This window comes from Vibrio atlanticus (genome assembly GCF_024347315.1).
Classification (GTDB): domain Bacteria; phylum Pseudomonadota; class Gammaproteobacteria; order Enterobacterales; family Vibrionaceae; genus Vibrio; species Vibrio atlanticus.
Map to the genome: position 1 here is coordinate 692,057 of NZ_AP025461.1, position 57,671 is coordinate 749,727.

A 57,671-nucleotide genomic window follows, 5' to 3' on the forward strand; every position below is an offset into this window, starting at 1 on the left:
TTAGGGTTAGCGGGTATGCCGCGTCGTATTCCTGATTACGCGATTCAGTTCGCCGACGTTAACCAAGTGGTGTCGATTGGTGGTTTTGCCTTTGGGTTGTCTCAGCTGATTTTCTTATGGCTGGCTATCAAGTGCGTAAGAGGCGGAGAGCCTGCGCCAAGCAAGCCTTGGGATAGAGCTGAAGGTCTTGAATGGACAGTACCAAGCCCTGCGCCTCACCACACCTTTACTCATCCACCTAAAGTGGATTAGAGGATAGAACCATGAGTGATAAGCAAAGCGATCCCAATCAAGATAAAAAACAACCAAAGCGCCTGTCTAATAAGCGATCGACCAAAAAGCTGACGGGTTATTTGATGTTGGGCGTGGTTGCGATGTTTGGCTTCGGTTTCGCTTTGGTGCCGCTCTACGATGTGATGTGTGAGGCTTTAGGGATCAATGGTAAAACCAATACCGTTTCCGCAGTTCAACCTCAGGGAATGCAGCCTGACTATTCTCGTACGGTCCGCGTTGAATTCATGTCCCACATCAAGCCAGATATGCCATGGCAGTTTGCGCCTGAGGTTCGAGTGTTAGAGGTTCATCCTGGAGAAGTGGTTCAAACTAACTACATTGCCAAAAACCTTTCTGGAACCTCATTGGTTGGCCAAGCTGTGCCATCGGTTTCTCCAGGTATGGGGGCAACTTATTTCAATAAGATGGAATGCTTTTGCTTTAATCAGCAGCCATTGGACGGGCATAAGAGCGCAGAAATGGGTTTGATATTTTACATTGAGCCAGATATTCCTGAATCAATACATACGCTTACACTCTCTTATACGCTGTTTAACATTACGAGTCAGGTGGGTGCCGCGGACAATAAATCTGTGCCTAACGTGCTCGCAAGTAACTAGGGATTTAAAGAACCAGTATCAACATAAGGAGTTGAGCGATGAGTTCTAAAAAGGAAGTTTATTTCGTTCCACATCAAAGCCACTGGCCATTGGTGGGTGCCGTAGCGCTGTTTTTGGTCGCGGTTGGCGCTGGCTTGACGGTGCAAAATATGGGCACTGATGCGGCTGGTGGCGTGTTTGGAAAAGCAGTGCTGCTAGTCGGATTTTGTGTGTTGCTTTACATGCTTGCAGGTTGGTTTAGCAATGTGATCACGGAATCATTGAGTGGACTCTATTCTGAGCAAATATCTCGTTCCTTTCGACAAGGAATGAGCTGGTTCATCTTCTCTGAGATCATGTTCTTCGGTGCTTTCTTTGGTGCGCTTTTTTACGCTCGTATGATTTCTGTCCCTTGGATTGGCGGTGCGGGCAACAATGAAATGACCCATGAAGTGTTGTGGCCGATGTTCCAATCAATGTGGCCGTTAACCACGACACCTGATGGCGTGACGACAGAAGCTATGTCTTGGCAAGGTATCCCGCTTAAGAACACCATTATCCTGCTGCTTTCTTCTGTGACGCTGCACATGGCACATATCAGTCTTGAACAAAATAAGCGTATGGCTTTGATCGTGTGGCTAGAGATAACCATTGTTCTGGCTGGCTTCTTCCTGTTCTTCCAAGTTGAAGAGTACCTTCACGCTTATCAATATATGGGATTGACACTTCAATCTGGCATCTATGGCAACACCTTCTTCTTATTGACTGGATTCCATGGTTTGCATGTCTGTTTGGGAACGATTTTTTTGATTGTGTTACTGGCGAGAGTTGCGAAAGACCACTTCACTCCGAAAGACCACTTTGCGTTCCAAGCGGGCAGTTGGTATTGGCACTTTGTTGATGTTGTTTGGTTAGGCCTGTTTGTATTTGTTTATGTGCTTTAACGGTTGAGCCTATAGGGGATTAATAGGGGCGAGGGTTGGGAGTTATCACTCCTGATCCCAGAGCAAGTAATAAAAGTAGCACGACAACGGCTGACCACATGACTCGACGACCCAAGAAGTGACTGAGCCTTTTTCCATTGTGTTTGCCCGAGGCGATTTGGATTAGGCCTTTCATCAAGTTGAAAGCGATGAAGAACAGCAAAGCTACTAACACAATTTTAAATAACAACACAAAGGTAGATGACGCCATAGTGATAACTCCAAACCGATTGATTGATGATGAACACAAGTTCCGCAGTAAAGGTTTTTGGATAGCGGTTGTTTTAACTGTGGTTTCAGTCGGCATTTTAATCAAGTTGGGTTTGTGGCAGTTAGATCGAGGTAACGAGAAATTGCGCTATGAACAGCAGCTATCAGAAAGAGCGCAGCAATCGTCTAGGTCATTGGATGCGGTTATCTCTGAATGGAAGGGCTCGCGTACACAAATGCAAGGTGCATCTGAACAGCCGTCTTTAAATGGTTTAAGAGTTGACGTGGAGCTAGAAACACCCAGTGGTTTAGTGGTTTTGTTAGACAACCAGATTAACCAAGGAACGGTAGGGTATGTGATTTACATGTTGGGTGAGGTTCGCTTTAAAGATGAAAACAATTCCTTAGTGGCTGAAAAGCAGTTATTGATCGATCTGGGGTTCGTTGCAGCTAGCCGTGACAGAAGAGAGCTACCCCAATTAGGAAGCATCACACTACCAACCAATCTGTCAGGGCGTTTGTACACACGTTCGGTTAATCCTCTAAGTCATGAGTTGGGGTTAGAAAATACGATACCGAATCGAATCCAAAACCTAAACATAACAGCGTTATCACAGTACACAGGGCAAGAAGTGCTGCCCTTTGTTTTTCAACCTCAGAGCTTAGATGCATGGCCCTATGAAATGTTGTGGCGTCCAACGGCGATGAAATCTGAGAAGCACTTTGGTTACTCATTTCAATGGTTTGTTATGGCTGCCGTACTTTTGTTTTTGACGATGTTGATTGGCTATCGGTACCTAAAGGCAACACCTATCACGAGGAACAAGGATGGATAAATCTCAAGCACAAGTGAACAGGGAAATTACCGAGGCAAACATGGCTGAGCTCAGAAGCCGTCGTACTAAAGGGCGCTTGGTATTAATTGGACTTGTTTTAATTTTCGCTTTGCCAGCCATTATCGCCAAAACTGTGCTGGACCAGAATTGGTATACCTCCGGTGTCACTAACTCAGGCGAATTGGTAGAACCAAGAACCACGCTTGCGGATTTCGGCGTAACGGTACCCATGGCTGGAGAAGGGTGGTTAGTGGGTTATATCGCTCCTACAGAATGTGAAAGCTTGTGCGAACAACAACTCCATTATTTGAATCAAAGCTATTTGGCGTTAGGGAAAAACAAAGAGCGCGTGACCGCCGTTGTTTTTGTATCTGAGGGCAACTCGTTGTCGGGTTCGCTCGATAAGCCGGATTTATCTTTGTTAGCTGGTGGTGATCAGTTAAGTACTGAGTTTTCGCCTGCTTCGATTGTCATTATTGACCCACTAGGGCAGTTGGTCATGGAGTACAAAAGCGTTTCTGACCCGTCTCAGTTAGTTAGTCAATCTAAAGGGATGATTCATGATTTAAGAAAGCTGCTTAAGCTGTCACGAGTTGGGTAGTTAATTAGCTTAAGTTGATAAGCTGGAATTGATGAGCTTGAGTTGGTGGGCTGTAGCAAATTGTGTTAATGCTGAGTGTTGTTAGCGAAAAGGGAATAAATATAGGGAGATAAACGATGCAGAATAGAGCCCCTGATTTACTCATACACATGATGAGATTAACGATCTTATTAACCCTTACCGTGATCGTGCTCGGCGCTTATACCCGTTTGTCGGATGCTGGCCTTGGCTGTCCTGATTGGCCAGGGTGTTACGGCAAGATAACCGTTCCTTCTGATGCCCAAGCAGTGAATCAAGCCAATCTACAATTTCCAGAACGAGCTCTCGAAGCAGACAAAGCGTGGATAGAGATGATCCATCGCTACTTTGCAGGAACATTAGGGCTGCTTATCTTTGTCGTTGTTGCTTGGTGTATTAAAAAGAATATAACAGCTGCTGGTCTTCCGTTACTTATCTCTGCAACCGTGATATTTCAGGCTTTGCTCGGAATGTGGACGGTGACTCTCAAGTTGATGCCCGTTGTGGTTATGGCACATTTGATGGGGGGCTTCACGCTACTGTCGCTGTTGTGTCTGCTCTACTGTCGTTTGTCTCAATTTCAAAGCCGTTTTGGTGAGGCTACGTATACTTCGTCACTTAAGGCTTGGGCGTTGTTCGGGCTACTCATTGTGGTCGGGCAGATACTGCTTGGTGGTTGGACATCGTCGAACTATGCCGCGTTGGTGTGTACACAGTTACCCATATGTGAAGGTAACTGGATGAGCTATCTCGACTTCAAAAACGCGTTCGATTTTGCTCAACATGGACACGACAACTATGAGTTTGGCGTGTTGGAATATCCAGCAAGGCTTACCATTCATGTTATGCACAGGTTCGGGGCTATTGTGGCGACGTTAACGGTGCTAGTGGTCGTGTATCAGCTATGGAAATTTGGCCAAGTGCCTCACCAAAAGCTGAGCGTGATTGTCACATTAGTATTGTTTACTCAAATCAGCCTTGGGATCAGTAATGTATGGTTTCACCTGCCAATCTCAGTCGCGGTTTTGCATAACCTAGTCGCAGCGATGTTGCTCATCAGCATGGTTGTCACCAATTTTGTCGTGTGGCAACGCAAATCGAGTGAGAGCTTGGTGAAGAACAGTGTATTACAAGGAGGTAATCATGGTCAGTAGAACGTCAACACAACATGAAGTGGTGGTTCAAGACGCGGTCTTAAGTCATAAGACCGCAGCCAACAACGGCATCGCTTTAAGCAATGAAATTGCTGCAAAAAACAAAGCCGTTTGGAAGGTCTATTTAACACTGACCAAGCCGAAAGTGGTGGCTTTGATGCTGCTGACGGCATTGGTTGGGATGTGTTTGGCTGTGCCTAATGGATTGCCTTTGCAACAAACTCTGTTCGGAATGATTGGGATAGGGTTAATGGCAGGTTCAGCCGCTGCATTTAACCATTTGATCGATAAAAAGATCGACGGCCAGATGACTCGAACAAATCGACGACCTTTACCATCCGGTGAACTGAGTAGTGCGCGCGTGTTCAGCTTTGCCGCGGGTATTGGCTTACTTGGTTTCGTCACGCTTGTGGTGTGGGTCAATCAACTCACCGCTTGGTTAACCTTTGCAAGCTTGTTGGGTTACGCAGTGATTTATACCATGTATCTGAAGCGAGCGACGCCGCAAAACATCGTGATAGCAGGGATCGCTGGTGCAATGCCTCCGCTGTTGGGCTGGACGGCAGTTACTAATGAGCTTCATTCAAACGCTTGGTTATTGGTGATGATCATATTTATTTGGACCCCTCCGCACTTCTGGGCGCTGGCAATTCATCGTCGTGACGAGTATGCCAAAGTGAACATCCCCATGCTGCCTGTGACCCACGGAATCGAATACACCAAGACTTCTATTTTTCTCTATACCTTGTTGCTTAGCATCGTGTGTATATTGCCTGTATTGGTCGGCATGAGCAGCTGGATATATCTGAGCGCTTCATTGGTACTCAACGGTGGGTTTGTTTATCACGCTTGGGTACTTAAGTATCGTGATGAGCCTAACATGGCCATGAAGACCTTCAAGTTCTCCATTTATCATCTTATGATTTTGTTTGTTGCTTTGTTGGCGGATCATTATCTGCTCTGATAGCTCTGATAGCTCTGATAGCTCTGATAGCTCTGATAGCTCTGATAGCTCTGATAGCTCTGATAGCTCTGATAGCTCTGTACAGATCAAACAAGGTTATTCCCATATCAAAACCAAACCTTTGGTTTCCACTAACCAAACCCTGACATGTCATGTATGAAAAGCCGGACAATTGATTGGCATGAATTATATAAAGGAACCGGTAATGGAATTCACTGAGCAAGATAGAGATGCTTTGTACCAAACGTGGATGTCACAAAAATCTCGAATGCGAATTACGCAGATGGAGTTTTCAAAAAAGCTAGGGATGAACCAGTTGGATTTTTCGCGAGTGCTAAGAGGGGAGAAAGCATTAACCATGTCTTTCGTTAGTCACTTCTGTCGTTTGCTTCATTTGGAGCCAAGGAATGTGCTCCCTTCACTTAAAGAAGACAATGAATCCGGGCCCAAAGTGGTTTATCTGAAAAGTAGAATGAGTGTTGATGGTGAGATCCAAAATGCTTATATCGAAGGCAATCAGGTGATCGTAGAGTATGCACATACCGTTCAGAACCATTGATTTTAGATCGAGCTCTGAGTTTTACCTCTTTTTCTACAACTTTTTCACTTAGGGTATGGCATACTTAGTTAATCCCTTGATTTACTTAAGCGCGTTATGAAACCTTTAAAAGTCCTTTTGCTTGTTGCAACCAGCATGTTTTTGTTTGGTTGTGCAGGCGGCCCAATTAAAACCGCTACTAAATTCACCAGTTATGAAGATTTTCGACCTGGCCCTGATGGAGGCGTTGATTTAGTTTGGGCAAGGATAGGGCTGCGTGACGAACAACGTTTGAAATCCAAGTTAGACGCTTATGACTCTGTGGTGATCGACCAAGTCTTTGTGTTGGCAGAAGAAGGCACATTAGATCAGGAAGACATTCAGGAGCTCACAGATCATATGGTGAGCCGTTTGGAAGCGAAAATATCGCCTCATAAAACGATTGTCGATGAACCAACAGGGAACACGCTACGTTTGAGTATTGCCTTAAGTAATGTTGAAACGCCCAATCCGATCTTAGCCGTGACAAGCAGTGTGCTGCCGTTTGGCCTTGCGATGTCGACCATATCTAAGGTGACGACAGGTGAGCACACCAACGTTGGGAGCGCCAGTGTTGAGCTATTGGTCAGTGATGCGCAAGACGGCACTCCATTGTTTGCAGCCATCGACCGCGAAGCGGGTAATAAAGACTTTTCTACTATGATTGATTCGTTAGATGATGCCAAAGATGCGATCAACTATTGGGTTGAACGTTTAGGTGATACTCTACAGAACATCGACGACGTCTAGAAAGAGCTTGTAATGCTAGAGAAAGAAAACCTGATTAAGCTAGCCAGAATGCAAATGCCTTTTGGCAAATACGCTGGCCGCACCTTGATTGACCTGCCTGAAGAATACTTGCTGTGGTTCGATAAAAAGGGCTTCCCACAAGGTGAGTTGGGCGACTTAATGCAGTTATGTTTAGCTCTCAAGATTGAGGGCTTAGATTCTGTGGTGCAACCGCTTAAATATGACTATTAGCCTTAATTAGTCCCAGTCCGTCCCCCCAAAGTTCTAAACCAAAACCCATACACCTAAGTGACGAGTAGTGGTGATTTTCTGAGGAACATTCGATAAAGAGGCAAGAACTGAATCTTGCCTTTTGAATGTTTATGAACCTGAATCGCCGTAAGTTTAATTAACTCCCAACACCTCCCTCAAAGAGCCTGTCTTAATTGTTAATAATTATTAGTCATCCACTATGTTCATTAATGACGAGTCAGAATCGGCTAGCTTTAGCTTCCCCTCAGTGACCTGTACACACAGACAGTTTATTGCGTATTGAATAAATCATGGCCAAAAGAAGAGTGGCGTTTAACTTTGAGTGAGAACGAGCGTTACATCGGCAGAAATGTGTAACGCTCGTTTTTACACTGAATGTTTAGACCTGAACTCATATAAATGCATAGCATTCAGTTGGTTATAAGCGACCTTTTTGATATATTGGCTGGGTGAATTCGTGCTTGCACGATATTAAAATGTTAGCACTTTAAGTCATAATCCGAGGTAGTATGCGAAAAGAAATTCCTGCTCCAATAATAGCTGTACTGTCAGACACTTTATACAATATTGAGTCTCATGCAGGTTTAGATAATCTATTTTTGTATGCTGATGCTCCTGGTGACCCTCCAGAGGGATCTAAGCCAGTTAAAACCCAAGCTTGGTTACGCCGTATAAACAAAGAATCAGAATTTCCGCTAAAAGTATTAGGGAAACTGATTGAAACATATATGGAATTGCCGGAAGAGGAGGACAATACTAAAGTCCTTTGGGGTGTAAATATTGTAGATCAGAAACAAGAGCTTAAAGTAAAGCTTCAAGCGGTTTTAGATAGGTGTAATTTAACTTATTTAACTGGTGGTATTATTTCTGATGGTAGTTCAGCACCAAGTAAATCACTATCTGAGTTAATTAAAGGTAGGGATATCCCATCAATTGAAGCTGAATTTAACCGAGCATTAGACAACGTCAACTCTGAACCAAGAGAAGCTGTTTCAGCTGCTTGCAATATTCTCGAATCAATTTTTAAAGTTTATATTGCTGACGAGAACTTGCCTCAGCCTCAAAAACAAGACCTTCAAAACGTATGGAAAGTCGTAAGGTCTGACTTAGGGTTTGATGCTAAGCTTGTGCAAGATGATGACCTTAAAAGAGTATTATCCGGTATTTTGTCAATTGTTGACGGTATTGGTGCTTTTAGAACCCACGCAAGCTCAGCTCATGGTGAAGGTCGTAAAACTTATAAACTTAAACCAAGGCACGCTAGGCTAGCTATACATTCGGCACATACACTTGCGCTATTTGTTCTAGAAACATGGGATGAGAAGCGCGGTAAATAAAGTGCTAACAAGGCGATCAAAAGTGACTCAAAACGCAAGGCATTTTTGCTTCGCAAAAGTCTATGCCACGGTTTCGGGTACGTTAGCTTGGCGTTAACTTGCCAATCAAATTAAACATGAGAGGAAATAAGTGGAAGAAAGTATTTTGAGCAAGATAAGCCCAGAGCATGTAGCTTTGGTAACGGCTGTCATAGCCTTAATATCAACTGCTCTAGTGCAAGTCATAACGAACTATCGAGTTCAAAAAGAGTTTGACGAAAAGATCAAGTTTGAAAAATATCAATACAAAGTTTCGGTGTACGAAAAAGTAGTGTCAGAGCTTTCTGAATTAGTTTCATTAGTTAACCAAACTTCTATGAACCAAAGAGACTTTGTCTGGGTTAGCCGTCAAAATGAGCCAAATGAGTTAGAGGCAAAAGACTATGTTCATAAACAATTTAACCTTCTTACAGATATTGCAAAGCCAATGTTCAATATCAACGTGTATGTTCCCAATTTCTTTCCAGAAATAGAGCGTGAACTATCTGATTTCCGGGCAGCTCATGTAACCGCAATTAAAGCCTACTTGGGATTGAGGGATGGCGAATATAAGGGCTCAAGATATCTATGTGAACAAATAGACTTAAATACAAGAAATTTAGGAAAAACTTTTGCAGAGCTTCAGCAAAAAGTTTCTGAAGTTAAGGTGATGGAGTCAAGTTAACAAATAAGGATTAAGGTGTTGCGTAGCCAACACTAAATCCCGAGTGTTGAACAAGCCCGAAGCCACTTTATTAAATAAATTGTGTAATTGAGTTTGAAGGGCACATCGCTTTGAGGCTTTTCACAAGACGATCGAGGCCAAGGTAAGGTCGCGATAGCAATCTTATCAACCAGTTAGCTGTTCTTCGTTTCTTTCGTCGTCACATCTTCTGTTGTTTCGCCTGTACAATTCTCCATATACCGTTCCTGCGCAGAAATTGCCAAATTTGATCGGTTCTATTCTTCGATGAGTAACATCCAAACCAAGGTTGTGGTGCTAGTTCCCATTTTTCTCTATGTGACGAAAAGTCTTTAGCTCTCTATTTTTTGTGTATGCGTTTTGTAAAGGCTGTAGTGTGGTAAAGAGCTTTTATCTATCGTTGCGTAAGACATTATCTAGCCAGGATAGTTTGAAGAGCTGTGTTCTTACTGTGTCTGATAACTGCACAATCGATAACGTGTAAATAATGTTATACAGGGTGTTTTAAATATAAAACACAAAATAAATTGCGTTTTTTTTTAATTAGTGATTGAAACTGTGGTTTTTACTAGTTAAGTTACAGGGAACAAGAAGATAAATGCTGATGGAAAGTGACGTGAGATAACGTGCATTCAGCCTCAAGGATAGAAAATAGGAAGAAGTAAGCAATGTTCCAGACTGATGATGTAAGAATTACCAAAGTAAAAGAGTTATTACCCCCTGTTGCTGTTTTAGAAAAGTTTCCAGCGACAGAAATTGCTTCTTCTACAACCTTTGAAAGCCGCAAAGCGATCCACAATATTTTAGAAGATAGCGATGATCGCTTACTTGTTATTGTTGGCCCATGTTCTATTCATGATACAGAAGCTGCACTTGAGTACGGTAAACGTTTGAAAGTGCTACGCGACGAGCTAGGCGATAACCTAGAAATCGTAATGCGTGTTTACTTTGAAAAACCACGTACCACTGTTGGCTGGAAAGGCCTAATCAATGACCCGTACATGAACGACACGTTCAAACTAAATGACGGTCTTCGTTTAGGGCGTAAGCTACTGCTTGACCTAACTGATATGGGGATGCCTACGGCGAGTGAGTTCTTAGATATGATCACGCCGCAATACGTTGCTGACTTAATCAGCTGGGGCGCAATTGGCGCACGTACGACAGAATCTCAAGTTCACCGTGAACTGGCTTCAGGTCTATCTTGCCCAGTTGGCTTCAAGAATGGTACGGATGGCAACATCAAGATCGCAACAGATGCAATTCGCTCTGCAAGCGCTTCTCACCACTTCTTGTCGGTAACTAAATACGGCCACTCAGCGATCGTTGAAACCGCAGGTAACCCTGATTGTCATATCATCCTACGTGGTGGTAAAGAGCCAAACTACAGTGCAGAGCACGTTGGTAAGATTAAAGAAGAGCTAGAAGCTTCAGGTCTTCCACAGAAAGTGATGATTGATTTCAGCCACGCAAACAGCTCAAAGCAGTTCAAACGCCAAATGAACGTTTCTGATGACGTAAGTGCACAGATCTCTGGCGGTGACAAAGCTATCTTTGGTGTGATGATTGAGTCTCACCTAGTTGAGGGGCGCCAAGACTTAGTTGACGGTAAAGCAGCGACATACGGCCAATCTGTTACTGACGCATGTATCGGTTGGGAAGATACTGAAACAGTACTTCGCCAACTTGCAGGTGCTGTTGAAGCACGTCGTAACAAGTAATCTAATTATTACGGCCAGTCGCTAAGTGGCTAAAAATTCAAAGCCCTTATTAGCAATCGCTAGTAAGGGCTTTTTTGTGGATTTTAGTTTTAAACGGAAAGCGCCTTGGACTCTTAAATAAGAAAAGACAGTAGCTCGTCGACTTTAAGTGATAGCAAAGCTCTATCTTGTCTGGTTTCTACATTAAGGCGTATTAATGGCTCGGTATTAGACTTTCTTAAGTTGAAGCGCCATGTGTCCATATTCATGCTGATCCCGTCTGTGTGATCGATCTCAACGGCATTATCTCGGTAGTGCAATAACACACAAGCCATGACTTCCTCTGGGTTGGATACTCTGCGATTGATCTCTCCGGATGAGGGGAATCTATCCATACTTGCGCTCGTCAGTTGGTAAAGAGACTGTTGGGTTTTCGACATTAGTTCAATAACCAGTAGCCAAGGAATCATTCCTGAGTCGCAATATCCAAAATCACGAAAATAATGGTGTGCGCTCATCTCACCACCATACACCGCGTTTAACTCTCGCATCTTCTCTTTGATGAGCGCATGCCCAGCTTTGACTGCAATAGCCTTACCACCAAGCTTGTTGACGACTTCAATCGTGTTCCATGTCATACGCATATCGTGCAATACGGTTGCATCCGCTTCTTTTAGCAAGAAAGCTTCAGCGAGCAAACCAACAATATAGTAACCCTCAATGTAATTGCCTTTTTCGTCAAAGAAAAAACAACGGTCGAAATCGCCATCCCATGCAATTCCTAGATCAGCGGAATGCGCTAAGACTGCATTTCGAGTCGCTATTTGGTTCTCTTTAATCAATGGGTTTGGGATGCCATTAGGAAATTTTCCGTCAGGAGCATGGTGAATTTTGATGAAGGTGACGGGAACATTGAGTTTATTGAAACGCTTCTCTAAAGCATCGATAACATGTCCTGCAACGCCGTTCCCTGCGTTAACCAGCACCTTCATTGGTGATAACTTTGATGGGTTTATGTACGAGAGTAAGTGGTCTACATAAGGGGCGAGAATGCTGGTCGATCGACTAGAGTTATTTGGTTGTACATGACCGACAGATAAATCGCTGTTCAGCTCTTGATTCAGTACTTTAATGCGTAGTTTGATTTCATCTAACCCACTGTTTTTACTTATCGGGCTAGCGTCCAAGCCGACCAATTTCATTCCGTTGTAATTAATTGGGTTATGGCTTGCCGTAATTTGGATTCCGCCAATGGCGCCAAGGTGGCGAGTTGCAAAGTAGACTTCTTCAGTCCCTGTCATTCCAAGATCAACGACGGTTATTCCAGACTCGATTAAGCCTTTGGTCATGGCTTCTTGTAATGAAAGGGACGTTTCTCGGTTATCACGACCAATCACCACTTGAGCCAAGCCATCGAATGAGGCTTCAGGTGTCGTGGATAGGGCGTATTCTCCAAATGCTTTGCCGAGCAGGTAGGCAAAGTACCCATTGATTTGGTCACCAATGATGCCGCGAATATCGTTGTTCTTAAAGCAGTTAAGGTCTAATGTTGGTTTCACTTGATTGTCGCCGCTTTATTTCGATTTGTTGTTCTGAGACGAAGAAGCTTGTTGGTTTCGAACGTCTCGCCCATAGCTGTCTTGATATCGAATGATATCGTTTTCACTTAAATGACTACCGGTTTGTACTTCGATCATTTCGAGAGGTGAGTCTCCAGGGTTCTCAAGGCTGTGGATATGACCTAACGGAATGTAAGTGGGTTGATCTTCTTCGACGAGATACGTTTTCTCATCGTTGGTTACTTTCGCAGTACCTGCCACTACAACCCAATGCTCCGCTCTATGGTGATGCATTTGCAACGAAAGCCTATGGCCAGCGTTGACTGTAATGCGCTTCACTTTGTCTCGTTTGCCTAGATCGATCACGTCGTATTTACCCCAAGGCCTAAAGACCTCGCGATGATGGACATGCTCCGTTCGACCAGCCTGATTCAGTTGGCTAACAATCGACTTAACACTTTGAACTTTGTCTTTGTTCGCAACCAATATTGCATCTTTGGTTTCGACAATAATGAGGTTTTCGACGCCTACCGTCGCGACAAGCTTATTCTCCGCATGGATGTAGTTGTGTTGAGAGTCGACGGTTAACACATCGCCCTCAATGACGTTGTTGTGCTCATCCTTATCACTGACATCCCAGATAGCAGACCACGAACCAATATCATTCCAACCAACGTCCATCGGGATCACTGCGGCGTGTGAGGTCTTTTCCATCACGGCATAATCGATAGAGTCACTTGGGCTATTTTTGAATGCTTCTGCGTCGATACGGATAAAGTCGAGGTCGGTATTTTGCTTTGAAAGAGCTAACTGACAAGCCGTTAATATCTCGGGGTGGTGTTCGGCGAGTTCTTCAATATAACGAGATGCCTTAAACATGAACATGCCACTGTTCCATAAGTACTGTTCTGAGCGGATGTACGCTTCTGCAGTTTCTCTATCTGGCTTTTCTACGAAGCACTCTATGGTGTAGGCATGATGGACTGATTGCACTGTAGTGTTGGTTTCTATTTGCAGGCTAGAGGGAAGTGGTTGGCCTTGTTTGATATAGCCATAACCAGTCTCTGGAGCATTCGGGGTTATACCGAATGTCACCAGTTTCCCTTGTTTTGCGTAATCGACACCACGGCTAATTGTTTGTTGAAATTCAGAGGTTTTAGCGATGTGATGATCGGCCGCCAACACTAATAAGACAGGGTCAGATTCGTTCGATGTCTTATCCACTGATTTGCTTAGAGCCTGTAGGGCAGCAAGCGCAATAGCTGGGGCTGTATTTCTGCCTACAGGCTCTAATAGGATTCCACTGTGTTGGATTTTAGCAGCGCGAACTTGTTCTGCAGCAATAAAGCGGTGTTCTTCATTACAGATAATGAATGGAGCTGCGCACTTGCTATCCGTTAGATAGTCCTCAAGACCTTGCAAGCGTTGAAGCGTTTGCTGAAGCATTGATTGTTCGCCAGCAATGTTGAGGAATTGCTTAGGGTAGAGCTCGCGAGACAATGGCCAGAGGCGGCTTCCGGAGCCGCCAGCTAGAATGACAGGTAAAATCATAAAGTGGTAATTAGGTGTATGTGAATACTGGCGCCATGTTACCACGCTTCACTCTGTTTATTTATCGATAACCAGTTTACTGATCGATAACCCATCGACTTAACGACAAGCTATAAACGATAAGCAATATAGATGTGCTTCTTAATGACCTTCTGAGTTGGAAATGACCATACCTTGAGCTTCGCCAAAATCTTGAGGATCGATCTTGAGTGTTTGTGTTGGGAAGGCGATATCAGCATTGTGCCTATGAATAATCGCCAACACCTGCAGCAGGACATCTTGCTTAACTTCGTGGTATCTCACCCAGTTAACCGTTTTGGTGAAGGTGTAGATAAAGAAGTTAAGAGTTGATGGTCCGAATTTATCAAAGTTAACAATCAAGGTCTGCTTGGCATCAATGTCAGGGTGTGTTTCGAGCATGGATCTAACTTCATCAACAATTAGAGCTAGCTTGTCTGCATCTTGATAACGAAGCCCGAAGGTTTCATTGATTCGTCGATTCAACATTCTTGATGGGTTCTCCACCACAATGTTACTGAACACAGAATTTGGCACGTATAAAGGTCGCTTATCAAAAGTGCGAATGATGGTCATACGCCAGCCAATGCGTTCGACAGTACCTTCGATTTGACGATCCGGAGATCGTATCCAATCACCGACTTTAAAGGGGCGGTCGAAATAAATCATCATGCCGCCAAAGAAATTCGACAGTAGATCCTTTGCTGCCAAACCGACGATCAAGCCACCCACACCACCGAAGGTGAGTAAGCCGGAAAGGCTGAGCCCAAACGCCTGCATGATGGTCAGTCCGCCCATCACCATAAAGAACAAGCGAGCGACTTTCGCGATAGCTTGTACTGTGGTTTCGTCTCTGGTTTTTTGTTCTAAGACGTACGCTTCAGTGTTGGTGATCATTCGCAAGGTAAACCAAACGAAGGTACAGATAATTAATATATGCTTAAGTGTTTTTAACCAATTAATTTCATTACCAAACTGGTCTTGAAGGATTAACCCCACAGAGACAGTTGCAGGCCAACACCAGAGTAATGTACTGACAGGTGTTTTTAGTGCCTCTAGCAGTAGGTCATCCCAGTGGAATGGGGTTTTCTGAACCAGAATTTCTAAGCGATTATGGATAATTCGCCAAGCGACCCAAGCGAGAAAGCTCGCAATAGTGATGAATAGGACGCTGTTTGCCCAATCACTATGGCTCTGGTTAATGTAGGTTTGTACTTGGGTTATGAATTCATTCATTGTGTGTACTGCCGCAGAAATAGTGGGTTAGAAATTAGCAGAAATCACTTTTGTTCTCTACCTTTATAAATCAAGCGATTAGCTGACAATTGTATCTCTATATGGATATATAGTCGTTTTTTTGTATGAAGACAATTTCATTATTTGTTTTCGATGCTACGTAGCTTTGTAAGTGGAGTAATAAATGAGTGACAAACAATATGCAGTTATTGGCTTGGGACGTTTTGGTCTCTCTGTCTGTAAAGAGCTACAAAGTTCAGGCTCACAGGTACTCGCCGTTGATATTGATGAAGAGCGAGTGAAAGATGCGGCGGCTCTTGTTTCTCAAGCGATTGTTGCGAACTGTACAAGCGAAGAGACAGTTAAAGAGTTAAGGCTCGATGAATACGACATGGTGATGGTGTCGATTGGCTCTGATGTTAATTCCAGTATTCTAACGACCTTGGTCGTTAAAGAGTCAGGCGCAAAGGCAGTCTGGGTTAAGGCGAATGATAAGTTCCACGGCAAGATCCTCTCTAAGATTGGTGCTGACCACATCATTATGCCCGAGCGAGACATGGGTATTCGTGTCGCGCGTAAAATGTTGGATAGACGCGTTCTTGAGTTTATCGACCTTGGCAGTGGCTTAGCGATGACGGAAATCGTTATTGGTTCTAATTTGTTGGGTAAGAAACTTGGTGACCTTAAGCTGTGCAAAGAGGTTGGTGTGGAGGTACTTGGCTTCAAGCGAGGCCCGAACTTAACGAAAGCACCAGAACTGGATGTGAGTTTAGAAATTGGGGATGTGGTGATCATCGCTGGGCCGAAAGATACTTTATCTAGAAAGCTACGCAATTGGTAATTGGCAATCGGCAATCGGCAATCGGTAAGTAAGGTAACAGTATGAATTCGGTAAAACGAAAAGGTACTTTCTACACCCTTAAAAGTGATAAGAAGCCACGCAAAGGCTCTGAACCTAAGATTATCCTTACGAGCTTCTTAGGTGTTCTTATCCCCTCAGCAATCTTGCTGACGCTGCCTGTGTTCTCGGTGACAGGGCTAAGCTTTACGGATGCACTGTTTACTGCCACGTCAGCGATCAGTGTGACAGGTTTAGGTGTTGTCGATACTGGTCAGCACTTCACCTTGGCAGGTAAAATCTTACTGATGTTCTTGATGCAAGTTGGTGGGTTAGGGCAGATGACTCTGTCTGCGGTACTGCTCTATATGTTTGGTGTCCGATTAAGCCTTAAACAACAAGCATTGGCAAAAGAAGCACTTGGACAAGATCGTAAGATTAATCTCCGTAAATTAGTTAAGAAGATCATTATCTTTGCGTTGGTGGCGGAGTTTGTCGGTTTTGTATTGCTCTGTTTCCGTTGGGTTCCAGAAATGGGATGGGCAACGGGAAGCTTTTATGCACTCTTTCACGCTATATCTGCATTCAATAACGCAGGTTTCGCGCTGTTCTCAGACAGTATGATGAGTTTTGTTGATGATCCTTTGGTGATCTTTACCTTAGCGGGCTTGTTCATCTTTGGTGGACTTGGTTTTACAGTCGTCGGCGACTTATCGAGTAACTGGCGTAAAGGTTTCCAACATCTGCACTTACATAGCAAGATTATGCTAACGGCGACACCGACGTTATTGTTGGTGGGCACGGTGATGTTTTGGTTGTTGGAGAGAAATAACTCAGCGACGATGGAGGGCTTGTCGACACAAGGGCAATGGCTAGCGGCATTTTTCCAGTCTGCGAGTGCTCGTACCGCTGGTTTCAATAGTGTCGATTTGTCTCAATATACGCAACCGGCATTATTGGTGATGATAGTACTGATGTTGATTGGTGCTGGTTCGACTTCCACTGGTGGTGGTATTAAGGTCTCGACTTTCGCGGTTGCGTTTGTTGCAACTTGGACATTCTTGCGTCAGAAAAAGCATGTCGTGATGTTTAAGCGCACCGTGACTTGGCAAGCGGTAACAAAGTCATTGGCCATTATTGTGGTCAGTGGAGCGCTATTAACCACCGCGATGTTTTTGTTAATGCTCACTGAGCAAGCCGCGTTTGACCGCGTGATGTTTGAAGTGATTTCTGCTTTTGCAACCGTCGGTCTAACAGCGGGACTCACTGCAAATCTCACTGAGCCGGGCAAATACATTATGATTGTGGTGATGGTAATCGGACGTATTGGTCCTCTCACTTTGGCGTACATGTTAGCTCGTCCAGAACCTTCGTTGTTGAAATACCCAGAAGATACGGTGCTAACAGGTTAATAAGGTTAACAGGCTAAGTTAACCCTTCTTGTTAGTGCGTTAGAAAAACAAAGCCAGCGAATATGCCTGTCTCTTATACACAAATCCCTAAGCCACGCTTGGGGATTTTTTTTGAACTATTTTTAGGTTTCATGATCTGATCATCTAAGCAATGACAAGGATGATTATCATGACCTATATAGAGCCAACCCTTTGGGCACAAAAACAGTTCGGTCAAGCCCACCTTAATGACCCTAGACGCACTCAAAGACTCGTTGCTCTCGCAGCCTCACTGGCCGAGCAACCTGGCGTACCCGTCTCGAAACTCATTATCTCCCCTGCTGAAATGGAAGGGGCTTATCGCTTCATCCGTAATGAGCAAATCAAAGCAGAAGATATCGCAGAAGCGGGTTTTTATGTCACTGCACAAGAAGCATTAGAGCAACAGACACTTCTTGCCTTAGAAGACACCACTTCTCTCAGTTACTCCCATCGCAGCATTCGAGATGAACTCGGGCACTCCAATCAAGGTAATCGACATCGCGCCATGTTCGTACACTCAACCTTACTTTTTGCTCCCGACACTCAATCTGTTATTGGTTTAATTGAACAACAGCGCTGGACTCGTGATATAGAAAAGCGAGGTCAAAGGCACCAGCATGCGACTCGACCATACAAAGAGAAAGAAAGTTATAAGTGGGAACAAGCCTCTCGCCATGTCGCTGAGCGACTTGGCGATAAAATTTCGGATGTCATTTCTGTGTGCGATAGAGAAGCCGACCTATTTGAATACCTCACTTACAAGCGAGAGCAACAACAAAGGTTCCTCGTTCGCTCAATGCAAAGCCGCTGTATTGAAGAGCATGATAATCGTCTTTATAGCTATGCCTCTACCCTGTTATCAGCCGGAGAGAAAGTGCTCGAAATACCGCAAAAAGGCGGTCGTAAAGCTCGCAAGGCTCATTTAGATATCAAATATGCCCCCGTGACACTCAAGTCTCCTGCTAACAAGAAAGAGTTCGATAACATTCCGCTTTACTACGTGGGATGTATAGAACAAGGAGAGAGTGGTAATAAGCTCGCATGGCACTTACTGACTTCAGAGCCGATAACGAGCAAGGAAGAGGCACTCAAAATCGTCAGTTATTATGAGCGGCGCTGGCTAATAGAAGATTTTCATAAAGTCTGGAAAAGTGAAGGGACTGAAGTTGAGCAACTGAGAATGCAAAGTAAGGATAACTTAGAAAGGCTCAGCGTCGTTTTGGCTTTTATCGCGACTCGGTTACTCCAGTTGAGGTTTATGAATGAATCAGACGAGTTATCTAAGAGCAGTTGTGAGCAGGTATTAAAAGGCAAAGCGTGGAAGTTAATGTGGCTCAAGTTGGAGAGCAAAAAACTACCGAAAGAAGCGCCTAATATATCATGGGCTTACAACGGTATTGCTCGGTTAGGTGGCTGGAAGAATACCAAGCGAACAGGTCGCGCTTCTATAAAGGCGTTATGGCAAGGATGGCTTAGGTTACAAACCATCCTTGAAGGGTATGAACTCGCTAAGTCTCTTGATTAACCAGACTTGTGATCAAGAGACAGGCGAATATGCTGGCTTTGTTGGTATAGGTGCCGCACTAATTTCTTAGCACTTAGCCTTCGAACATTTCCATATATTCTTCGTAGCCTTCCTCAGCCAATTTATCTGCTGGGATAAAGCGCATAGCGGCTGAATTCATGCAGTAGCGTAAACCTGTTGGCTTTGGACCATCTTTAAATACATGCCCTAGGTGAGAGTCACCAAATTTACTACGAACCTCTGTTCTTGGGTAAAGCAGCTTGTAGTCAGTAGTTGTTACCACATAAGCTTCGCTGATTGGTTGTGCAAAGCTTGGCCAACCTGTACCTGACTTGTATTTGTCTTTTGAAGAGAACAAAGGTTCACCCGTTACGATATCAACGTAAATACCTTCTTGCTTGTTATCCCAGTATTTGTTGTCAAATGGGCGCTCTGTTGCGTCGTCTTGTGTGACATCGTATTGCAGTGAAGTTAGAGATGCTTTGATCTCTGCATCAGACGGCTTGGTGTATGTTTTAGCATTAGCTGTCGCATTTTTGCCATCGATGATTTGGCGGATCGTTTTCGGATTTTCTTTTCTATCATCACCGAAGATTTTATCTAGGTATTGATCACGACCAGAAGCGTAGCGGTAGTAGTTATAACGAACCTTGCTCTTCTTGTAATAATCTTGATGGTAATCTTCTGCTGGCCAGAATTTTTCAAACTTAATCAGTTCTGTTTTTAATGGTTCACCAAAGATTTGAGCCTTATCGATTTCCATCATGAAGTTCTGAGCGATGTCTTTTTGCTCCTGGTTATGATAGAAAACAGCAGGTCGATATTGTGGACCTCTGTCAACGAATGAACCTTTGTCATCAGTTGGGTCGATGTGTCTGAAGAATTGGTCAAGCACCTGTTCGTAGCTAACCACATCAGGGTTGTAAGTCACGTTGATCACTTCGATGTGACCAGACTTACCTGATGAAACTTGTTTATAGGTTGGATTCTCTAATTCGCCACCAGAATATCCTGAGACAACATCCGAGACTCCTGTCAGCTTCTCCAGATCGGATTCTGTACACCAAAAACAACCACCAGCCAGTGTCGCTATTTCGCTCTTACCTGAGTTAGCCGTTTTATCCATTGTATTGGCAGTGCCAGTCTGGCTCACAAACAGCGAAATCAGTGGTAGCGCAACCACGAGTGATACCAATATTTTAGATAATTTATTCATAGATACCTCATCTTGACGTCTTTTCATTCGATTTTGAATGTACGAATAGAGACAGGGTTTAGATGGAAAAAATTACACTATTCATGAAAAAAATATCTCAAACAGAAAATCTTGCTCATAAATGCTGCCAGTAGTAGGGTGTCCATTATTGATATAATAGATAATGATGGCGGTTTCCGTACATCTAAGGAACAACATGCAAGCAGAAGTTAAATGGGTCGAAGGCTTTAAATTCCTAGGTCAATCTCAATCAGGTCACTCTGTCGTTATGGATGGCAGTGGCGGTGCTACCGCGCCAAGCCCTATGGAAATGGTGCTAATGGCTGCTGGCGGTTGTAGCTCTGTTGATGTGGTTGATGGCTTGAAATCTGCAGGCCAAAACATCATGGGCTGTAATGCAAAGCTTGAAACCACACGTCGTGAAACGGCGCCAAAAATCTTTACTGTGATTAATATTCACTTTGAAGTGTCGGGTGAAAATCTTGATCCTGAGTTGGTTGCTAAGGTCTGTGCGGATTCATTAGAAAAATACTGTTCAGTATGCTTAATGCTGGGTGCTGGTGTAGAGATGACCCACAGCTGGGAAATAGTCTAGTCTCTGATTGTACAGCTTGGCGGTAGACTGATTTTTACGGCTTCTACTTATAGCTGACGGCATATGGGGAGAGCCTGATAAAGAAAAGGGCGGAGCACTTGAAAGTGCTCCGCCCTTATTATTTTAATTAAGGTAGAGTGCTATTATTCAGCAGTTTCTACGATAACTTCTTCCATTTGCGCTTTTTCTTGGTATTCGAAGCTTGGGATCGTTGCGTCAACACGACGGTTTTGCGCACGACCTTCAGCTGTAGCGTTTGATGCTACAGGGTTTTCTTCCCCTTCACCTGAAGCTGCAATGCGGTCAGCTGCAATGCCCTGCTCTTCAATGTATGCGGCTACAGCAGCAGCACGCTTCTTAGAGATCATCATGTTGTACTCTGCCGCACCTGTTGAATCAGTGTGACCAACAACATTAACTGATGATTGAGGGTGAGCTTGCAGTACTTCAACTAATGGCATTAATGCAGATTTGCCTTCTGAAGATAATTCAGTGCTGTTTGTCTCAAACATACCTTGAGAGAAGCTTTCAGTTTTCGCTTTAGTAACCACAACTTCTTCTTCAACAACAATGACTTCTGGTTCGGCAATTGGCTCTGCAGGAGCCTGTGTTATAACGGCTGCAGAAGCGGCTGCTGCTGAAGCCGTTGTGTTACCTGTACCAAAGTTGTAGCTAAGGCCAACGGTAACAAGGTTAGAGTTTAAGTCTTGCACGAATTTATCATCGAAATCATCGAAGTATTGATATTCAACACGCAGTGCCCAGTCTTCAGCAAATTGCTTTTCAGCACCGATACCAAGAGACAATACTACGTCATCTTCGTCATCGTGCATGATGTAAGCCGGGCCGGCTTTGAAGAAGATATCAAACTCTTGTTTAATCGCTAGTCGATACATTGGGCTCAAAGAAATGGCTACGATAGAATCGCTGTATCTTTGAGTCGCTCCGTTGTTGTTAAAGCTGGTGTCATAATCACCTAAGTAATCTGCATTCAATTCTAGAGCAATGTTATCGGTAAAATTGTAACCACCGTAAACACCACCCGCAACTGAATCATCTTCACAGTCAACGTTGTCGACACAAGCGCTATCTAGCCACCCCATTCCGACTTTCGCACCCACATAAGTGGTTGCAGCAATTGAGGGAGCAGCAGCGAAGCCTGAAGCTGCGATCACAGCACACATGATTTTTGAAAGTTTTTTCATAATCTTATCCTTGGATTAATTTTTATTGTTATCTGAACTGGCCTTTAAAGCGAAAACTTACCGGATGGGACACTGCAAAAGTAAGTAAATCAAGGAGTTGATTCAGGCAGAACCTTTTCCAGAACTGTTAATACATTGTTAGTCTGATTGCTTATGAGAGTCAATGTGATTGTTGGGATTTATATTTTTCAAGGTGCTATTTATAACTTTTTTGTCGAACAATTGCTGTCTCAAATGTTGGAAACGACGAAACCTCGTATCATTTTTACGTGATGCGAGGTTTCATTTTTTATGTGCTCGGATTATTTGGTTACATAGCCTAAATTGCAGGCGTTAGAGGAGGTATAGCCGTTATGGGCGTTCACCGGCTAACAAACGTTTTTCAATGTCTGCAATGACGCCTGGTAGATCTGCGATGGTATCGATCAGGTAGTGCGGGTTTGATTTGTTTAGCTTCACGCTTGCTTTTTCTCGCGCAGCAGCAAGTGTCGCTTCGTCGGCATCCACATATTCTTGGTAGGTTAAGCCTGCTTCGTTGCCTGATAGTACAAGGCCTACTGTCCACATGCCTGCGTTGTGGCCTTCATCGATACCCGGTGCAGCGTCATCCACTTTCACACACGCAGCGACGTTCGTCACATCTAGGTCAATGACGTTTTTAAGTGCCATGAATGGAGCAGGGCGACCGCCTTGCGGTAAGTCGTCAGTTGCAACTACGTTGTCAGGAAGGTAACCGTAATCTGCTGCAACTGGAATTAGTACGTCCATCACCTCTCGTGGGTAACCAGAACAAGAGCCGATTTTTACGTTCTTTTCTTTTAAGTTATTCACGACTTCAATCGCGTTTAAAATGGGTGCTGCGTGGTCTGCTACTTTTGCTTTCTGAAGAGGCATGAATGCCGCGTAGATCGCATCAACGTCTTCACTGGTCATCGAGCGCCCGAATTGAGCATTCCAACGAGCGTTAACAGCTGGGATTCGACCAACTGCTTGGATGTGGTCCCATTTGCCGATCCCCATGGGTTCTCGCGCTTCTGCTAAGTCGATATCAAAGTCGAAACCTTGTCTGAATGCTTCAACGAAAATACTGGTTGGAGCAAATGATCCAAAATCAACGATAGTGCCAGCCCAGTCAAAGATAACCGCTTGGATAGGTGATGTTGTGTTCATAGTCGTGTCCTATTTCTGTTCTCTCCCGGCTCAGGTTGTTCTGGGAGATGAATGATTGTTTTAAGTTATTGGCTAAATGATGGTTTAAAGGTATTCAAAGTCTTTACAGACTTTCGCTATCGCTTTTTCGAATACAGACAGAGCGACTTCTAGTTCGCTACGGCTGATGAGCAATGGTGGGCTTAACTGAATCACGTTACCTTGTGACACCTTAAAGCTCAGGCCATCGTTCAGGCATTGGTAAAGTACTGCTTCTGCTTCATCGAAAGCTCGGGTTTTGGTGATGTGGTCAGTGACCAATTCCACCCCCCAGAGCAGGCCGATGCCGCGAACGTCACCAATGACTGGGTATTTCTCTTTCATTTGAAGCAGCTGTTCACGCACGAATACGCTGTCCGCTTGTACTTTTTCAAGTAGGTTTTCTTGCTCAATCACTTCCATGGTCGCGAGTGCTGCCGCGCAGCCAATAGGGCTTTTCTCATGGGTATAGTGACCAAGAGATACTTGCGCTGCCGTGTTGTATTCGTCTTTGGTGACCATGGCCGCAATTGGAACTAAGCCGCCGCCGAAACCTTTACCGATACAAAGGATGTCAGGTTCGATATCAAACGCTTGGTGTGTGAACCATTCCCCGCTTCGACCCATGCCGTTCGGAATGTCGTCGATGATCAACATGACGTTGTGCTTGTCGCAGATCTCACGGATGCGCTTCCAGTAAGCTTTGCTTGGCACTTGAACATCTGTGTTACGAACCGCTTCTGCAATGAAGGCTCCAATACCGCCTTCTTTTTCAATCACGTATTCAAGGTAATCAGCGTAGTGCACATCACATGCGGTCTCGTTCCCATCGCCTGAGTTTTGCCCGCGAAGCGATAAAGAGTCATTAAGCGGGAAGGCACCACGATAGGAAACCGCTGGTGGAATACGTTCTACGCCAGCCATTAACGGCCCCATACCCTCGCGAAAACAAGCTTCACCGCCGACAGAGATTGCATCCAGTGACGCGCCATGGAATGAATCCCATAGCGATACTACTTTGAAGTTGTTGGTGACATGTCGAGCCAGTTTGAGTGCCATGCCGATCACCGATGTACCACCGGGAGCAAACAACACGCGATTCAAATCACCACCGCAGATCTGTGTGAGTTTTTCAGCGCAATGAACGGCCGTCTCATTGGTGAAGCGACGTGGTGAAAACGGCAATGACGCCATTTGCTGAGTCACTTTATTGATGATGTGGGGATGACCATAGCCTAGTTGATGAACATTGTTGCCGTGAAAGTCCATGTACTTCTTGCCAGTCGCATCTTGAATGTAGATGCCTTCAGCGGTTTCAAGCGTGTCTAGGCAAGGTGTTGACATGGCTTGATGAAGAAATACGTCAGAATCGCGCTTTAACATCGCTTGAGTCGCATCATCGTTTAGCGACTCATTCCACTTTTCACGCGCTGGCGTGGTGTTCACATCGCCTTCACTTCGAAAGTGTGTGGCCTTTAGAACAGGCTCTTGATTGGTCCTCGTCATTATTTGATGTCCCAGTACATAGCGTTTTTTACTGCGCCAATGAGAGCTTCAATGTCTGACGGATACACTTCACCAATGTTACCGATACGAAAGCAGTCTGCGTTTGAAACCTTGCCCGGGTAAATCACAAACCCTTGTTGTTTTAAACGGTCATAGAATTCCTTGAATTGGTAATCGCTATGAGTTGGAGAATAGAAAGAGGTGATGATAGGTGAATGAAGGTCATCATTAAGCAGTGGTTCAAAGCCAAGAGAACGCATGCCGGCAACCAATGTAGTTTGGTTGGTTTGGTAGCGACTATGACGAGCTTTGATGCCGCCTTCTTGCTCCAATTCAAGTAGAGCTTGATAGAAAGCGCGCACCGTATGAGTCGGGGAGGTGAAGCGCCATTTACCGTGGTTGCTTTCCATGCAGTGCCATTGGTCAAACAGATCAAGGCTTAATGAGCGAGCTTGGCCTTTGCACTTTTCCAGTTCTGATTGCTTAGCAATAACAAAGCCGAACCCGGGGACGCCTTGAATGCATTTGTTTGCTGAGCTGATCATGTAGTCGATGCCTAAGTCAGCAATATCCATAGGGATGCCACCAAAACTCGACATAGCATCAAGAATGACGGTTTTGTTGTGCTGTTTTGCCAATTTGGCAATCTCTTCAATTGGATTCAGCATGCCAGTAGTGGTTTCACAGTGGACAATCGCCACGTGAGTAATGTCTGAATCCATGGTCAATGCCGTTTCCATTTCGTTGAAGTCAGGCTGTGATGTTTCACCTGGGGAAACGACATGGCATGGAATGTTTAAATATTCTGCGATTTGAGCAATACGAGCACCATACGCACCGTTATCGACAACAAGAAGCTTACCGCTGTTAGAGATAACGCTACCGATTGTTGCTTCAACTGAAGCAGTCCCGCTGCCTTGCATTAATACACTTGTATATCCCGCTTGCTTAGTCGCTAAAGTCACAAGCTTGCTACGAATCACTTCAACCACGTCTTTGTTGTATTCATCATCCCAAGTACACCAATCTTTTAGCATCGCTTGGCGAACGGTTTCAGAAGTAGATAAAGGACCCGGTGTCAGCAGTAAGTATTCGTTTCTCATGTTCAATTCTCGTGATTTGCATTTTGGACTATACCAATATTTGCAGTTACTTTAACAACCAATTTAAACGGTCGTAAATAGCCCAAACGTTATTTTCACAAAAGCTTCATATTCAAATTTGTCACTTGTGTTGAGAAATTTTCCGATCTTTAAATTGCCATTTTTTGTTCATTTAATCGTCATAAAAGCCAGTTAGCTTAATACTAGAAATCTGGTACATACCAATGTAAAGATATGTGCTAATAACCTAAATGAATTTATGGATATAGAAGCCTCTAGATGGAGCTTCTAGCCTTAACAACTTTAACCTTGGCAATTCCTAACCTTGGCATCGGGCCTGACTGGAGAAAATGATGAAAAACCGTTTTATGAAAGGATCACTTGCAGCATTAGTTACTCTATTAGCGGGTAATGCTTATGCAGCACAGGAAGTGACGGTTTACACCGCTTTTGAAACTGACATTTTAGCGAAATACAAAAACGCATTTGAAAGTGAAAACCCAGACATCAACATCAAATGGGTTCGTGATTCAACTGGGATCATGACGGCAAAATTATTGGCCGAGAAAAACAACCCTCGTGCAGAAGTAGTATGGGGTCTTGCGGGCTCGTCTATGGCTTTGCTTAAAGAAGAGGGCATCCTGAAACCTTATACGCCTCAAGGTGTAGAAGCGCTGCGTGCAAATCTTAACGACCCGCAATCTACTCAAGCTTGGTACGGCAATGACGCATTCTTCAATGCAGTTTGTTTCAACGAGGTGGTCGCTAAGCAACTGAACTTACCTGCACCTAAATCTTGGGATGACCTAACGAAGCCTATCTACAAAGGCCATATTGCAATGCCAAACCCAGCGTCTTCTGGTACCGGCTACATGCAGGTTTCAGCTTGGTTACAAAACATGGGTGAAGACCAAGGTTGGAACTACATGCAGAAGCTAGATCAAAACATTGCTCACTACACGCACTCCGGTTCCAAGCCATGTGTTCAAGCGGGTATGGGTGAAGTGGCTATCGGTATTTCTATGGCGAGCCGCGGCGCGAAGCTGAAGACTCAAGGCGCGCCACTTTCTGTGATTACACCGGAAGGTATCGGTTGGGAATCTGAAGCGGTAGGTCTTGTTAAGCCTTCGGATGCAGCGCAACGTGTTATCGATTGGTCTATTTCTAAAGCTGCGAATGAACTTTACATCGAAATGTACCCAGTTGTTGGCCACCAAGATGTCACAGGTAAAGCCGAGAACTTCCCGAACGTAGAGAAGAACATGGCAAAAATGGACTTCGCTCGTATGGGCAATGAACGTGCTGACGTATTGAAAACATGGTCTGAGAAATTTGACGCTAAATCAGAGCCAAAATCTTAACCTGCTGAGCTAGTTAGTTACTTAACTATTTAGCTATTTAACTATTTAGTTCATTAGAAGTTAGAAATCAGTAAAGGAAGGCTTCGGTCTTCCTTTTTTAGTTTTACGCCTTTAGGTTTTAAGTAAGGTACAACAAATGACAAAGCACTACTCATATTGGTTCAAGCAAGCGTTAGAACAAGAATTTGGCAACATCAATGCGGGACTAGATTCGGCTAAGCCGCTTCAAAAAGACGTTAACTGTGATATCGCCATTGTCGGCGGTGGTTACACTGGTTTATGGACGGCGATTTTAATCAAACAACAACAGCCTCAAAAGCACGTTGTGGTGATTGAAAAAGGTTTGTGTGGCAGCGGTGCTTCTGGCGCGAACGGAGGGTGTATGCTGACGTGGTCGACAAAGTATCCAACGCTGAAAAAGCTCTACGGAAGAGAGCAGGCGAAATGGCTGGTTAAGGAATCTGAAAAGGTCATTTACGAGATCGAAACTTTCTGTAACGAACACGACATCGACGCGCATCTGTATCGAAGTGGCACTTATTACACGGCGACCAATCAAGCTCAGAAGGGTGGAATGGAGCCAGTCGTTAATGAACTGGTTAAGCAAGGCATTAATAGCTGGAAGAAGTGCGATAATTCTTTGGCTGATAAAGCGGGATCTGATCGCCACATTGAGGGTTACTACTCAGAAGCTGCGGGTAGTGTGCAGCCTGCGTTATTGGCTAGAGGTTTGCGCAGAGTTGCTCTCGAACTGGGTGTCGGAATTCACGAAAACACAGAGATGACATCACTCGACTATGGCTCCCCAGCTCGAATTCAAACCAAAGGCGGTTCCGTATTTGCGGATAAAGTGATTTTGGCACTCAATGCGTGGATGCTCGATCACTTTAAAGAGTTCAAACGCAGCATAGTGGTTGTTTCTTCAGATATGGTGGTGACCAAGCCTATTCCTGAAAAGCTCAAGCAGTTTGGCCCAGAGAAAGGGGCGGCGGTGGTGGATTCGCGTATTTTTGTCCACTACTACCGTGACACCCAAGATGGACGACTCATGTTGGGTAAAGGTGGCAATAAGTTCTCGTTTGCGAATCAAGTCGAAAGCATGTTTAACCAAACCACCAATTATCTGCCGATTCTCAATCAATCGTTTCAAAAGCTGTTCCCTAAATTGGAACAAAGTGAATTCGATTACAACTGGTCGGGCGGTTCTGACCGATCCGTCACAGGATTGCCATTTTTCGGTAATCTAAAAGGCCAAAACAACATCTATTATGGGCTCGGTTACTCAGGTAATGGTGTGGCGCAAACTCGTATGGGCGGAAAGATATTGTCTGCCATGGTACTCGATATCGATAATGCATGGACACGAAGCGGTTTAACCAAAGGCCCGTTGGGACACTTCCCGCCAGAGCCATTTCGTTGGGTAGGTGCGATGATGGTGCGTGATGCGGTGCGAAGAAAAGATAACGCGGAAGATTCTGGTAACACGCCATTGTGGCTGGATAAGCAATTGGCAAAGCTCGCGGGTGCGGCAGGCAAAGCCGACAAGGTTGAATCATAGATTAATCTAGCGTTTAAATTAGAAGTTTACATTTAGGCTCTCAGTGATTTATGGGCAAGTCACTGAGGGTTTTCAACATTGAACTAACTTTTAAAGCTGAACAAATAGCAATCTTTAATGCTTATTATTTCTGCAATATAACTGTCATTTAGCTACTATAAATTTGTCACTCAACTGCAATATTCAAAGTTTAGATTTGGTATATACCATTTAAAGAGTGCTGTAGTATGAGCAACCAAACTTATTTGAATATTGAAAACGTTGTAAAGCAATTTGGCCAATTTACAGCGTTAAAAGACATATCCTTATCGATCGAAAAAGGTGAGTTCGTCTGTTTCCTTGGCCCGTCTGGCTGCGGTAAAACGACACTACTACGTGCGATTGCAGGACTGGATTTACCGACCTCGGGCTCAATTGAGCAGAACGGTAATGATACGACCTTCTTGCCACCAGAAAAGCGCGACTTTGGCATCGTGTTCCAATCTTACGCTTTGTTTCCAAATCTCACTGTGGAAGAAAACATTGCGATTGGTCTAAAAAACCAAGGCATGTCGACCAAAGAAGCCCTTGAGACGGTTGAGTCTTGGTTAGAGACTATCGGCTTACCAACGTCTGGTCAGAAATTCCCAAATCAACTATCTGGTGGACAGCAGCAGCGTGTTGCTCTGGCTCGCGCGTTAGCGTTGTCTCCAGGCTTGTTGCTACTCGATGAGCCTCTTTCTGCGTTGGATGCGAAGGTAAGAACACATTTGCGTGACGAGATCTGCCAACTGCAACGCAAGCTAGGTATCACCACTATTATGGTGACTCATGATCAAGATGAAGCCTTAACCATGGCCGATCGCATTGTGGTAATGAATCACGGTGTTATCGAGCAAGTGGGCGCTCCACAAGAGATCTACCAAAAACCCGTCAGTCGTTTCGTGGCTGAGTTTGTCGGCAGTATGAACTTTATTCAAGCTTCTGTTGCAGCTCAAGGCAAGATGCGCATTGCTGAGTCAATGCTGCCGTTACCTGGCTTAGATAATCTCACGCCAAATCTGGGTGATGTTTTCGATATTGCCGTTCGTCCAGAGCAAATTCAGTTTGTTGATCGTTTTAGTGAATCCTTGCCAGTGAGAATCGTATCAAGCGAATTCTTAGGGGCGTTTTATCGTGTTGAGTGTCAATTGCAACATGACTCAACGGCGAAAGAGATCATCGTCGATGTATCAGTCAAAGAGTTCAACCGATTGAAGCTGCGTCGCAGTGATATTCGTTATGTGGCGTTTGACCAAGAAGGCCTGAGAGCTTACCCATCGAAAAGCCTGCAAGTGATGAAAGACGAGGCGGCGTAAATAATCATGGAATCGACTCAAATGATGCAATCTAAGCTGCTAATTCAACGACGAGTAACGCCTTTTCTTGCTCGGTTAAGTAAAGACAACGTAATCCTATTCGGGCTTCTGGCTTTTTTGTCAGTGGTCATGACGCTATTCATTCTGATGCCTCTGTGGGCAATGTTGAAAAAGAGTGTTCAGAACGCAGACGGTGAATTTGTAGGATTACAGAATTTCGCAACGTATTTTGCTTCGCAGAGCCTCTGGCAGTCGGTAGGTAACACGTTTACGCTTGGGCTGTTAGTAACGGTTGTCGTGGGTGTATTAGCGTTTGGTTATGCCTATGCGTTGACTCGTTCATGTATGCCTTTCAAGGGGCTTTTTCAGGTGTTGGGTTCAGCGCCGATTCTAGCTCCATCGTTGCTTCCTGCGATCAGTTTGATCTTCTTATTTGGCAACCAAGGTATCGCCAAAGAAGTGTTAGGGGGAAATTCGGTATACGGTTTGATTGGTATATCACTCGGCTTAATATTCTGGACTTTTCCACACGCCTTGATGATTCTGACCACCTCGTTAAGAACCTCTGATGCTCGTCTGTATGAGGCGGCACGTGCACTCAATACTTCATCTTTAAAAACCTTTTTCATGGTGACGCTACCTGCGGCAAAGTATGGTTTGATCAGCACGCTGATCGTTGTATTTACGCTGGTGGTTTGTGACTTTGGTGTGCCAAAGGTGATTGGTGGCAGTTATAACGTTCTATCGACTGACATCTTTAAACAAGTGGTAGGGCAACAGAATTTCTCTATGGGTGCAGTAACCAGTATTTTATTGCTATTGCCGGCACTGCTTGCGTTTACAGTGGATCGCTGGGTTCAAAAGAAACAGAAGAGCTTGTTTGATACTCGATCCGTCGCGTACCAACCTGAACCAAACACTCTACGTGACGGCGTGTGTTTGCTCTATTGCACCATCATCTCTGCTGCTGTTGTTATCGTGCTAGGCATGGCGATATACGGTTCTATGGTCACGTTCTGGCCTTGGAACAAAGCACTCACCTTGAATAACTATACCTTCGCAGAAATGAGTACTTATGGTTGGACGCCGTTCTTCAACTCTCTAACGCTGGGCGCATGGACTGCTATTATCGGTACCGTGTTGATTTTCCTTGGTGCATATTGCATTGAGAAAGGCAGAGCATTTGGCCCTGTTCGTCAAGCAATGCAAATGCTCAGCGTTGTGCCGATGGCGGTTCCGGGTATGGTGTTGGGTTTGGGGTACATCTTCTACTTCAACGATTTGAGCAACCCACTTAACTTCTTGTATGGCACGATGGCGTTCTTGGTGATTAACACCGTGGTTCACTATTACACGGTAGGGCACATGACGGCATTAACCGCATTAAAACAGCTGCCTGAGGAGATAGAAGCGACGGCGGCTTCGGTTAACCTACCGCAATACAAGCTGTTCTTTAAGGTGACGGTGCCGGTTTGTTTGCCTGCGATTTTAGATATTGCGACATACCTGTTTATTAATGCACTTACCACGACATCTGCGGTAGTATTCTTGTATTCTACCGATACGATACCTGCGTCAGTTTCAGTACTGAATATGGATGATGCGGGACAAACGGGTGCAGCTGCTGCCATGGCGGTGATGATCATGATATCGGCAGCGAGCGCGAAGTTGATTCATATGTTAATCAACAAGTTATTCGAGAAGCGCACCCAAGCTTGGCGTAAACGCTAGCGAACCATTTTATATTGCAGTTGGCCAAGGAGTGGCTGACGACAAGAACAAGAATAGAAGGAAATGAAGTGCAGTACGTAAAAATCAAAGATGTCGTCGTAGAGCAGATAGAGTCGGGGATGTTAACACCACGACAGAAGCTGCCTGCGGAGCGAAAACTGGCTGAATCGTTTGATACAACACGAGTTACGTTACGTGAAGCCTTGTCTTCACTTGAAGCGGAAGGGCGTATTTATCGAGAAGACCGACGTGGTTGGTTTATCTCTCCTGCGCCACTGCGCTACGATCCAACACAAACGCTGAACTTCACGAATATGGCTTTGTCGCAGAATCGTAAGCCAAAAACAGAGTTGGTGGCGGCGAAAGGCATGTTAGCAACCAAGGAAGCAACTAGGCTTCTTGAGCTGCAACCTTTTTCGGATGTTTATCGAGTAGACAGAGTTCGTTATCTTGAAGACAGACCCGTTGTGTATGTGACCAACTACATTCGACCTGAGCTGTTCCCTAATTTGCTTGATTATGACTTGTCTAAATCGTTGACGGACATCTACCGTGAGCACTTTGGCGTGGTGTATCAGAAGATCCGTTACCGAGTGAGCACAACGTCTTTGCTTGGCGAAACCGCGCAAGCCCTGCGTGCGACTTCTGGTTCTCCGGCTATGGTGGTTGAGCGTGTTAATTACAATCAAGACGGTGATTTGATTGATTGCGATATTGAATATTGGCGTCATGACGCGATCAGCATTGAGTCGATCGCACAGCTAGAGCGCTAATCGTACGTTATAACGTTGGCATACCTGCAATTATGCAGGATTGCCCAATTGAAACGCTCAAAGGTCTCTTATTCGGAGGCCTTTTTTATCACCTGTTGTCAGCCGTTGTGCTAATTCATCAATAATTTAGGAATGAAATGGAATTCTCTGCCATTGTCATCGTGATCATTTCGGCTCTGCTTCATGCGGGTTGGAATGTTCTAGGTAAATCTAATCAAGGATCGGGTTCGTCTTTCTTCCTAGCCTCTGGCTTTGCCGCTGCAGCGATATTGACGCCATATTTGATTTGGTATGTTCACAGTGTTGGGCTATCAAATATCTCACTTCCATTCTGGCAACTGGTCTTCTTAAGTGGGATCTGCCAAATCGTCTATTTGATTGGGTTAGGCGCGGCCTATAAACAGGCTGATATCGGTGTGATTTACCCAATGGCACGAGCACTGCCTGTGTTGATGGTGGGTTTAGGCACGGTGTTGATCGGCTATGAATTGTCAGTGAATCAATGGATTGGGTTCACTTTAATAACCTTAGGCTGCATGTTTGTACCACTAAAGCAGTTTTCAGATCTTAGGTTAAAAGCGTATCTCAACCTCGGCGTGTTGTGGGCGTTAATCGCCGCTATTGGTACCACGGGCTATTCCATCATTGATAAAGAGGCGCTTCTATTATTAGAGCCTCTAAGCACACCCACCGTTACTAACAAACACACTGCGATTTTCTACCTAGGCATTCAGTTTTGGGCGATTGTGATTCCGCTGAGTGTTTGGTTATTCGTAACCAACCAAAGAATCGAATTTCATAATGCTTGGATACTGCGAAAGAAAGCCACTGTGGCCGGCATCATGATGGCTTCGACTTATGGTTTGGTGTTGTTTGCGATGACCATGACTGAGAACGTCAGCTTGGTTGTTGCTCTTAGGCAAGTAAGTATCATCTTCGGCGTAGTGATGGGGATCTACTTTTTAAAGGAAAAGTGGCACGTTACACGTGGTGTAGGCGTCGTTTTTATCATTGCAGGTTTAGTTATCTCACTGATTTAAAAGAATTTTAAAACTCCCTTCCTACTTAAAATGTGACTTCTTGGTCACATTGTCCTTATTGATAGCAAACGTTTTACTAATGTTAAAGATGTGATCCTTCTCATAGACAAGTCTGTAAAGTTACCGGTAACATCCACTCTAACGTTACCGGTAACATATAATTACAAACCGGACTCTGTGAAACTCATAAGGATACCCAAATGAAAGCTCTGACTAAAACGCTGATTGCTGCTTCCCTCACTGGCCTATTTGCTACATCAGCAATGGCTGCAGACTTTAAACTTAAGATTCAATCTTCAGACCCATCTGGTGACTTGAACTTCAAAGTTCAGCAGAAGTGGGCTGAGCGCGTAGAGACGATGTCTAACGGACGTATTGATATCGATCTTCTGCCTGTAGGCGCTGTGGTTAAGCACACAGAAACGCTAGGCGCGATCAAAATGGGCATCCTAGATGGTCACATCACAGCAACAGGTTACTTCTCTGGTAAAGATCCAGCATTTGGTCTTATCGGTAACATGGTTGGCGCATGGTCAGACACAACACAACTGCTTCAGTACATGAACTACGGTGGTGGTAATGAGCTAATGACCGAACTGTACAAGCCTTACGGTGTTCAATTTGTTGGTGCTTCTACGACGGGTGTTGAATCTTTCATTTCTAAAAAGCCAATCGATGGTGTTGCGGATCTTAAAGGCCTGAAATTACGTGCGCCTGAAGGCCTAGTTCAACAAGTATTTGCAGCCGCGGGTGCAACTCCAGTAAACCTGCCGGGTTCTGAAGTATTTACTGGCCTAAGCAAAGGCGTAATTGATGCCGCGGACTACACGGTATTCTCTACCAACCAAAAAGCGGGCATGAACGATATCGCTACTCACCCAGTTCAACCGGGTTTCCACTCATTGCCGCTTATCGATATCTCTATTTCTCAGAAGAAATGGGACAAGATGCCAGCTGATCTACAAACAATGCTGCAAACATCAGTGCGTGACTTCTCTTACGACATGACGACTCAGCTGAAAATGGCTGACCAAGCTGCGCTTAAAGAAGCTCAAGCGAACCCTGAAATTACTATCCACGACTGGTCTCAAGAAGAGCGTAAGAAGTTCCGTGAAATCGCGAAAGGCCAATGGAAAGTATTTGCAGAGCGTTCTGATAACGCAGGAAAAGTTTACACTTCAGTAACAGTGTTCCTAGAAGAAAACGGCTTACTGTAATTTAAACTTAGCTAACTGACGGGGGAGGGCATTGCTCTCCCGTATTCTCCCAGGAAATTTGGCTCATGACCGATAAAATCCCCCACGCCCCAGCTGAAAACGACGAGCAACCAAGAAATGCGCTTGATCGTTTTGTTATAAAGTTCAGTAATCTCGTTAGCTGGTTGTTTATTTTTACTGTATTGATTTCATTTTATGAAGTTGTGATGCGTTACGCATTCGATGCCCCGACCACATGGGTACATGAAACAGCTTCTTTCATCGGTGGTTCTTTATTCATTATTGGTGGTATCTACGCGTTTGCTGCGAATAAGCATGTACGTGTGGTTCTTATCTACGATTCAGTGTCTAACCAAGCACGCAAATATCTTAATCTTGTTCACCACATTGTTGGTTTGGCCTTTGCTGGCATGCTGGCTTACGCGGCTTACTTCACTGCGGAAGAAGCGTGGTTTGCACCATGGGGTGAATTCCGCCTTGAAACATCAGGTTCAGTGTTAAACGCGCCTTATCCTGCGTTGCTGAAAGGCCTGATTTTTGTCGTTTTGTGTGTTCTTGTTGTCCAGTTTGTATTGCACCTAATCCAAGAGTTGATGGGTCTAAGGAAGAATGACGATGTTTGATTTATCTTCTATTGGTATCGCATGGGGCAGTTTGCTCATGCTGGTTATGATGATTGGTTTGCTACTGACCGGTATGCAGCTAGCGTTCGTAACAGGCTTTGTCGCGATTTTCTTCACTCTGTGTTGGTTTGGTCCTGATGCCTTACCTTTGATCGCAAGCCGTACCTACAGCTTTGCTTCTGGTTATGTTTTCCTTGCCGTTCCCATGTTCGTATTGATGGCCGCTTTACTAGACCGTTCGGGTATCGCGCGTGATCTGTTTGATGCAATGAAATCTGTCGGCCGTAAGGTTCGTGGCGGTGTTGCGGTACAAACCTTATTGGTAGCTGTGTTACTGGCTTCGATGTCAGGTGTTATCGGTGGTGAAACGGTACTACTGGGTATTCTTGCTCTGCCTCAAATGCTTCGTTTAGGTTACGACCGTAAGCTTGCTATCGGTACAACCTGTGCGGGTGGCGCACTTGGTACCATGCTTCCGCCAAGTATCGTACTGATCATCTACGGTATGACAGCCAGCGTATCGATCGGCGACTTGTTCAAAGCTTCTTTCCTACCTGCGTTTATTCTTGCGGGCTGTTACATCGGCTACGTATTGATTCGCTGTAAGCTCAACCCTTCTCTTGCGCCAATTCCAAGTGATGACGAGACAGAAGAAGACATCGCCAATCAGCCAAGCTACTTCAAAGCTCTGTTCTTCCCATTGCTTTCTGTCGCAACGGTTTTGGGCAGTATCTACACAGGTATCGCATCAGTAACAGAAGCGTCTGCTTTGGGTGTAGTTGGCATCATGATCAGTGCACTAATCCGTGGTGAGCTGAACTACAACATGCTGAAAGAGAGTGCCATCGCAACCATGCGTACTTGCGGCATGATCATGTGGATTGGTATCGGTGCAAGCGCATTGGTTGGTATCTACAACCTGATGGGCGGCATTGATTTTGTTGAAGAAACCATCCTTGCGCTCAGTGGCGGTAACGCGACAGTAACGCTATTAATCATGATGGCTATTTTGTTGGTACTAGGCATGTTCCTTGACTGGGTAGGTGTAGCACTTCTAACAATGCCAATCTTCGTTCCAATCATCACTGGCCTTGGTTTTGACCCAGTATGGTTCGGCGTTGTGTTCTGCCTAAACATGCAGGTGTCGTTCTTGTCACCGCCGTTTGGTCCTGCGGCATTCTACTTGAAATCAGTAGCACCAAAAGACATCAGCTTAGGTGAGATTTTCTCTTCATTACTGCCGTTTATTGCACTTCAAGTATTGGTTCTGGCATTGGTTATTATCTTCCCTCAGCTCGCGCTTTGGTGGCAATAACAGCAAAGGTTCCTGAGTGAGTATAACGTTCAGGAACCTATCAACAGCAACACAAGTTTAACTATTAGATTCGATTGTCAGCCCCTGTTTTGGTTGGGGCTTAGGGAAGGCTTGCCTTATGAAAAGCAAAAAAATACTAGTGATGGGCGTATCTGGATGCGGAAAAAGCCTGATTGGTAGCCGTATCGCGCAGGCTTTAGAATTTCAATTCTTTGATGGCGATGACTTCCATCCACAAAGCAATGTAGAAAAAATGCGTCAAGGTATTCCGCTGACTGACGAAGATCGTCAAGGATGGCTAGAAACACTGAATAAGCAATATATCGAACAACCAAGTGCTGTGATCGCATGCTCTGCATTGAAACCTCAATACCGCGAGATTCTGCGCGAGAACAATGAAGACTTAGTGATTATATACCTTCAGGGCAGTTTCGATACGATTTGGAATCGCCATAAAGCTCGCGAAAACCATTACTTTAATGGTCAAGAAATGTTGAAAAGCCAATTCGCAACCTTGGTTGAGCCTGAGCTAGGTGAAGCGTTATTTGTCGATATATCGCAAGATGTTGAGCAAGTCGTAGAAAGTGCACTCAAACAAATTAAGCAGATAGGCTAAATCATGACTCAGATAAAAAACGATATCGCGATGATTGGTTTAGGAGTGATGGGTAAAAGCCTTGCACTCAACCTACTTGATAATGGATTCAACGTAGCAGGTTTTGATTTGAACGCCGACAACATTGATCGCGCCAGTTCAGAAGCCAAGCTGCTGAATGAATCGTTTACTGGTAAAGGTCAGTTCACACAAGGGACTAGCCTTGAACATGTGCTGCAAGGGCTCGCGAAGCCGCGTGTAATCGCTTTGTCGGTTCCTGCTGGAAAACCTGTCGATATCGTCGTCAATAGCTTGCTTGATGCTGGCTTAGAAAAGGATGACATTGTTATCGATACAGGCAACAGCCTTTGGACAGATACCGAAGCACGCGAAGTGAGCTACAAAGGCAAGCTTCGTTTCTTTAGCACCGCTGTTTCTGGTGGAGAAGAAGGGGCTCGTGTTGGCCCTGCGCTCATGGCAAGTGGTGACCAGTCGGCTTGGCAATATGTGAAGCCGATGTGGGACGCGATTGCAGCGAAAGTGGATGCTAATGGACTACCGGTTGCTCAGTTTGAAGCGGGTGAAGCGTGCGCGGCGTATGTTGGTCCTTCGGGTGCAGGGCACTATGTAAAAATGGTGCACAATGGCATTGAGTACGCTGACATGCAGCTTATCTGCGAAGTGTACCAGTTCATGCGTGACGTTCTTGGAATGCCAGCTCAAGAGATTGGCCAAATCTTTGGGCAGTGGAATCAAGGTGTTCTCAACAGTTACCTGATGGAAATCAGCGCCGATATTCTTCAACAAGAAGATGTTGTAACGGGCAAGCCGTTCGTTGAGGTTGTGCTTGATAAAGCAGGGCAGAAAGGTACGGGTTTGTGGACGGCAGTTAACAGCCTGCAAGAAGGTTGTCCTACACCAACCATTGCTCAAGCGGTTTATGCACGTGCGATGAGCGGTCAAAAATCACAACGTATTCAAGGTAGTCAGCTTCTAAAAGGCCGTATTGCTGATGTCAGCCAGTTGGATAAAGCCGAGGTTATTTCTGAGCTTCACGATGCCCTATATTGCGCCAAACTGTCTGTTTACGCGCAAGGCTTTGATTTGCTGAAAACAGCGTCAGACAAAGAGGGATGGAATCTCGATTTCACTCAAATTGCTAAGATTTGGCGAGCGGGTTGTATTATTCGTGCCGCTTTCTTGCAAGGTATTACATCGGCTTATCAACAAAATGCTGAGCTGGCGAACCTGTTGTTTGATGAGGCTTTCATCAAACAAGTGGAAGAGCGTGAGCTTGCTTGGCGCATCGCGGTAGCGAACTCAGCTTTGTATGGTGTGCCGATGCCGGGAATCAGCTCTGCTCTGAGTTACTTCGACTCATTACGTTGTGAGGTGTTGCCTGCAAATCTGCTGCAAGCGCAACGTGACTATTTTGGTTCTCATACTTATTCGCGAGTCGATAGAGATGAAGCTGAAAATTTTCACGTGACTTGGAGTCAGTCTCCAAGAACTGAAGTAAAAGTGAACGCTTAAACAATCAATAACGCCCTCAACAAGAGGGCGTTATTTTTATTCGTTTTAAACCAAAACAAACATGTCGAACAATGTTGAATAAATCTATTAACTACTGACGCCACCATAACGTATGACCATCATCTCAACATGACTATCATAGGTTGCGCACCTTTGGTTGTGGGGATAATAGATTCCCTTGATTACTTCATGGCTGTTTTAGAAAAGTTTTCCCCAAATTGAAAAGATGTTTAATGATTTCGATTATTCCAATAATACTGGAATAGAAATGCGCTCAATTCCTTCGCGTTATGGTTATGACGGGACTGTTTTATCTCAAAAGGTCATTCCTTTTCCGAACTTGTTTACTGGCGCACATTACTTCCCCTCAATTTATGAATACTTACCCGTAGAGTCTTTGAAAGCGGCAAGTGCTGTAGTTCAAGAGAATATCAAAATAATATATAGTAAATTTGCAAATTGTAGTGAGGTTGTAATGAATGTAATGCTATTTAGTAACGGTAAGTTACCAGGTGACACATCACTTTTAGAGTATGGTAAAGAGTGGATTCGTCCAATGATGGAAAAGACTCAGCCTAAAAAAATGTTGTTTATTCCATTCGCAATGATTCGAGGGCAATACTCAGATCGCACGCAGCAATTACAGCAAGTGTTCGATGAATATGATTGCGAAGTGGTGAGTATTCATGAAGCCGAAGACCCAGTGCAAGCCTTGAAAGAGGTTGATGGTATCATCATTAGTGGCGGTAATACGTGGGTACTTAACCGTATGCTTCACGACCTAGGCTTGGTAACACCGATGCGTGATGCTGTGATCAAGAAAGGTAAGCTGTTTATTGGTTGGAGTGCGGGAACAAATGTCGCAACCCCAACGATCCGTACTACCAATGATATGCCAATTGTCAGTGCTGCTATCTTGCCTGCGCTTAATTTTGTGCCATTTCAGATTAACCCTCACTATATAGAAGCATCCATTGCTGGGCATATGGGCGAAACACGTGATGAACGTATTGAAGAGTTTTTGTGCATGAACCCAAGTGAAGTCGTTGTTGGTATCCCTGAAGGGACGATGCTGCAAGTGTGTGAAGGAAAATTAACGTACCACAGCGCGACAGGCAAGCCAATGAAGCTCTTTAAGCATGGTCAACTTGCTGAAACGTTCACGGCGGACAGCGATCTTGCATTCTTGATGGATATCGGTTGCTAGATAACGAATAGAGACAGGCTACTGCCTTTACTAGGGGTAGGCTATGTAAGCAACTGCAATGGGTTAAACGAAACCCCAATGTTGATCATCCAAGGTTGGGGTTTTTAATGCGTAATATACACATCAGGTGTAAGTTGAGAACTTATTGAACATCGTCTTCGAAAATAAGTATTGTTAGTTTTATTGGTGACAAAGCAACGTGTGTGTTTATGATCTGATATCAAGTTTTAGGTGTTTAGTTCTTCTAAAGTAGTCGAAATTCGTTACTATGTTACCAGTAACATTAATCGTAACCATGATGCTGTCAGTATGCTAAGTAAGAAAAAACGTCCCACATTACAAGATGTTGCCAACCTAGTTGGTGTCACTAAAATGACCGTCAGTCGCTGTCTAAGAGACTCTTCACAGGTATCAGAAGCACTGCGAGATAAGATCAGCGCTGCAGTCGACGAGTTAGGTTACATCCCTAATCGTGCTCCAGACATTCTTTCTAACGCAAAAAGCAATGCTATCGGTGTTCTTGTTCCCTCGTTAACTAACCAAGTTTTCGCCGAAGTTATCCGTGGCATTGAACAAGTTACCGCGCCTGCGGGCTACCAAACCATGATTGCCCACTATGGCTATAGCGCAGAACTGGAAGAGCAGAGCATCGCTTCGCTGCTTTCTTACAACGTTGACGCGATTATCCTTTCAGAAAATGTGCACACTGATAGAGCGCGTAAAATGCTGCAGACCGTTTCTATCCCTGTGATTGAAATTATGGATTCGGTGTCTCCCCGTATTGAACAAGCAGTGGGCTTTGATAACTTTGAAGCGGCTAGAGCGATGACCAAAACCATGATCGATCGAGGGCGTACCAATATCGCTTATTTGGCTGCTCGAATGGATGAACGTACTCGCTTGAAAATGGCGGGATATGAGCATGCGATGCAAGAAGCCGACAAAACGCCAGTAACGCTGCAAACGGAAGACGCGTCTTCGTTTACTTTAGGCGCAAAACTGATTAGTGAGTTACTTGATAAGCATCCTGAAGTGAATGGTATTTTCTGTACTAACGATGATTTGGCCATTGGTGCTTTTTACGAATGCGTACGACGTGGTATTCAAGTACCCGAGAAGATGGCGATTGCGGGTTTTCACGGACACGACATCACAGTGGCGATGACGCCTCGTTTAGCGACTGTCGTAACACCTAGGGAGCAGATCGGTAAAGTCGCTGCACAGCAAGTTGTAGCGCGTTTACAAGGCAATAAAGAATGGGTCGCGAAGCTGGATCTCGGTTACGAGATTGAAGTGGGTGAGAGTATCTAATTTTACACTTCGGCTTTGAGCTTCATCGGATTCAAACTAAAACGCCCTTAACGAGACGAACTTCGCTAAGGACGTTTTTTATTTATCTGGCAAAAGATGTATGTGGTAACAGACTTAACCCACTAAAGCTTGAGCATCTTGTTGCTTCAACACTTTGTGGCCGTCTTCAGTGACGCCACGCTTCCAATAACTGCTGATGTAGATGTTCTCTTTCGCGACTTCTTTTTCGTTTCGGAAGTATTGTCTCAGCTCGCGCATGCTTTCAAATTCACACGCTGTCCAAATTGAAACCTGACCGTCTAACCATTCTAAATTGCGAACCGTTTGTGAAAGTGTTTCTTCAGTTTCATCTTCAATTAACCAAGTGACTTTTATACCTTGAGGTGCTTTAAGCGTTTGTTTATCTGCTGCTGAATTGATCTGGATGACGGCGTGCCCTACGGCGTGTTCTGGAAGCGTTTTTACTTTTGCAGAGAGTGCAGGTAGGGATGTCATGTCTGCAACTAAGAAGAACCAGTCTGACTCTAGGTTAAGTCCTTGAATTAAACCTGGGCCAGCCACTGAAACTGTGTCGCCCACTTTCGCGTTCATTGCCCACCTTGCTGCAAAACCACACTGCAAATCTGTAGTGATGTGGCGAACGAAATCAACCTCAATCCAGTTTTCTACAGGGTTGTACTGACGAATGGTGTATGTGCGCATGGTTGGGCGCTCACCATCATTCAGTTGGCTTAAATCAGTGGTGCCGAGTGGCGAGAATAAAAGCTTGATGTAGCCGCCGGCACATTCGGTTGGATACTTACTTAATCCTTCACCGCTAAGCGTTATACGCTGCATGTTCGGTGTAATGGTTGAGGTTTGAGTAACAGTTAATGTGATAGGGCTAGGCTTGCTCATATAAGGCTCTCTTAGATTTTGATTTCAACATCATAATCCTGAACTAAAAAACACTCAATACTAGGGCGTGTTGATCTTTGCTGTACATTTTGTGTTCAACAATACATCGGTAGCCACATTAACATGAATGCCAGCGATAACATGCTGGCATAATTCCTTTCTAGCTTGTCATATCTACTTGAAATAGCTCGATAATGCTTAATTCTCCCAAAGGCATTTTCGACCAAGTGACGATACTTGTATAGACACCAATCCATACTGTCTTTGTCTATATCTTGTCCGTAATTGCGTTTAGCAATTACCGTTTCTCCGCCACGTTCCTTAACAAAAGTACGGAAAGGTTCGCTGTCATATCCTTTATCACAAACGATAGTATTAACTTCATCGAGTTGTTCAACTAAGCTTTCGGCATGCACTATATCGTGGCGTTGTCCTTCTGATAAATCAAAGCAAATCGGCAGACCACCACTATCTACGGCTAAGTGAATTTTGGTTGAGTTGCCCCCGCGACTTTTTCCTATTTGCTCTGAGCTTTCAGTAGCTGCACCTGTACTATGCTGATGCGCTCGAACTATAGAGCCATCAAGAAAGACCCATTCAAAATCAGCCATGCTAGATAAGCTTTTGAAAAGTTTATCTAAAATCCCTTTCTTTGACCAAAGATTAAATCGTCTGTAAACGGTACTCCACTCTCCGAACTCAGAGGGTAGATCTCGCCAAGGAATACCTGTTCTCATTCGATAAAGTATTCCTTCAAATGTCATTCGATGTTCAGTTTTATCGTAAATACGACCTGTACTTTTCATAACTTGGAGTAGCAGTTCCCAGCGAATATCAGTTAGCATTGTTCTTGGCATGGTATTGGTTATGGTTTTACTTTTGGCGAAGCAAATTATAACTCTTTACCATGCTGTTCAAAAAACACTCACGAAAGATCAACACGCCCTAATAGTTATCATTTACTTTGATTTACACAGCGCAACGTAACTTGAATCACCTATCTATCTACCCTGGCATCCATACCGACAAAAAAAGCCCTTTTAGAAAGCTAAAGGGCTTGAAGTGTTAGATCTATTTAACGTGAGCAGAATTAGCTGTTTGCTTGCTCTAGTTCAATCGTCTCATCTGCGGCTTTCGCTGCGTCTAGCATCTTACGAATAATGAACGATGCTGCCATTGCGATACCCACCATTACAACCGCTAGAACAGTCAGCATTTGGAAGTAATCACCGTAAACCGTTTGAACGATCTCTTGTGTGATCTCTTGGCCTTTCTCAAGCGCAATAGACGTTGAGAATACGGCACCAACAATGCCTGACATTGCGATTGCTACAGAGAATAAGCTTACTGAGAAGTTCTCGATGTGCTTAGGTGCAACAGACAGAATGAAGGCTACAACCATAGAACCAACAATAACTTCACCAAATGCCAGGAAGAAGTGGATTGCTAAGAACACTTCAGGGCGAATCAGAATATCCTCACCTACGGTCGTTACTGCCATCGTTAAGATACCGAAAGCGATCGCCGTCAAAATGAAAGAGAAACCTACTTTGGTTGCGGTAGAGAAGTGAATGTTTTTCTTTTCTAGCTTAGAGAAGATACCCGTAATAATAGGGCCTGCAACCATACACCAAAGTGGGTTCATTGCCATTGAAGCTTCCGGGGCTACAGGGATGAAGCCAAGTAGATCGCCACGCATTGTGTTGATCGCTACCATTGTCATCGACGTCATCATTTGGCCGTAGTACACGAAGAAGCATGTCGTCAGGAATGTGATGATTAAGATAGTACCCATTTTCAGCATGTCTGATTTCTTCGATTTCATCATCAAAGAAACAAAGTAGATGATCGCTGCACCACCAATTGCGTACACAATGTTCTGGCCGATATCCATGTTAGAGAACATGAAAAATACCAAGCCGATCATTGCCGCAGAAAGACCAAGGAACGCAGCCCAGTTTTTCGTGCTAACTGGTTTTTGGTCGATTTCAGCACTTGCTTCAACAAGGCCTTTGCGAACAAAGAGCATCATCAGAAGTGCAGCACCGGCTAGAACACCTGAGAGAAGGAAGCCACCGTGGAAACCGACAACTAGCACTAGCATTGGGAACAGGTATTGACCTAATAGAGCACCAATATTGTTTACTGAGTAGTTGATTGGGTAGCAATTTTCGAAATCTTCTTGAGTTTTGAACGTGCGTTTGTAAAGACTTGGGTAAGAAGGGGACATCAAACCACGCGCATAACTCGCTAAAGCAATACCACATAAAGCCATTGGAACATTAGTCGCTGCGGCACCGAGTACCAGTAGACCATAACCACTTGCGAATCCGAGAAAGGCAATGGTCAATGATCGGTATGCGCCTAAAAATTTGTCGGCGATGAAACCGCCTGCGATAGCAAATAGCGGTCCGATTGCAGAGAAAGCACCAACAACCATCATGGTGTCGGCTTCGTTGTAGTTCAGATCTTCAAGGAAGAAGCGAGTCAAGATCACCATGACGCCATAGAACGAAAGTCCGAACATCATTTGGCAGAACATCATTGATTTGTTTAATCTATTCCACATTATTTTATTCTCACATTTGTGTTGATATGTAGTGTAATTACCCAATTATAATATCATTAATAGCAATACATAAAATGAAACATTTGCTGTGTTCGTTACTTTGCTCTCTATATCTTTTCTTATCGGGCGATTCATTTTTCTCATGCATTAAATGTGCAATATTAGATTTTGCTAGTGGATGGTTATGTAAATGTCGGTCAGATTTATTTGTTGCTAATTCGCGAGCCAAGAACGGAAAGTTACAGGTGGTAATCTTGTAAAATATTCAAGTGAGTATCACTTTCAATTAGCTGTTGGATTTTAGCCAATAAAAAAGCCAGCTTGGTGGCTGGCTATGTTTGGGTATCGAAAACGACGTTTACGAGAATGCCGTCTCTACAGCGGCTTTCTCGACTCGTGTTTTATACCAATCGTAGTAAATAGCTGGTCATCCTAGCTTGTTAAAACGCTCAATAACTGCGTTAGAAATTTTGATTGTAGAATAACTACTTATCGAAACTTCTTATCGAGAAGAGCCGCCTTGTTCTTGAGCCTTTTTCCTGCGCTATTTATGATCACTTACTTACTGTGATTGGTATTCGCGGTTATTCACAAGGAGGAGCCATGTGGATCACGGCCAAGCCACCTAAGGACGTTTCACGGTACTTTTTGTTCATGTCTTTTCCTGTTTGGTACATGGTTGCGATAACCTTGTCTAACGAGATAAGACACTTGCTGGTACGTTTCAGCGCCATACGTGATGCGTTGATGGCTTTCATTGCGCCCATTGCATTGCGCTCGATACATGGCACCTGAACAAGCCCGCCGATTGGATCGCACGTCATGCCCAGTGAGTGTTCCATTGCGATTTCAGCGGCAATACAGATTTGCTCGTTGCTACCACCACGTAGGGCCGTTAGGCCAGCAGCAGCCATTGATGAAGATACGCCAACTTCACCCTGACAACCTACCTCTGCACCAGAAATCGAAGCGTTGGTTTTATATAAGATGCCGATAGCGCCAGAGACTGCCAAGAAGTCTTTCAGCTGTTTGGTGTCTAGCTCTTTAATGAAACGATGGTAGTACATTAATACCGCAGGAATCACGCCAGCTGCACCATTGGTTGGAGATGTTACCACTTGGCCACCCGCTGCGTTTTCTTCACTCACAGCAAAGGCAAATAGGTTAATCCAATCCATGATCTCCATTGGATCGTTTTCAATCGAAGCATTGGCCTCAAGCTTTTTCAAAAGAGCAGGGGCTCGACGCGTCACTTCTAGACCGCCATCAAGGATGCCTTCGGTGTCGAAGCCTCGCTGCATGCACAGAGACATCACCTTCCAGATTTGGTCGGCTTTCTGGTCAATCACATCCATACCTTGGAAAGACACTTCATTACGCAGGATTAAGCCTCCAAGGCTAAGTCCTTGTTGCTCGGCCAATTCAAGTAGTTGGTCAGCAGAAGTAAAAGGGAACTCAACTTGCGTTTCTGTTTCCTGCTTGCCATTTTGTAGCTCATCAGCGGTTGCAATAAAGCCGCCACCGATTGAGTAGTATGTTTCCATCTCTAAAAGACGACCGCTAGCGTCAAAGGCAGAGATGGTCATGCCATTTTCATGCAGAGGAAGGTTAGTTTTATGGAACAGTAAGTCGCTTTCTACGTCGAAGTGAATTTCATGGTTACCGCTTACCAGTAGAGACTTATCTTCAATCGCTTTACGCATTGCTTGGTTAGCACTGGTAATTTTAATGGTGTCGGGGCGGTTACCGAGTAAACCTAATAAGGTTGCTCTGTCTGTATGGTGACCAATCCCCGTCAATGATAATGACCCGTATAAGTCGATTTGAATGCGATCCACTTGTTTAAGTTGAGCATCAATTTTTTGGGTAAAGTTAAACCCAGCGATCATTGGTCCATTTGTGTGGGAGCTGGACGGCCCAACTCCAATTTTGTAGATATCAAAAATAGACAGCATAGTAACTTCCTGTGAAGACGGTTCGATGGACGAACTCTGTGTAAAATTTGTATTTCGCTAGTTCCACTTCTTTGAGTGAACCTGTTCTTTGGGTGAAGCAGTTCTTTGGCTGAAACAGTTATTCGACTGAGCTGGCTCTTTGCTTGAAAGGTCTCTTTTATTGAAACTCGTGTTAACAAGCATAGGGCGATGAAATACAAGAGCGTGCTATGTTTGCTTTAAAGCGACACGTCTATTCTTGTATGACCCGAGATGTTGCTATCAATAGTGAGCATTATTGAGAGCAACATGTAAGAATTTCAAAATACTTTTGTTAATAAGTATTGTATACATAATTCACTCCATCTAATCACTAAAACGAGACTTGAACATAAAATGAGCATTATTCACCTCCTTATTGTGCTAGGTAAGCGACTTAATGAGAATAAATTGACTAATGAAGGAATCAGTCGAGTTGATGCTTTAGTTGAATATCTGTCGGGGCCTTTGGCTGAAGAGTCGAACCAGCAAACGGCTGTGGCGTTCTGTGGTGGGGTGACACAAGGCCAAACCGTTTCTGAAGCCGATATGATGCACGAGTATTTTCGAGAGCTTGAAAATCAACGTGAGTATCCGTTTCTCATAGGGGCGGTTTTACTTGAGCAGCATTCGACAAATACGGTTGAGAACATTCAAAACTTGGCCTCAGAGATGATTGAAAGTGGGCTGTTTACACGCGGGCAGAGTGTGAAGGTGACGTTCGTTTCTAATGACTACCACTTACAACGTATCTTCGAGATTCAATCACTGATGGACGAGCAAGGTTTGCTTAAGGTTTTGGTCGAGAAGTGCTCTGCACTTGGGGTGGAACTACAAATAGATCCTCAGCGAGAGGCTCATGTCGCAGTGCCATACCCTCATCAAACAGAGCAAGGGCAATTGTTTCTGTTAATGGATGCCCTGACGACCTACCGAGTCTATCTTGAAGGTGTCTCTGTGGGTGCATTTAAGAGGGATTTGGATTCAGTAAGACGAGAGCCAGAAAGGTTGTCTTTGGAAGCCTTGTTAGCGGCAAAGGAGTTAGTTGGGCGTTCATCTCATTTTGATATCGTAGAAAGCTTGCTTCCAGTGTTGGAGACCTGCATCCAAAATACCCCAGTCGGAATCGACATAGAAAAAGTTAAGGAGTACCTAGCATTGCTCGATACTAACCTGACTTTATTGAATCGTTATTTAGATCCAGAATCAGATCACACACATCGCTGGTGGAGATAGCGAAAACACCAATATTAGTAATACAGCTAGGTAGCCAAAAGGTGCTTTGTGTATGAAGGTGATGTGTGTACAAAGTTGATGTGTATAGTAAGGTAAACCGACCGCTCGATAGCGAACAGTTTACCTAATGTCATGTCATTTGACAGGGTGGCATTAGTGAAGGGTCAACGTCGTGTATAGGTGTGACGTCAACAGTTCACGATGTCGCAGCTTAGCTTTCTTCTTTTTGCTCATGGTTGTTGCGGTAGTATTCCCACTGTTCGATACGTTCACCGTCATCAAATACACAATAAGTAGTGCGTTGATTGTTTTCAGTTACGGTGTCTAATTCACCATCTTGTTGAACACAATAAACCGCAGCTGGGTTAGCCACTGAAACACGTTGGCCTTCGCTATATTCTGCATAGTCGTTTGCACAACCGCCCAACACAACGGCAAATACAGCCATCAAACCAATTTTCTTCATGTTTATCTCCTACGTGATAACTCTATAATCGAATGCGTTAAGTTCTACAGAACCAGATTAGAAGCTCTATGAAACTAGTATATTTTAGATTTCAGAAAAGGTTGTTCTAATTTGGTCAAGATATTGAAATAGGTTGATATTTCGCTATTTTTACTGCTTTTTGAGTGTTTGATCATACTGGCATAGTTGGTGCTCTAACAGGAACGGCCTCCCTCAATAAGGTGCTACTTGATGGTTATTTCTACTAGATAGCAGTGGGGGAACAGCGATCAAAAGCAGAGGTTATGTGTTCTTTCAGGGGACGGAGAACGTCGAATCTATTGATGATTATGATATGATGCCGCCAAATTCAGTAGAGCAGTCAGAATCATGAGACACCTTAAAACCACTATTCACCCTGATATCGTTCACCTAGACAATAAGACGGTATATAAGCGCAATGCTGCACGTGCGATTGTGTTAGATGGCGAAGACATTTTGATGCTTTATACAGAGCGTTATCACGACTACACCATTCCTGGTGGTGGTTTGGATGACGGTGAGGATGTGATCGCAGGTATGGTCCGTGAGCTTGAAGAAGAAACGGGTGCGAAGAACATTCACAGTATTAAACCGTTCGGTATTTTTGAAGAGTTTCGTCCTTGGTATAAAGATGACACGGATATAATGCACATGATTTCTTACTGCTACTCATGCAAGATTGATCGTGAGCTTGGCGAAACAGCTTACGAAGACTACGAAGTGAAAAATGGGATGAGACCTGTGTGGATGAACATTCATGAGGCCATTGCTCATAATGAGAAGACGATGGCCGAGAGTCCTAAAAAGGGCATGAGCATAGAGCGGGAAACGTTTCTGCTGCATTTGGTAGCGAAGGAAATGCTGTAGCTTTCCTCAATATAATTTTGTTCAATTATCAATTTGCCGCCACTTTTGGCGGCAAATTTGTTTCTTGCCGTTCTAAGATAGAGTAACCATGACCAGTAGATAATGGTCATCAACTTAGTTTTTTGATGTATCTTTATCTTAGCGATGACACCTTGAGCTTGATTGCTTATTCCGTCGTGAATCGCCAAAGCGCTGTGAGCCTACCCTAAACAAAGAAGACTATGAATAAAAGACAGTTTGTTGCCCACTATTTGCGCATGAATCGCACCTCGTACTTACTGGCGATTGTGTTCATTTTTCTCGTTAACTGGTTACAGGTAGAGATCCCTCGTTATATCCAACTTGCCATCGATCTTATTGAGGATGCTTCAACAATGGGCCATCAGCAGCTTCAAACCTATGTTTGGATCGTGGTCGGTATGTCGGTTGCCATGGTGGTGGTGAGAATTCTGTCTCGTATCTATGCGCTTAATCCGGGGCGAATTACAGAAGCAGCGCTCAAAAGTACACTTCTACAAAAGCTGAATCGCTTACCAAGCAGCTTTCATGAACGTTTTGCTTCAGGTCGATTGATCTCAATTATCAATAACGACCTTAGTGGTATCCGACTGCTGTTTGGTGTCGGCTTCTTGCAGTTCTTCAATGCGTTGCTTGCGTTGTCGCTGACGCCTCTCTACATGTGGCGCATATCGCCAGAACTCACACTGTATTCGATTATTCCTATCTCAATCGCTTTTGTGATTTTCCGTGTGGGCTTCAAGCGTATGAAAACACTGCATTTAGAGCACATGAAACGTCTACAAAACTTGTCTGCTCAGCTAATGAGTTACCTGTCTGGGATTGATTTGATTAAGAGCCAGCAGATGTCACCTTGGGTGAAAACCGAAACTGAAAAGCTGAACCAGTTATTGCTTGAGTGCCGCCTTAAAATCACACGTATTCAAGTCTTCTTTATGCCGGTACTCGACTACGCCAATGACCTGATGAAAATCATCATTCTTGGGCTTGGTGGCTACATGTTAATGAGACAAGAGCTAACCCTCGGTGAAATTACTGCTTTCCTAACTTACTCGGTTTTACTGGCTATGCCATTGATGCAGCTTGGCAGAATCGCGACCATTTATCAGCGTGGCATGGTAGGTATTCAAAGTGTACAAACCATTCTTAATGCAAAAATTCCAGATCTTGATGAAGATAAGCTCACTGAGTTAGATGTTGAATCTCTGAAGGGAAAAACGTTTTCTATTCGCAATCTCAGCTTCAGCTATTCAGGTGAAGAACGTCTGATTCTCGATGACATCAGCTTTGACATTCCAGCAGGTAACAAAGTGGGTGTGCTAGGCGGAATTGGAGCGGGTAAAACGACATTAGTGAATTGCTTGAACCATCACTTGGATGTACCAGAAGGTTCGGTTTTTCTTGGCGAAAGAGATGTCACAAGCTTCTCGCGCAGTGATTTGCGCCGTTACGTGAAAACCGTGACGCAAGACCCTTACCTGTTTTCTGCAACCGTCGAAGACAATATCCGCTTTGGTAGCTTAGATATTGACTTGGCAAAGAGTCAGGTTGATGAAGTGCTGGATCTCAGTCAGTTGGCCAGTGACGTGACGCGTTTTGAACACGGCGATCAAACCTTAGTCGGTGAGAAAGGGATCATGCTGTCAGGTGGTCAGAAACAGCGCTTGAGCATTGCTCGATCTTTATTGCAACCCACCGACCTGATCATCATGGATAACGTTCTATCGGCTGTCGACTATGAAACAGAACGTAAGATTTTAGAGGGCTTGTTTACGCGCTTGGAAAATCAATCGGTACTTGTGGTTTCACACCGTATAAATGCCCTTGAATATATGGATGAAATTATCGTGTTGAACGAAGGTAAGGTGATTGCGAAGGGCGACCATGCGACGTTATTGAAAACGTGCGATTACTATTACGATACATGGCAGTTACAGCAGAATGAAACGGAGGCAGCAGCATGTTAAAAGGTGTTGATCTCAAGTACCTCAAGCACTTTTTTAAGTTTGCTAAGAAATACAAACGCTCTGCGATTCTGGGCATGGCGATGCTTCCGCTCTCTGTCATTACAAGCCTATTGTTTCCTTGGCTGATCATTCAAGTGATCGATGTTCATTTAAGTCATGGTGATATGGATGGATTGCTCGAATATGTCTTCTATCTCGTTGCTGTGCTGGTGGCGAGCTATGTGGTGGATACCACCTATTCGTACAACCTACGTAAAACGGGGCAGTACACGATAACCGATATGCGTTCAGTGTTGTTTGATCGAGTACTTAAACTACCGCGCAGTTATTTTGATAACACACCGATTGGCGTCACGCTTTCACGACTAACTAGCGACTTGGAAACCATCGGCGAGACGTTTGTTCAATCGGTTGTTGGTCTAGTGAAGGACAGTATTAACACCATTGCTCTGTTGGTAATGATGTTCTTCATTGATTGGCAATTAACGATGATTGTTTTGATCATTATGCCGCCGGTGATGTATTTGACGGTGTATGTAAGAAACCGACTTCGTGAACTGTACAAGGTGACTCGTTCTTCGCTCGCTCGTGGTATTGGCTTTTTACAAGAAGTCTTATTTGGTATGAAAACCGTTCAGATGTACCGAGCGGAAGATCAAGTAGAACAGCGCTACCAAGGCTATACCGATGAGTTTTTAAGAGCGCAGAAGAAGATAAATAAATACGATGCGATTTTGTTTTCGTTTATCTCTGGCATCACCTCTATCACCATCGCAATTATGATCTGGTATGGATCTGAACAAGTGATAGAAGGGGCACTCACGTTGGGTGTGCTAATTGCGTTCATCAACACCTTAGAGAAAGTGTTTGTTCCGATCCGTGACTTTACTTCGCAGATTGCTTCGATTCAGAGTTCATTTGCAGCGTTTGACCATATTGAAGAGCTGTTTGTTGAGCCGACTGAAGAAGAAGGGCGCAACCTGCTGTCATCGAGCAAGGTTGAAAAACAGCTCGAACAGTTTGTGAGCCTAGAGTTTAAGAACGTGAGCTTCCGTTACAAAGACGACTCTCCTTATGTTCTAAAGAATGTTTCGTTTGTATTGGAGAAAGGGCATCAAATCGCGCTTGTAGGTTCGACGGGGTCGGGTAAGTCGACGGTTCTGCGTCTGATCTCTAAAACCTACCAAGACTATGAAGGCAGCATTTTGTTGAATGGAATAGAGCTGTCACAGGTTTCAAGTGAAGACTCTGCTCATTTGTTCTCAATGATGATGCAAGATGTGCACTTGTTTGAAGAGACAATCCAATTCAATATCGCGCTGGGCAAAACGCATCTATCTAGAACTGAGGTTGAACAAGCAGCACGCTATGTGTACGCCGATAAGTTTATTGAACAATTGCCACAAAGCTATGACTTCCATTTAGAAAAGAACGGATCCAACCTATCTGTGGGGCAAACGCAGCTTATTTCGTTCGCTAGAGCGGTTGCACAAGGTGGACAACTGATGATGCTTGATGAAGCAACTAGCTCGGTGGATTCAATCACCGAAGACCTGATTCAAAAAGCAATGCAGCGTCTGTTTAAGGAAAAAACCGTGATTGCGATTGCACACCGTTTGAGTACCGTTCGTCACTCAGACACCATTCTTGTGTTGGAAAAGGGTGAAATTGTTGAACAAGGTAACCATCGACAGCTGATAGCACACAATGGAATTTATGCAGGATTGTTGGAAGAGTCGGTGGTTGGAGGAATCGATTGTAGAAAGAGTCGATTGTAGAAATGAGTGACTATCGAGTTATAAATAACTATTAACTAATACGAATAAGCCAAACTTGTCGACTTCCTAGCTTGTATGACTATTACAAGATACAGTTAGCCTAAAGATGAAATATATAAGGAATGTATAATGCTTCGAATCTTATTGATTGCAGTTATCTCGGTGTTCAGCACGATGAGTTTTGCAAGCGAAGAGGTTGAGTACTCAGAATTGGACTATTTAGATCGACCGTTGATGGAACGCTATATCTTGGATGAATTGAAGCAGCTAAGAATGGACCAACAAGATCTTGAAAGACGTTTGACTATTCAGATGACCGACCGCGAGCTCTCTGTTGCGGACAAATCGCTGAACTACGCCAACGTGACAGTAACCTATTTTTTCTACATTATTGCGGGTGTCGCTTCACTTATCGCATTAGTTGGCTGGCAATCGCTTAAAGAACTCAAGCACACAACCAAAGAAATGGCTGATCAGCGATTGAATTCTATCGCTCAAGAGTACGAAAAGAAATTTAATGTACTTGAAAGGGATCTAAAGCGTAAGACTCGAATCATCTCAGAGAACAACCGAGAAATCGAAATCATCAATGAAATACACAACTTATGGTTGAGAGCGCAAAATGCTCAAACCGCCGAGCAAAAAATTGAGATTTACGATGAGATCTTAAAAGTCCGCCCTGGTGATTTAGAGGCACTCACTTATAAAGCTGATGCCGCAATGGACATGCAGGAATACCACTGGGCAATGAGCTTATGTAATCGTGTATTGGAAGTGGATGATCAAAATGCCCATGCCTTGTACCAACGAGCTTGTTCGTATGCAAGATTAGGTGCTGAAGGTCAGGCAATCGACGACTTAGAGCGCTCTATCGAAGCCAGTGGCTCAATGCGAGAGTTGCTAGCTGAAGAGCCAGATTTTGAGATGCTACGCGGCTTAGATCGTTTTGAAGCACTTTGTGAAGAGTAATTATTTAATGGCATAGTGAGCTTCGTACGCTTACTATGCTTTTAATCATTTTTACGGAACGGTTTCTTACATTTCGCTTATTTTACTGAACTGATTGTTATGTTATAACATTGGAAAAGTTCATTGCGATAACCGTTAAGTATTTTTATGAAGTTCCTCCGTACTGGCCTGATTATTACTGCTATCAGCGCATTTTCACTTGCTTTATATCTTTCTATTTCTCCTGAACCACCAGAAGACATCGCTATCAAAATTACACCTTACCAAGGTGCGGTTTCGGCGGATGAGAAGCCATCGAATTCAAACGTTGAGCCAAGTTCTCTGGTAAGAGTTCATTATTTTGTCAAAGTTGGGGATACACTCAGTAATGTATTTACCTCTTGGAAACTCCCTTACGGAACGGCTAAAAAGATACTTGAGGCCGATCTAGAATCACTGAAACTGGACACGATCAAGCCTGGTGATCATCTAGAGTTGTTGTTGGATAGTGAATCTAAACAGCTAGTCGAATTGATTTACCATGAGAGCTTGGTTGAACAAGCTGTCTATACAGAAAATGATGACGGTAGTTTTAGTTATCAGTTCATCGAGACTCCTGGGGAATGGAAAGAAAAGCTGTACGCAGGTGCGGTGCAGGGTAGTTTTTCCACGTCAGCTTACAAGGCCGGTTTAACCAGTGCCCAGATAGCCAATATCACTCGAACGCTGAAAGATAAAATTAACTTCTCCAAAGATCTCAGAGCTGGCGACAGCTTTAATGTTTTGGTTAAAGAGCAGTACACGGAAGATCACTTAACGGGTAAGACTGAAGTGCAAGGGGTCTCTATCAAGCTACGAAATAGGGAAGTGGCGGCTTTTCTTGCTGCGGATGGACGTTTCTATGACCGAGAAGGGAATAGCCTTGAGCAAGCTTTCAATCGATACCCAATAGATAAACAATTCCGAAGAATCACTTCATCATTCAACCCATTCCGAAAGCATCCTGTGACTGGACGTGTATCGCCGCATAATGGTACTGATTTCGCAACACCTGTGGGTTCATCCGTTTATTCAACGGGAGACGGTAGGGTTGTGGCACTTCGTGACCATCCATACGCAGGAAAATACATAGTGATAGAACATAACAGTGTTTACAAAACTCGTTATCTGCATTTGAGTCGATTCTTGGTTAAGAAAGGGCAACAGATTAAGCGTGGGCAGGAAATTGCGCTGTCGGGTGCAACAGGCCGTTTAACAGGGCCTCACTTACATTTTGAAGTGTTGGTACGTGGAAGGGCGGTCGACGCGATGAAAGCAGACCTGCCTTTGGCAAGCTCTATATTACCGAAAGACAAGGGGGCGTTCCTTGCTCGAATTGCCTCTTTTGATGAGATCATCTCTGAGCAAGAAGGCAGAACGAGTTAAATTCACTTCAGCCACGGCTTATCCTTATTCCAACCTTCTGGTGATAAACAAACCGAAGGTTGGAATAAGCATTTATGGAATTACATAATTTCAGATTCGATTAAGCGACGACAACTGCTGTGCCGCTGGCTGATACCATCAACATGCCATTACCTGTTCCTAAGACTTCATAATCGATATCGACACCAACCACTGCGTTTGCACCCGCTTCAATCGCTTTCTGCTCCAGCTCTTTGAATGCGTAGTTACGTGCTTTCTCCAGCTCCTTTTCATAGGTGCCAGAACGTCCACCGACGAAGTCTCGAATACCTGAAAACATATCCTTGAATACGTTAACCCCTAGAATGGCTTCTCCGGCAATAACCCCTTTGTAATCGACAATGCGTTTGCCTTCGACAGATTGTGTGGTGGTAATAATCATAGTGGCCTCTGTAAGTTGATGGTTGGTTACTAGATGAGTTGTTACTAGTTGATTGGTTACTAGGTGACTGGCTACTCGTTGAGTTTTGTCTCTGAGCGTGTGAATTCATGCCTCAACCATGTTCTCAGTTTTAGCACACTTTCTTGTTTTAATTTGTTTTTTGGACAAACGAAATAGAAGTCTTGATGGGGGTTAGCCACTGGATCACTAATTTCGACCAACATGCCATGGCTGATGTCATCTTTCACAAACAAGCGGTGAGTGACTAATACACCAAGCGAACGAATGGCAGCCTGTACGGCTTGAATCGAGACATCGAACGTCAAGTTACTGTGGAATGTCGGCATGGGTATTTGGTAGTGATCGCACCACACTTGCCAGTCATGCTGTCTTCTTGGGTTGAAGACACCAATGGTTGGGTTTTGTTTCACCAGTTGTTCAACGCTTAATCCCATTTGGTTTTTCAATAGTGCCGGGCTGCACACCAATACCAGATCATCGTCACCGAGCTTTTCGCTATAATATCGATCCCACTCGCTCGGTTTGCCGTGCACGAGCGCGATGTCTACACCTTCCTGCTCTATGTCGAAAGTGCCCGTTAACGTAGATATGCGAATATCAAGAGAGGGAGCAAAGCTTTGGAATTCGGAAACTCGCGGGATCCACCAGTGCATGGCGAGTGAGTTAACCATGTTGAGGGTGATGCGGTGGTCGTTAGGCGTTTTGGCGAGTTCTTCTGTGGCTTCTATTACTTGTTCCAGTGCGGGTGCGACTTTTCGATAATATCGCTTACCTGCGGCATTCAGCACAACACGGCGACCCACACGTTGGAACAGCGGCTTATTGACCAGTTGCTCTAATGATTTTATCGCTTGGCTTACTGCTGAATGACTGACGTACAACACGCGAGCGGCTTCGGTCATGCTGCCTGTTTCGGCGACAGCAATGAAAGCATAAACGGATTTAAGTGGAACGAGTTTCTTCATTGGTAAGCTTTCCTTACAGTTGTGGTTAATAATACTCGCTATTTCTCATCACGTCACGCCTCTAAAATAACTGTCATAGGAGGTGATAATTATGTCTGATATTACCAAGGCGACGGCTTTCATGTTGTTGTCGACGTTCAGTTTGTCTTTAAGTGGCTTAATGGCCAAGTATCTATCGGTATCAATACCCGTTTCATTATTGAGTTTAGTGCGTTTTTTGTTACCCAGTCTGTTTTTATTCCTATTTTTGATGTTGTACAAAATCACGAAACCTTCACTCGGTATGTGGAAACCTTTAGTGATGCGTGCGATTTTTATGGTGGCATGCCAGTGGTGTTTCCTAACGTCTTTGCAAACCCTAACGCTGGTTGAAGGTGTGGTGTTGTTCAGCACTGGCCCTCTGTTCATTCCTTTGTTAGAAAAATTAATATTTGGAACCAAAATTCATACAACCACAGTGATTTGTTTAGTTGTCACCTTTGTCGGCGTAGCGATGATGGCTGGGGACTGGTCGCAGTTTGAATTTGGTTCAGAGTTCTTTAGGCCAGCG

At 44.3% G+C, this 57,671-nt stretch carries 52 protein-coding genes and 2 pseudogenes (2 of these 54 running past the window's edge); 38 read left to right on the top strand and 16 right to left on the bottom strand.

All coding sequences use genetic code 11. The annotated features are described in order from the left end of the window. The 3 genes and pseudogenes from ctaD to OCV30_RS18785 form a co-directional block, all read left to right on the top strand. Nucleotides 1–252, top strand: a pseudogene (ctaD, locus tag OCV30_RS18775) (cytochrome c oxidase subunit I) (it extends 1,424 nt beyond the left edge of the window). Between the two features lie 11 nt (nucleotides 253–263). Next, the gene (locus tag OCV30_RS18780) at nucleotides 264–893 is read left to right on the top strand and encodes a cytochrome c oxidase assembly protein (RefSeq protein ID WP_065678174.1); all 630 of its coding nucleotides are present in this window, start codon (nucleotides 264–266) and stop codon (nucleotides 891–893) included. A gap of 38 nt (nucleotides 894–931) precedes the next feature. Next, nucleotides 932–1,816 (top strand): cytochrome c oxidase subunit 3, encoded by an 885-nt coding sequence (locus OCV30_RS18785; protein WP_065678175.1) that lies wholly within the window; start codon nucleotides 932–934, stop codon nucleotides 1,814–1,816. Nucleotides 1,817–1,835: 19 nt separating this feature from the next. On the opposite strand, the gene OCV30_RS18790 is transcribed toward OCV30_RS18785, so the two are convergent. Then, complete coding sequence (locus OCV30_RS18790; protein ID WP_029203703.1) at nucleotides 1,836–2,066, bottom strand: DUF2909 family protein; 231 nt, start codon at nucleotides 2,064–2,066, stop codon at nucleotides 1,836–1,838. Nucleotide 2,067: 1 nt separating this feature from the next. Between OCV30_RS18790 and OCV30_RS18795 the strand changes: the two genes are divergently transcribed. The 10 genes from OCV30_RS18795 to aroG all read left to right on the top strand — a co-directional run bounded on the left by OCV30_RS18795 (nucleotide 2,068) and on the right by aroG (nucleotide 10,996). Further along, entirely contained in the window at nucleotides 2,068–2,901 is an 834-nt protein-coding gene (locus tag OCV30_RS18795; protein WP_065678191.1) for an SURF1 family protein, read from the top strand. Beyond that, nucleotides 2,894–3,502, top strand: coding sequence for a hypothetical protein (locus OCV30_RS18800; RefSeq protein WP_065678176.1), 609 nt, complete (start codon nucleotides 2,894–2,896; stop codon nucleotides 3,500–3,502). Before OCV30_RS18795 ends, OCV30_RS18800 begins: the two co-directional genes overlap by 8 nt. 116 nt (nucleotides 3,503–3,618) lie before the next feature. Then, entirely contained in the window at nucleotides 3,619–4,674 is a 1,056-nt protein-coding gene (locus OCV30_RS18805; RefSeq protein WP_065678177.1) for a COX15/CtaA family protein, read from the top strand. Beyond that, nucleotides 4,664–5,638: a heme o synthase gene (cyoE, locus tag OCV30_RS18810; RefSeq protein ID WP_065678178.1), complete on the top strand. Its 975-nt coding sequence runs from the start codon at nucleotides 4,664–4,666 to the stop codon at nucleotides 5,636–5,638. Before OCV30_RS18805 ends, cyoE begins: the two co-directional genes overlap by 11 nt. A gap of 205 nt (nucleotides 5,639–5,843) precedes the next feature. Continuing rightward, nucleotides 5,844–6,197 (top strand): hypothetical protein, encoded by a 354-nt coding sequence (locus tag OCV30_RS18815; protein ID WP_009845655.1) that lies wholly within the window; start codon nucleotides 5,844–5,846, stop codon nucleotides 6,195–6,197. Between the two features lie 96 nt (nucleotides 6,198–6,293). Further along, nucleotides 6,294–6,965, top strand: a complete 672-nt coding sequence (locus OCV30_RS18820; protein ID WP_065678179.1) for a DUF3313 domain-containing protein — start codon at nucleotides 6,294–6,296, stop codon at nucleotides 6,963–6,965. Nucleotides 6,966–6,977: 12 nt separating this feature from the next. After that, the gene (locus OCV30_RS18825) at nucleotides 6,978–7,196 is read left to right on the top strand and encodes a DUF3820 family protein (protein ID WP_009845653.1); all 219 of its coding nucleotides are present in this window, start codon (nucleotides 6,978–6,980) and stop codon (nucleotides 7,194–7,196) included. A gap of 530 nt (nucleotides 7,197–7,726) precedes the next feature. Next, the gene (locus OCV30_RS18830) at nucleotides 7,727–8,554 is read left to right on the top strand and encodes an abortive infection family protein (RefSeq protein WP_065678180.1); all 828 of its coding nucleotides are present in this window, start codon (nucleotides 7,727–7,729) and stop codon (nucleotides 8,552–8,554) included. Nucleotides 8,555–8,684: 130 nt separating this feature from the next. Next, nucleotides 8,685–9,257 (top strand): hypothetical protein, encoded by a 573-nt coding sequence (locus OCV30_RS18835; protein WP_065678181.1) that lies wholly within the window; start codon nucleotides 8,685–8,687, stop codon nucleotides 9,255–9,257. Nucleotides 9,258–9,943: 686 nt separating this feature from the next. Next, nucleotides 9,944–10,996, top strand: a complete 1,053-nt coding sequence (gene aroG / locus OCV30_RS18840; protein WP_065678182.1) for a 3-deoxy-7-phosphoheptulonate synthase AroG — start codon at nucleotides 9,944–9,946, stop codon at nucleotides 10,994–10,996. Nucleotides 10,997–11,109: 113 nt separating this feature from the next. Here aroG and OCV30_RS18845 read toward each other — a convergent pair whose 3' ends face one another. The 3 genes from OCV30_RS18845 to OCV30_RS18855 all read right to left on the bottom strand — a co-directional run bounded on the left by OCV30_RS18845 (nucleotide 11,110) and on the right by OCV30_RS18855 (nucleotide 15,339). Beyond that, a complete protein-coding gene (locus tag OCV30_RS18845; protein WP_065678183.1) occupies nucleotides 11,110–12,534 on the bottom strand; it encodes a phosphohexomutase domain-containing protein in 1,425 nt (474 codons plus the stop codon). A gap of 15 nt (nucleotides 12,535–12,549) precedes the next feature. Continuing rightward, on the bottom strand, nucleotides 12,550–14,085 hold the full coding sequence (locus OCV30_RS18850) for a mannose-1-phosphate guanylyltransferase/mannose-6-phosphate isomerase (RefSeq protein WP_065678184.1): 1,536 nt from the start codon (nucleotides 14,083–14,085) through the stop codon (nucleotides 12,550–12,552). Between the two features lie 141 nt (nucleotides 14,086–14,226). Beyond that, nucleotides 14,227–15,339 (bottom strand): mechanosensitive ion channel family protein, encoded by a 1,113-nt coding sequence (locus tag OCV30_RS18855; RefSeq protein ID WP_065678185.1) that lies wholly within the window; start codon nucleotides 15,337–15,339, stop codon nucleotides 14,227–14,229. A 184-nt stretch (nucleotides 15,340–15,523) separates the two neighbouring features. On the opposite strand from OCV30_RS18855, the gene OCV30_RS18860 reads away from it, so the two are divergent. The 3 genes from OCV30_RS18860 to OCV30_RS18870 all read left to right on the top strand — a co-directional run bounded on the left by OCV30_RS18860 (nucleotide 15,524) and on the right by OCV30_RS18870 (nucleotide 19,135). Further along, complete coding sequence (locus OCV30_RS18860) at nucleotides 15,524–16,180, top strand: potassium channel family protein (protein ID WP_065678186.1); 657 nt, start codon at nucleotides 15,524–15,526, stop codon at nucleotides 16,178–16,180. A gap of 41 nt (nucleotides 16,181–16,221) precedes the next feature. After that, the gene (locus OCV30_RS18865) at nucleotides 16,222–17,589 is read left to right on the top strand and encodes a TrkH family potassium uptake protein (RefSeq protein ID WP_065678187.1); all 1,368 of its coding nucleotides are present in this window, start codon (nucleotides 16,222–16,224) and stop codon (nucleotides 17,587–17,589) included. A 169-nt stretch (nucleotides 17,590–17,758) separates the two neighbouring features. Then, nucleotides 17,759–19,135, top strand: a complete 1,377-nt coding sequence (locus OCV30_RS18870; RefSeq protein WP_261879033.1) for an IS4 family transposase — start codon at nucleotides 17,759–17,761, stop codon at nucleotides 19,133–19,135. A 73-nt stretch (nucleotides 19,136–19,208) separates the two neighbouring features. Here the strand turns inward: OCV30_RS18870 and msrB are convergent, their stop codons facing one another. Then, on the bottom strand, nucleotides 19,209–20,351 hold the full coding sequence (gene msrB / locus OCV30_RS18875) for a peptide-methionine (R)-S-oxide reductase MsrB (RefSeq protein WP_065679311.1): 1,143 nt from the start codon (nucleotides 20,349–20,351) through the stop codon (nucleotides 19,209–19,211). A 196-nt stretch (nucleotides 20,352–20,547) separates the two neighbouring features. On the opposite strand from msrB, the gene OCV30_RS18880 reads away from it, so the two are divergent. Then, nucleotides 20,548–20,946 carry an OsmC family protein gene (locus tag OCV30_RS18880; protein WP_065679310.1) on the top strand — a complete coding sequence of 133 codons (399 nt, stop codon included), beginning with the start codon at nucleotides 20,548–20,550 and terminating at the stop codon, nucleotides 20,944–20,946. A gap of 143 nt (nucleotides 20,947–21,089) precedes the next feature. On the opposite strand, the gene OCV30_RS18885 is transcribed toward OCV30_RS18880, so the two are convergent. The 4 genes from OCV30_RS18885 to phnW all read right to left on the bottom strand — a co-directional run bounded on the left by OCV30_RS18885 (nucleotide 21,090) and on the right by phnW (nucleotide 25,948). Further along, the gene (locus OCV30_RS18885) at nucleotides 21,090–22,151 is read right to left on the bottom strand and encodes an OmpA family protein (RefSeq protein ID WP_065679309.1); all 1,062 of its coding nucleotides are present in this window, start codon (nucleotides 22,149–22,151) and stop codon (nucleotides 21,090–21,092) included. 351 nt (nucleotides 22,152–22,502) lie between these two features. Beyond that, the gene (gene phnX / locus OCV30_RS18890) at nucleotides 22,503–23,321 is read right to left on the bottom strand and encodes a phosphonoacetaldehyde hydrolase (RefSeq protein WP_065679308.1); all 819 of its coding nucleotides are present in this window, start codon (nucleotides 23,319–23,321) and stop codon (nucleotides 22,503–22,505) included. 84 nt (nucleotides 23,322–23,405) lie between these two features. After that, nucleotides 23,406–24,845, bottom strand: a complete 1,440-nt coding sequence (locus OCV30_RS18895; RefSeq protein WP_065679307.1) for an aspartate aminotransferase family protein — start codon at nucleotides 24,843–24,845, stop codon at nucleotides 23,406–23,408. Then, nucleotides 24,845–25,948 carry a 2-aminoethylphosphonate--pyruvate transaminase gene (gene phnW, locus OCV30_RS18900; RefSeq protein ID WP_065679306.1) on the bottom strand — a complete coding sequence of 368 codons (1,104 nt, stop codon included), beginning with the start codon at nucleotides 25,946–25,948 and terminating at the stop codon, nucleotides 24,845–24,847. Before phnW ends, OCV30_RS18895 begins: the two co-directional genes overlap by 1 nt. Nucleotides 25,949–26,298: 350 nt before the next feature. Here phnW and OCV30_RS18905 point away from each other — a divergent pair, with 350 nt between their 5' ends. The 14 genes and pseudogenes from OCV30_RS18905 (at nucleotide 26,299) to gntR (ending at nucleotide 41,549) form a co-directional block, all read left to right on the top strand. Next, complete coding sequence (locus tag OCV30_RS18905) at nucleotides 26,299–27,309, top strand: putative 2-aminoethylphosphonate ABC transporter substrate-binding protein (protein WP_065679305.1); 1,011 nt, start codon at nucleotides 26,299–26,301, stop codon at nucleotides 27,307–27,309. A gap of 136 nt (nucleotides 27,310–27,445) precedes the next feature. Further along, a complete protein-coding gene (locus OCV30_RS18910; RefSeq protein ID WP_065679304.1) occupies nucleotides 27,446–28,867 on the top strand; it encodes an FAD-dependent oxidoreductase in 1,422 nt (473 codons plus the stop codon). A 227-nt stretch (nucleotides 28,868–29,094) separates the two neighbouring features. After that, entirely contained in the window at nucleotides 29,095–30,204 is a 1,110-nt protein-coding gene (locus OCV30_RS18915) for a putative 2-aminoethylphosphonate ABC transporter ATP-binding protein (protein ID WP_065679303.1), read from the top strand. A gap of 21 nt (nucleotides 30,205–30,225) precedes the next feature. Continuing rightward, nucleotides 30,226–31,935: a putative 2-aminoethylphosphonate ABC transporter permease subunit gene (locus OCV30_RS18920; protein WP_209439697.1), complete on the top strand. Its 1,710-nt coding sequence runs from the start codon at nucleotides 30,226–30,228 to the stop codon at nucleotides 31,933–31,935. A gap of 68 nt (nucleotides 31,936–32,003) precedes the next feature. Beyond that, nucleotides 32,004–32,708: a phosphonate utilization transcriptional regulator PhnR gene (gene phnR / locus OCV30_RS18925; RefSeq protein WP_061023284.1), complete on the top strand. Its 705-nt coding sequence runs from the start codon at nucleotides 32,004–32,006 to the stop codon at nucleotides 32,706–32,708. 137 nt (nucleotides 32,709–32,845) lie between these two features. Next, nucleotides 32,846–33,748, top strand: a complete 903-nt coding sequence (locus OCV30_RS18930) for an EamA family transporter (RefSeq protein ID WP_065679301.1) — start codon at nucleotides 32,846–32,848, stop codon at nucleotides 33,746–33,748. Nucleotides 33,749–33,948: 200 nt separating this feature from the next. Next, nucleotides 33,949–34,965 carry a TRAP transporter substrate-binding protein gene (locus tag OCV30_RS18935; protein ID WP_009845626.1) on the top strand — a complete coding sequence of 339 codons (1,017 nt, stop codon included), beginning with the start codon at nucleotides 33,949–33,951 and terminating at the stop codon, nucleotides 34,963–34,965. A gap of 65 nt (nucleotides 34,966–35,030) precedes the next feature. Next, nucleotides 35,031–35,588 (top strand): TRAP transporter small permease subunit, encoded by a 558-nt coding sequence (locus OCV30_RS18940; RefSeq protein WP_004730132.1) that lies wholly within the window; start codon nucleotides 35,031–35,033, stop codon nucleotides 35,586–35,588. Continuing rightward, nucleotides 35,581–36,903, top strand: coding sequence for a TRAP transporter large permease (locus tag OCV30_RS18945; protein ID WP_012600364.1), 1,323 nt, complete (start codon nucleotides 35,581–35,583; stop codon nucleotides 36,901–36,903). Before OCV30_RS18940 ends, OCV30_RS18945 begins: the two co-directional genes overlap by 8 nt. A gap of 118 nt (nucleotides 36,904–37,021) precedes the next feature. Further along, the gene (locus OCV30_RS18950) at nucleotides 37,022–37,519 is read left to right on the top strand and encodes a gluconokinase (RefSeq protein ID WP_065679300.1); all 498 of its coding nucleotides are present in this window, start codon (nucleotides 37,022–37,024) and stop codon (nucleotides 37,517–37,519) included. Between the two features lie 3 nt (nucleotides 37,520–37,522). Next, nucleotides 37,523–39,031 carry an NADP-dependent phosphogluconate dehydrogenase gene (gene gndA, locus OCV30_RS18955; protein ID WP_065679299.1) on the top strand — a complete coding sequence of 503 codons (1,509 nt, stop codon included), beginning with the start codon at nucleotides 37,523–37,525 and terminating at the stop codon, nucleotides 39,029–39,031. Nucleotides 39,032–39,275: 244 nt separating this feature from the next. Beyond that, nucleotides 39,276–39,482, top strand: a pseudogene (locus OCV30_RS18960) (peptidase T); the annotation flags it as partial. Between the two features lie 24 nt (nucleotides 39,483–39,506). Beyond that, entirely contained in the window at nucleotides 39,507–40,238 is a 732-nt protein-coding gene (gene pepE / locus OCV30_RS18965; RefSeq protein WP_065679313.1) for a dipeptidase PepE, read from the top strand. Between the two features lie 309 nt (nucleotides 40,239–40,547). After that, nucleotides 40,548–41,549 carry a gluconate operon transcriptional repressor GntR gene (gene gntR, locus OCV30_RS18970; RefSeq protein ID WP_083994608.1) on the top strand — a complete coding sequence of 334 codons (1,002 nt, stop codon included), beginning with the start codon at nucleotides 40,548–40,550 and terminating at the stop codon, nucleotides 41,547–41,549. A gap of 114 nt (nucleotides 41,550–41,663) precedes the next feature. Here the strand turns inward: gntR and OCV30_RS18975 are convergent, their stop codons facing one another. From OCV30_RS18975 to OCV30_RS18990, 4 genes are all read right to left on the bottom strand, one after another. Continuing rightward, entirely contained in the window at nucleotides 41,664–42,446 is a 783-nt protein-coding gene (locus OCV30_RS18975) for a siderophore-interacting protein (protein WP_065679298.1), read from the bottom strand. 95 nt (nucleotides 42,447–42,541) lie between these two features. Next, nucleotides 42,542–43,303, bottom strand: a complete 762-nt coding sequence (locus tag OCV30_RS18980; RefSeq protein ID WP_102552608.1) for an IS5 family transposase — start codon at nucleotides 43,301–43,303, stop codon at nucleotides 42,542–42,544. A 233-nt stretch (nucleotides 43,304–43,536) separates the two neighbouring features. Then, a complete protein-coding gene (locus tag OCV30_RS18985) occupies nucleotides 43,537–45,015 on the bottom strand; it encodes a peptide MFS transporter (protein ID WP_122046249.1) in 1,479 nt (492 codons plus the stop codon). A 584-nt stretch (nucleotides 45,016–45,599) separates the two neighbouring features. Further along, nucleotides 45,600–46,970 (bottom strand): L-serine ammonia-lyase, encoded by a 1,371-nt coding sequence (locus OCV30_RS18990; protein ID WP_065678193.1) that lies wholly within the window; start codon nucleotides 46,968–46,970, stop codon nucleotides 45,600–45,602. Between the two features lie 375 nt (nucleotides 46,971–47,345). Between OCV30_RS18990 and OCV30_RS18995 the strand changes: the two genes are divergently transcribed. Continuing rightward, nucleotides 47,346–48,224, top strand: a complete 879-nt coding sequence (locus OCV30_RS18995; RefSeq protein WP_065678194.1) for a YdcF family protein — start codon at nucleotides 47,346–47,348, stop codon at nucleotides 48,222–48,224. Between the two features lie 211 nt (nucleotides 48,225–48,435). On the opposite strand, the gene OCV30_RS19000 is transcribed toward OCV30_RS18995, so the two are convergent. Continuing rightward, nucleotides 48,436–48,690 (bottom strand): putative hemolysin, encoded by a 255-nt coding sequence (locus OCV30_RS19000; protein WP_009845615.1) that lies wholly within the window; start codon nucleotides 48,688–48,690, stop codon nucleotides 48,436–48,438. Nucleotides 48,691–49,059: 369 nt separating this feature from the next. Between OCV30_RS19000 and OCV30_RS19005 the strand changes: the two genes are divergently transcribed. The 5 genes from OCV30_RS19005 (at nucleotide 49,060) to OCV30_RS19025 (ending at nucleotide 55,714) form a co-directional block, all read left to right on the top strand. Then, a complete protein-coding gene (locus OCV30_RS19005) occupies nucleotides 49,060–49,578 on the top strand; it encodes an NUDIX hydrolase (RefSeq protein ID WP_065678195.1) in 519 nt (172 codons plus the stop codon). A gap of 221 nt (nucleotides 49,579–49,799) precedes the next feature. Continuing rightward, on the top strand, nucleotides 49,800–51,563 hold the full coding sequence (locus OCV30_RS19010; RefSeq protein WP_065678196.1) for an ABC transporter ATP-binding protein: 1,764 nt from the start codon (nucleotides 49,800–49,802) through the stop codon (nucleotides 51,561–51,563). Continuing rightward, a complete protein-coding gene (locus tag OCV30_RS19015; RefSeq protein ID WP_065678197.1) occupies nucleotides 51,557–53,341 on the top strand; it encodes an ABC transporter ATP-binding protein in 1,785 nt (594 codons plus the stop codon). Before OCV30_RS19010 ends, OCV30_RS19015 begins: the two co-directional genes overlap by 7 nt. 129 nt (nucleotides 53,342–53,470) lie before the next feature. Then, nucleotides 53,471–54,310, top strand: a complete 840-nt coding sequence (locus tag OCV30_RS19020; RefSeq protein ID WP_065678198.1) for a tetratricopeptide repeat protein — start codon at nucleotides 53,471–53,473, stop codon at nucleotides 54,308–54,310. Between the two features lie 147 nt (nucleotides 54,311–54,457). Further along, the gene (locus OCV30_RS19025) at nucleotides 54,458–55,714 is read left to right on the top strand and encodes a peptidoglycan DD-metalloendopeptidase family protein (RefSeq protein WP_065678199.1); all 1,257 of its coding nucleotides are present in this window, start codon (nucleotides 54,458–54,460) and stop codon (nucleotides 55,712–55,714) included. Nucleotides 55,715–55,814: 100 nt separating this feature from the next. Here OCV30_RS19025 and OCV30_RS19030 read toward each other — a convergent pair whose 3' ends face one another. Together OCV30_RS19030 and OCV30_RS19035 are read right to left on the bottom strand one after the other, a co-directional pair. After that, nucleotides 55,815–56,135, bottom strand: coding sequence for a heavy metal-binding domain-containing protein (locus OCV30_RS19030; RefSeq protein WP_004730185.1), 321 nt, complete (start codon nucleotides 56,133–56,135; stop codon nucleotides 55,815–55,817). Between the two features lie 71 nt (nucleotides 56,136–56,206). Continuing rightward, complete coding sequence (locus OCV30_RS19035) at nucleotides 56,207–57,121, bottom strand: LysR substrate-binding domain-containing protein (RefSeq protein ID WP_065678200.1); 915 nt, start codon at nucleotides 57,119–57,121, stop codon at nucleotides 56,207–56,209. A gap of 91 nt (nucleotides 57,122–57,212) precedes the next feature. On the opposite strand from OCV30_RS19035, the gene OCV30_RS19040 reads away from it, so the two are divergent. Continuing rightward, nucleotides 57,213–57,671, top strand: partial view of a DMT family transporter gene (locus tag OCV30_RS19040; RefSeq protein WP_065678201.1) — the beginning only. 561 nt of this gene lie beyond the right edge of the window; only the first 459 of its 1,020 coding nucleotides appear in the window; the start codon lies at nucleotides 57,213–57,215; the stop codon falls past the right edge of the window.

What these genes read in the sequence shown, in the direction of transcription:
- OCV30_RS18780 (WP_065678174.1), top strand. Translation starts at nt 264, where the DNA reads ATGAGTGATAAGCAAAGCGATCCCAATCAAGATAAAAAACAACCAAAG.
- OCV30_RS18785 (WP_065678175.1), top strand. Translation starts at nt 932, where the DNA reads ATGAGTTCTAAAAAGGAAGTTTATTTCGTTCCACATCAAAGCCACTGG.
- OCV30_RS18790 (WP_029203703.1), bottom strand. Translation starts at nt 2,066, where the DNA reads ATGGCGTCATCTACCTTTGTGTTGTTATTTAAAATTGTGTTAGTAGCT.
- OCV30_RS18800 (WP_065678176.1), top strand. Translation starts at nt 2,894, where the DNA reads ATGGATAAATCTCAAGCACAAGTGAACAGGGAAATTACCGAGGCAAAC.
- OCV30_RS18805 (WP_065678177.1), top strand. Translation starts at nt 3,619, where the DNA reads ATGCAGAATAGAGCCCCTGATTTACTCATACACATGATGAGATTAACG.
- cyoE (WP_065678178.1), top strand. Translation starts at nt 4,664, where the DNA reads ATGGTCAGTAGAACGTCAACACAACATGAAGTGGTGGTTCAAGACGCG.
- OCV30_RS18815 (WP_009845655.1), top strand. Translation starts at nt 5,844, where the DNA reads ATGGAATTCACTGAGCAAGATAGAGATGCTTTGTACCAAACGTGGATG.
- OCV30_RS18820 (WP_065678179.1), top strand. Translation starts at nt 6,294, where the DNA reads ATGAAACCTTTAAAAGTCCTTTTGCTTGTTGCAACCAGCATGTTTTTG.
- OCV30_RS18825 (WP_009845653.1), top strand. Translation starts at nt 6,978, where the DNA reads ATGCTAGAGAAAGAAAACCTGATTAAGCTAGCCAGAATGCAAATGCCT.
- OCV30_RS18830 (WP_065678180.1), top strand. Translation starts at nt 7,727, where the DNA reads ATGCGAAAAGAAATTCCTGCTCCAATAATAGCTGTACTGTCAGACACT.
- aroG (WP_065678182.1), top strand. Translation starts at nt 9,944, where the DNA reads ATGTTCCAGACTGATGATGTAAGAATTACCAAAGTAAAAGAGTTATTA.
- OCV30_RS18850 (WP_065678184.1), bottom strand. Translation starts at nt 14,085, where the DNA reads ATGATTTTACCTGTCATTCTAGCTGGCGGCTCCGGAAGCCGCCTCTGG.
- OCV30_RS18855 (WP_065678185.1), bottom strand. Translation starts at nt 15,339, where the DNA reads ATGAATGAATTCATAACCCAAGTACAAACCTACATTAACCAGAGCCAT.
- OCV30_RS18860 (WP_065678186.1), top strand. Translation starts at nt 15,524, where the DNA reads ATGAGTGACAAACAATATGCAGTTATTGGCTTGGGACGTTTTGGTCTC.
- OCV30_RS18865 (WP_065678187.1), top strand. Translation starts at nt 16,222, where the DNA reads ATGAATTCGGTAAAACGAAAAGGTACTTTCTACACCCTTAAAAGTGAT.
- OCV30_RS18870 (WP_261879033.1), top strand. Translation starts at nt 17,759, where the DNA reads ATGACCTATATAGAGCCAACCCTTTGGGCACAAAAACAGTTCGGTCAA.
- msrB (WP_065679311.1), bottom strand. Translation starts at nt 20,351, where the DNA reads ATGAATAAATTATCTAAAATATTGGTATCACTCGTGGTTGCGCTACCA.
- OCV30_RS18880 (WP_065679310.1), top strand. Translation starts at nt 20,548, where the DNA reads ATGCAAGCAGAAGTTAAATGGGTCGAAGGCTTTAAATTCCTAGGTCAA.
- OCV30_RS18885 (WP_065679309.1), bottom strand. Translation starts at nt 22,151, where the DNA reads ATGAAAAAACTTTCAAAAATCATGTGTGCTGTGATCGCAGCTTCAGGC.
- phnX (WP_065679308.1), bottom strand. Translation starts at nt 23,321, where the DNA reads ATGAACACAACATCACCTATCCAAGCGGTTATCTTTGACTGGGCTGGC.
- OCV30_RS18895 (WP_065679307.1), bottom strand. Translation starts at nt 24,845, where the DNA reads ATGACGAGGACCAATCAAGAGCCTGTTCTAAAGGCCACACACTTTCGA.
- phnW (WP_065679306.1), bottom strand. Translation starts at nt 25,948, where the DNA reads ATGAGAAACGAATACTTACTGCTGACACCGGGTCCTTTATCTACTTCT.
- OCV30_RS18905 (WP_065679305.1), top strand. Translation starts at nt 26,299, where the DNA reads ATGATGAAAAACCGTTTTATGAAAGGATCACTTGCAGCATTAGTTACT.
- OCV30_RS18910 (WP_065679304.1), top strand. Translation starts at nt 27,446, where the DNA reads ATGACAAAGCACTACTCATATTGGTTCAAGCAAGCGTTAGAACAAGAA.
- OCV30_RS18915 (WP_065679303.1), top strand. Translation starts at nt 29,095, where the DNA reads ATGAGCAACCAAACTTATTTGAATATTGAAAACGTTGTAAAGCAATTT.
- OCV30_RS18920 (WP_209439697.1), top strand. Translation starts at nt 30,226, where the DNA reads ATGATGCAATCTAAGCTGCTAATTCAACGACGAGTAACGCCTTTTCTT.
- OCV30_RS18930 (WP_065679301.1), top strand. Translation starts at nt 32,846, where the DNA reads ATGGAATTCTCTGCCATTGTCATCGTGATCATTTCGGCTCTGCTTCAT.
- OCV30_RS18935 (WP_009845626.1), top strand. Translation starts at nt 33,949, where the DNA reads ATGAAAGCTCTGACTAAAACGCTGATTGCTGCTTCCCTCACTGGCCTA.
- OCV30_RS18940 (WP_004730132.1), top strand. Translation starts at nt 35,031, where the DNA reads ATGACCGATAAAATCCCCCACGCCCCAGCTGAAAACGACGAGCAACCA.
- OCV30_RS18945 (WP_012600364.1), top strand. Translation starts at nt 35,581, where the DNA reads ATGTTTGATTTATCTTCTATTGGTATCGCATGGGGCAGTTTGCTCATG.
- OCV30_RS18950 (WP_065679300.1), top strand. Translation starts at nt 37,022, where the DNA reads ATGAAAAGCAAAAAAATACTAGTGATGGGCGTATCTGGATGCGGAAAA.
- gndA (WP_065679299.1), top strand. Translation starts at nt 37,523, where the DNA reads ATGACTCAGATAAAAAACGATATCGCGATGATTGGTTTAGGAGTGATG.
- pepE (WP_065679313.1), top strand. Translation starts at nt 39,507, where the DNA reads ATGAATGTAATGCTATTTAGTAACGGTAAGTTACCAGGTGACACATCA.
- gntR (WP_083994608.1), top strand. Translation starts at nt 40,548, where the DNA reads ATGCTAAGTAAGAAAAAACGTCCCACATTACAAGATGTTGCCAACCTA.
- OCV30_RS18975 (WP_065679298.1), bottom strand. Translation starts at nt 42,446, where the DNA reads ATGAGCAAGCCTAGCCCTATCACATTAACTGTTACTCAAACCTCAACC.
- OCV30_RS18980 (WP_102552608.1), bottom strand. Translation starts at nt 43,303, where the DNA reads ATGCCAAGAACAATGCTAACTGATATTCGCTGGGAACTGCTACTCCAA.
- OCV30_RS18985 (WP_122046249.1), bottom strand. Translation starts at nt 45,015, where the DNA reads ATGTGGAATAGATTAAACAAATCAATGATGTTCTGCCAAATGATGTTC.
- OCV30_RS18990 (WP_065678193.1), bottom strand. Translation starts at nt 46,970, where the DNA reads ATGCTGTCTATTTTTGATATCTACAAAATTGGAGTTGGGCCGTCCAGC.
- OCV30_RS18995 (WP_065678194.1), top strand. Translation starts at nt 47,346, where the DNA reads ATGAGCATTATTCACCTCCTTATTGTGCTAGGTAAGCGACTTAATGAG.
- OCV30_RS19000 (WP_009845615.1), bottom strand. Translation starts at nt 48,690, where the DNA reads ATGAAGAAAATTGGTTTGATGGCTGTATTTGCCGTTGTGTTGGGCGGT.
- OCV30_RS19005 (WP_065678195.1), top strand. Translation starts at nt 49,060, where the DNA reads ATGAGACACCTTAAAACCACTATTCACCCTGATATCGTTCACCTAGAC.
- OCV30_RS19010 (WP_065678196.1), top strand. Translation starts at nt 49,800, where the DNA reads ATGAATAAAAGACAGTTTGTTGCCCACTATTTGCGCATGAATCGCACC.
- OCV30_RS19015 (WP_065678197.1), top strand. Translation starts at nt 51,557, where the DNA reads ATGTTAAAAGGTGTTGATCTCAAGTACCTCAAGCACTTTTTTAAGTTT.
- OCV30_RS19020 (WP_065678198.1), top strand. Translation starts at nt 53,471, where the DNA reads ATGCTTCGAATCTTATTGATTGCAGTTATCTCGGTGTTCAGCACGATG.
- OCV30_RS19025 (WP_065678199.1), top strand. Translation starts at nt 54,458, where the DNA reads ATGAAGTTCCTCCGTACTGGCCTGATTATTACTGCTATCAGCGCATTT.
- OCV30_RS19030 (WP_004730185.1), bottom strand. Translation starts at nt 56,135, where the DNA reads ATGATTATTACCACCACACAATCTGTCGAAGGCAAACGCATTGTCGAT.
- OCV30_RS19035 (WP_065678200.1), bottom strand. Translation starts at nt 57,121, where the DNA reads ATGAAGAAACTCGTTCCACTTAAATCCGTTTATGCTTTCATTGCTGTC.